Source organism: Catenuloplanes sp. NPDC051500, from assembly GCF_044454585.1.
GTDB lineage: Bacteria > Actinomycetota > Actinomycetes > Mycobacteriales > Micromonosporaceae > Catenuloplanes.
In genome coordinates this window covers 188,804-243,019 of the sequence record NZ_JBITDX010000005.1, presented here as the reverse complement: position 1 = coordinate 243,019, position 54,216 = coordinate 188,804, and the positions used below count along the sequence as shown (strand labels likewise).

General features: G+C 68.4%; 70 protein-coding genes and 1 pseudogene (2 of these 71 only partly in view). 43 read left to right on the top strand and 28 right to left on the bottom strand.

Translation table 11 applies throughout. From position 1 onward, the window contains the following. The 32 genes from ACIA8K_RS13015 to ACIA8K_RS12860 form a co-directional block, all read left to right on the top strand. Window positions 1-649, top strand: partial view of a flagellin gene (locus ACIA8K_RS13015; RefSeq protein ID WP_396058184.1) — the 3' portion only. Its footprint begins 185 nt before the window's first position; the window shows 649 of its 834 coding nt (coding positions 186-834); its start codon lies beyond the left edge, outside the window; the stop codon is at window positions 647-649. Window positions 650-772: 123 nt separating this feature from the next. After that, complete coding sequence (gene fliD / locus ACIA8K_RS13010) at window positions 773-2,074, top strand: flagellar filament capping protein FliD (RefSeq protein WP_396058182.1); 1,302 nt, start codon at window positions 773-775, stop codon at window positions 2,072-2,074. Between the two features lie 14 nt (window positions 2,075-2,088). Then, entirely contained in the window at window positions 2,089-2,469 is a 381-nt protein-coding gene (gene fliS, locus ACIA8K_RS13005; RefSeq protein ID WP_396058180.1) for a flagellar export chaperone FliS, read from the top strand. A gap of 6 nt (window positions 2,470-2,475) precedes the next feature. After that, window positions 2,476-2,817 carry a hypothetical protein gene (locus ACIA8K_RS13000; RefSeq protein ID WP_396058178.1) on the top strand — a complete coding sequence of 114 codons (342 nt, stop codon included), beginning with the start codon at window positions 2,476-2,478 and terminating at the stop codon, window positions 2,815-2,817. Between the two features lie 248 nt (window positions 2,818-3,065). Beyond that, a complete protein-coding gene (locus ACIA8K_RS12995) occupies window positions 3,066-3,407 on the top strand; it encodes a flagellar basal body rod protein FlgB (protein WP_396058176.1) in 342 nt (113 codons plus the stop codon). Between the two features lie 11 nt (window positions 3,408-3,418). After that, a complete protein-coding gene (locus ACIA8K_RS12990; RefSeq protein WP_396058173.1) occupies window positions 3,419-3,817 on the top strand; it encodes a flagellar basal body rod protein FlgC in 399 nt (132 codons plus the stop codon). Next, complete coding sequence (locus tag ACIA8K_RS12985) at window positions 3,814-4,128, top strand: flagellar hook-basal body complex protein FliE (protein ID WP_396058171.1); 315 nt, start codon at window positions 3,814-3,816, stop codon at window positions 4,126-4,128. Before ACIA8K_RS12990 ends, ACIA8K_RS12985 begins: the two co-directional genes overlap by 4 nt. Beyond that, a complete protein-coding gene (gene fliF, locus ACIA8K_RS12980; protein WP_396058168.1) occupies window positions 4,128-5,714 on the top strand; it encodes a flagellar basal-body MS-ring/collar protein FliF in 1,587 nt (528 codons plus the stop codon). The genes ACIA8K_RS12985 and fliF overlap by 1 nt, the downstream gene beginning before the upstream one ends. 69 nt (window positions 5,715-5,783) lie before the next feature. Further along, entirely contained in the window at window positions 5,784-6,800 is a 1,017-nt protein-coding gene (gene fliG, locus ACIA8K_RS12975; RefSeq protein WP_310416788.1) for a flagellar motor switch protein FliG, read from the top strand. Continuing rightward, window positions 6,784-7,452 (top strand): FliH/SctL family protein, encoded by a 669-nt coding sequence (locus tag ACIA8K_RS12970; protein ID WP_396058165.1) that lies wholly within the window; start codon window positions 6,784-6,786, stop codon window positions 7,450-7,452. Before fliG ends, ACIA8K_RS12970 begins: the two co-directional genes overlap by 17 nt. Next, window positions 7,449-8,783, top strand: coding sequence for a FliI/YscN family ATPase (locus ACIA8K_RS12965; RefSeq protein WP_396058163.1), 1,335 nt, complete (start codon window positions 7,449-7,451; stop codon window positions 8,781-8,783). Before ACIA8K_RS12970 ends, ACIA8K_RS12965 begins: the two co-directional genes overlap by 4 nt. Further along, the gene (locus ACIA8K_RS12960) at window positions 8,780-9,226 is read left to right on the top strand and encodes a cell envelope biogenesis protein TolA (RefSeq protein WP_396058161.1); all 447 of its coding nucleotides are present in this window, start codon (window positions 8,780-8,782) and stop codon (window positions 9,224-9,226) included. Before ACIA8K_RS12965 ends, ACIA8K_RS12960 begins: the two co-directional genes overlap by 4 nt. Then, entirely contained in the window at window positions 9,223-10,242 is a 1,020-nt protein-coding gene (locus ACIA8K_RS12955; protein ID WP_396058158.1) for a transglycosylase SLT domain-containing protein, read from the top strand. The genes ACIA8K_RS12960 and ACIA8K_RS12955 overlap by 4 nt, the downstream gene beginning before the upstream one ends. A 45-nt stretch (window positions 10,243-10,287) precedes the next feature. After that, window positions 10,288-12,117, top strand: coding sequence for a flagellar hook-length control protein FliK (locus ACIA8K_RS12950; protein WP_396058155.1), 1,830 nt, complete (start codon window positions 10,288-10,290; stop codon window positions 12,115-12,117). A gap of 24 nt (window positions 12,118-12,141) precedes the next feature. Next, on the top strand, window positions 12,142-12,615 hold the full coding sequence (locus ACIA8K_RS12945) for a flagellar hook assembly protein FlgD (protein WP_396058153.1): 474 nt from the start codon (window positions 12,142-12,144) through the stop codon (window positions 12,613-12,615). A gap of 59 nt (window positions 12,616-12,674) precedes the next feature. Beyond that, the gene (locus ACIA8K_RS12940) at window positions 12,675-13,841 is read left to right on the top strand and encodes a flagellar hook protein FlgE (RefSeq protein ID WP_396058151.1); all 1,167 of its coding nucleotides are present in this window, start codon (window positions 12,675-12,677) and stop codon (window positions 13,839-13,841) included. Window positions 13,842-14,070: 229 nt separating this feature from the next. After that, the gene (locus ACIA8K_RS12935; protein WP_396058149.1) at window positions 14,071-14,364 is read left to right on the top strand and encodes a flagellar FlbD family protein; all 294 of its coding nucleotides are present in this window, start codon (window positions 14,071-14,073) and stop codon (window positions 14,362-14,364) included. Beyond that, window positions 14,364-15,149 (top strand): motility protein A, encoded by a 786-nt coding sequence (locus tag ACIA8K_RS12930; protein WP_396058147.1) that lies wholly within the window; start codon window positions 14,364-14,366, stop codon window positions 15,147-15,149. The genes ACIA8K_RS12935 and ACIA8K_RS12930 overlap by 1 nt, the downstream gene beginning before the upstream one ends. 42 nt (window positions 15,150-15,191) lie before the next feature. Continuing rightward, the gene (locus ACIA8K_RS12925) at window positions 15,192-16,094 is read left to right on the top strand and encodes a flagellar motor protein MotB (RefSeq protein ID WP_396058145.1); all 903 of its coding nucleotides are present in this window, start codon (window positions 15,192-15,194) and stop codon (window positions 16,092-16,094) included. Between the two features lie 37 nt (window positions 16,095-16,131). Then, window positions 16,132-16,587 carry a flagellar basal body-associated FliL family protein gene (locus ACIA8K_RS12920; protein ID WP_396058142.1) on the top strand — a complete coding sequence of 152 codons (456 nt, stop codon included), beginning with the start codon at window positions 16,132-16,134 and terminating at the stop codon, window positions 16,585-16,587. 163 nt (window positions 16,588-16,750) lie between these two features. Next, window positions 16,751-17,659, top strand: a complete 909-nt coding sequence (locus tag ACIA8K_RS12915; protein ID WP_396058139.1) for a flagellar motor switch protein FliM — start codon at window positions 16,751-16,753, stop codon at window positions 17,657-17,659. A gap of 114 nt (window positions 17,660-17,773) precedes the next feature. Beyond that, on the top strand, window positions 17,774-18,514 hold the full coding sequence (gene fliN, locus ACIA8K_RS12910; RefSeq protein ID WP_396058137.1) for a flagellar motor switch protein FliN: 741 nt from the start codon (window positions 17,774-17,776) through the stop codon (window positions 18,512-18,514). Window positions 18,515-18,606: 92 nt separating this feature from the next. After that, entirely contained in the window at window positions 18,607-19,044 is a 438-nt protein-coding gene (locus tag ACIA8K_RS12905; RefSeq protein ID WP_396058135.1) for a FliO/MopB family protein, read from the top strand. Beyond that, window positions 19,041-19,841 carry a flagellar type III secretion system pore protein FliP gene (fliP, locus tag ACIA8K_RS12900; protein ID WP_396058133.1) on the top strand — a complete coding sequence of 267 codons (801 nt, stop codon included), beginning with the start codon at window positions 19,041-19,043 and terminating at the stop codon, window positions 19,839-19,841. Before ACIA8K_RS12905 ends, fliP begins: the two co-directional genes overlap by 4 nt. Before the next feature lie 110 nt (window positions 19,842-19,951). Then, window positions 19,952-20,221: a flagellar biosynthesis protein FliQ gene (gene fliQ, locus ACIA8K_RS12895; RefSeq protein ID WP_396058131.1), complete on the top strand. Its 270-nt coding sequence runs from the start codon at window positions 19,952-19,954 to the stop codon at window positions 20,219-20,221. A 169-nt stretch (window positions 20,222-20,390) separates the two neighbouring features. Then, window positions 20,391-20,660, top strand: coding sequence for a flagellar biosynthesis protein FliQ (gene fliQ / locus ACIA8K_RS12890; protein WP_396058131.1), 270 nt, complete (start codon window positions 20,391-20,393; stop codon window positions 20,658-20,660). Between the two features lie 45 nt (window positions 20,661-20,705). Beyond that, window positions 20,706-21,473 (top strand): flagellar biosynthetic protein FliR, encoded by a 768-nt coding sequence (gene fliR, locus ACIA8K_RS12885; protein ID WP_396058129.1) that lies wholly within the window; start codon window positions 20,706-20,708, stop codon window positions 21,471-21,473. A 15-nt stretch (window positions 21,474-21,488) separates the two neighbouring features. Then, window positions 21,489-22,562 (top strand): flagellar biosynthesis protein FlhB, encoded by a 1,074-nt coding sequence (gene flhB, locus ACIA8K_RS12880; protein WP_396058126.1) that lies wholly within the window; start codon window positions 21,489-21,491, stop codon window positions 22,560-22,562. 159 nt (window positions 22,563-22,721) lie between these two features. After that, entirely contained in the window at window positions 22,722-24,773 is a 2,052-nt protein-coding gene (gene flhA, locus ACIA8K_RS12875; protein ID WP_396058124.1) for a flagellar biosynthesis protein FlhA, read from the top strand. Continuing rightward, window positions 24,751-26,748: a hypothetical protein gene (locus tag ACIA8K_RS12870; RefSeq protein WP_396058121.1), complete on the top strand. Its 1,998-nt coding sequence runs from the start codon at window positions 24,751-24,753 to the stop codon at window positions 26,746-26,748. Before flhA ends, ACIA8K_RS12870 begins: the two co-directional genes overlap by 23 nt. Beyond that, window positions 26,749-27,018 carry a hypothetical protein gene (locus ACIA8K_RS12865; RefSeq protein ID WP_396058118.1) on the top strand — a complete coding sequence of 90 codons (270 nt, stop codon included), beginning with the start codon at window positions 26,749-26,751 and terminating at the stop codon, window positions 27,016-27,018. A gap of 201 nt (window positions 27,019-27,219) precedes the next feature. Then, entirely contained in the window at window positions 27,220-28,002 is a 783-nt protein-coding gene (locus ACIA8K_RS12860; RefSeq protein WP_396058116.1) for a S1 family peptidase, read from the top strand. A 236-nt stretch (window positions 28,003-28,238) separates the two neighbouring features. Here ACIA8K_RS12860 and ACIA8K_RS12855 read toward each other — a convergent pair whose 3' ends face one another. Further along, entirely contained in the window at window positions 28,239-29,615 is a 1,377-nt protein-coding gene (locus ACIA8K_RS12855; RefSeq protein ID WP_396058113.1) for an MFS transporter, read from the bottom strand. A 193-nt stretch (window positions 29,616-29,808) separates the two neighbouring features. Between ACIA8K_RS12855 and ACIA8K_RS12850 the strand changes: the two are divergent. Beyond that, window positions 29,809-31,059: pseudogene (locus tag ACIA8K_RS12850) on the top strand (sodium:solute symporter family protein); the annotation flags it as partial. 143 nt (window positions 31,060-31,202) lie between these two features. Next, window positions 31,203-32,816, top strand: coding sequence for a recombinase family protein (locus ACIA8K_RS12845; protein WP_396058111.1), 1,614 nt, complete (start codon window positions 31,203-31,205; stop codon window positions 32,814-32,816). Window positions 32,817-32,836: 20 nt separating this feature from the next. Here the strand turns inward: ACIA8K_RS12845 and ACIA8K_RS12840 are convergent, their stop codons facing one another. The 27 genes from ACIA8K_RS12840 to ACIA8K_RS12710 all read right to left on the bottom strand — a co-directional run bounded on the left by ACIA8K_RS12840 (window position 32,837) and on the right by ACIA8K_RS12710 (window position 45,031). Next, complete coding sequence (locus ACIA8K_RS12840) at window positions 32,837-33,232, bottom strand: hypothetical protein (protein WP_396058109.1); 396 nt, start codon at window positions 33,230-33,232, stop codon at window positions 32,837-32,839. Next, entirely contained in the window at window positions 33,229-33,558 is a 330-nt protein-coding gene (locus tag ACIA8K_RS12835) for a hypothetical protein (protein WP_396058106.1), read from the bottom strand. The genes ACIA8K_RS12840 and ACIA8K_RS12835 overlap by 4 nt, the downstream gene beginning before the upstream one ends. Beyond that, window positions 33,555-34,175 carry an RNA ligase family protein gene (locus tag ACIA8K_RS12830; RefSeq protein ID WP_396058103.1) on the bottom strand — a complete coding sequence of 207 codons (621 nt, stop codon included), beginning with the start codon at window positions 34,173-34,175 and terminating at the stop codon, window positions 33,555-33,557. The genes ACIA8K_RS12835 and ACIA8K_RS12830 overlap by 4 nt, the downstream gene beginning before the upstream one ends. Then, complete coding sequence (locus ACIA8K_RS12825; RefSeq protein ID WP_396058100.1) at window positions 34,172-34,432, bottom strand: hypothetical protein; 261 nt, start codon at window positions 34,430-34,432, stop codon at window positions 34,172-34,174. The genes ACIA8K_RS12830 and ACIA8K_RS12825 overlap by 4 nt, the downstream gene beginning before the upstream one ends. Continuing rightward, window positions 34,429-34,626 carry a hypothetical protein gene (locus tag ACIA8K_RS12820; protein WP_396058097.1) on the bottom strand — a complete coding sequence of 66 codons (198 nt, stop codon included), beginning with the start codon at window positions 34,624-34,626 and terminating at the stop codon, window positions 34,429-34,431. Before ACIA8K_RS12820 ends, ACIA8K_RS12825 begins: the two co-directional genes overlap by 4 nt. After that, window positions 34,626-35,339: an FAD-dependent thymidylate synthase gene (thyX, locus tag ACIA8K_RS12815; protein WP_396058095.1), complete on the bottom strand. Its 714-nt coding sequence runs from the start codon at window positions 35,337-35,339 to the stop codon at window positions 34,626-34,628. Before thyX ends, ACIA8K_RS12820 begins: the two co-directional genes overlap by 1 nt. A gap of 15 nt (window positions 35,340-35,354) precedes the next feature. Continuing rightward, window positions 35,355-35,861 carry a hypothetical protein gene (locus tag ACIA8K_RS12810; RefSeq protein WP_396058092.1) on the bottom strand — a complete coding sequence of 169 codons (507 nt, stop codon included), beginning with the start codon at window positions 35,859-35,861 and terminating at the stop codon, window positions 35,355-35,357. Beyond that, a complete protein-coding gene (locus ACIA8K_RS12805) occupies window positions 35,858-36,202 on the bottom strand; it encodes a hypothetical protein (protein WP_396058089.1) in 345 nt (114 codons plus the stop codon). Before ACIA8K_RS12805 ends, ACIA8K_RS12810 begins: the two co-directional genes overlap by 4 nt. Continuing rightward, on the bottom strand, window positions 36,199-36,426 hold the full coding sequence (locus ACIA8K_RS12800; RefSeq protein WP_396058086.1) for a hypothetical protein: 228 nt from the start codon (window positions 36,424-36,426) through the stop codon (window positions 36,199-36,201). Before ACIA8K_RS12800 ends, ACIA8K_RS12805 begins: the two co-directional genes overlap by 4 nt. A 15-nt stretch (window positions 36,427-36,441) precedes the next feature. Next, complete coding sequence (locus ACIA8K_RS12795; protein ID WP_396058084.1) at window positions 36,442-36,873, bottom strand: hypothetical protein; 432 nt, start codon at window positions 36,871-36,873, stop codon at window positions 36,442-36,444. 42 nt (window positions 36,874-36,915) lie between these two features. Continuing rightward, window positions 36,916-37,548 carry a hypothetical protein gene (locus ACIA8K_RS12790; RefSeq protein ID WP_396058082.1) on the bottom strand — a complete coding sequence of 211 codons (633 nt, stop codon included), beginning with the start codon at window positions 37,546-37,548 and terminating at the stop codon, window positions 36,916-36,918. A gap of 87 nt (window positions 37,549-37,635) precedes the next feature. Then, window positions 37,636-38,031: a hypothetical protein gene (locus tag ACIA8K_RS12785; protein WP_396058079.1), complete on the bottom strand. Its 396-nt coding sequence runs from the start codon at window positions 38,029-38,031 to the stop codon at window positions 37,636-37,638. Further along, window positions 38,028-38,666 carry a dATP/dGTP diphosphohydrolase domain-containing protein gene (locus tag ACIA8K_RS12780; protein ID WP_396058076.1) on the bottom strand — a complete coding sequence of 213 codons (639 nt, stop codon included), beginning with the start codon at window positions 38,664-38,666 and terminating at the stop codon, window positions 38,028-38,030. Before ACIA8K_RS12780 ends, ACIA8K_RS12785 begins: the two co-directional genes overlap by 4 nt. An 11-nt stretch (window positions 38,667-38,677) precedes the next feature. Then, entirely contained in the window at window positions 38,678-39,058 is a 381-nt protein-coding gene (locus ACIA8K_RS12775) for a hypothetical protein (protein WP_396058074.1), read from the bottom strand. Between the two features lie 101 nt (window positions 39,059-39,159). Continuing rightward, window positions 39,160-39,885, bottom strand: coding sequence for a DUF2786 domain-containing protein (locus tag ACIA8K_RS12770; RefSeq protein ID WP_396058072.1), 726 nt, complete (start codon window positions 39,883-39,885; stop codon window positions 39,160-39,162). 49 nt (window positions 39,886-39,934) lie between these two features. Then, window positions 39,935-40,135, bottom strand: coding sequence for a hypothetical protein (locus ACIA8K_RS12765; RefSeq protein WP_396058069.1), 201 nt, complete (start codon window positions 40,133-40,135; stop codon window positions 39,935-39,937). 92 nt (window positions 40,136-40,227) lie between these two features. Then, a complete protein-coding gene (locus ACIA8K_RS12760) occupies window positions 40,228-40,476 on the bottom strand; it encodes a hypothetical protein (protein WP_396058066.1) in 249 nt (82 codons plus the stop codon). Next, entirely contained in the window at window positions 40,473-41,027 is a 555-nt protein-coding gene (locus tag ACIA8K_RS12755; protein WP_396058063.1) for a hypothetical protein, read from the bottom strand. The genes ACIA8K_RS12760 and ACIA8K_RS12755 overlap by 4 nt, the downstream gene beginning before the upstream one ends. Before the next feature lie 76 nt (window positions 41,028-41,103). After that, a complete protein-coding gene (locus ACIA8K_RS12750) occupies window positions 41,104-41,391 on the bottom strand; it encodes a hypothetical protein (protein ID WP_396058061.1) in 288 nt (95 codons plus the stop codon). Between the two features lie 113 nt (window positions 41,392-41,504). Beyond that, window positions 41,505-41,960 carry a hypothetical protein gene (locus ACIA8K_RS12745; protein ID WP_396058059.1) on the bottom strand — a complete coding sequence of 152 codons (456 nt, stop codon included), beginning with the start codon at window positions 41,958-41,960 and terminating at the stop codon, window positions 41,505-41,507. Window positions 41,961-42,033: 73 nt separating this feature from the next. Beyond that, window positions 42,034-42,279, bottom strand: a complete 246-nt coding sequence (locus tag ACIA8K_RS12740) for a hypothetical protein (RefSeq protein ID WP_396058057.1) — start codon at window positions 42,277-42,279, stop codon at window positions 42,034-42,036. Between the two features lie 36 nt (window positions 42,280-42,315). Then, a complete protein-coding gene (locus tag ACIA8K_RS12735) occupies window positions 42,316-42,522 on the bottom strand; it encodes a hypothetical protein (protein ID WP_396058054.1) in 207 nt (68 codons plus the stop codon). An 84-nt stretch (window positions 42,523-42,606) separates the two neighbouring features. Further along, entirely contained in the window at window positions 42,607-43,224 is a 618-nt protein-coding gene (locus ACIA8K_RS12730) for a hypothetical protein (RefSeq protein ID WP_396058052.1), read from the bottom strand. A gap of 93 nt (window positions 43,225-43,317) precedes the next feature. Continuing rightward, window positions 43,318-43,728, bottom strand: a complete 411-nt coding sequence (locus ACIA8K_RS12725) for a hypothetical protein (RefSeq protein ID WP_396058049.1) — start codon at window positions 43,726-43,728, stop codon at window positions 43,318-43,320. Window positions 43,729-43,811: 83 nt separating this feature from the next. Beyond that, window positions 43,812-44,159 carry a hypothetical protein gene (locus ACIA8K_RS12720; RefSeq protein ID WP_396058047.1) on the bottom strand — a complete coding sequence of 116 codons (348 nt, stop codon included), beginning with the start codon at window positions 44,157-44,159 and terminating at the stop codon, window positions 43,812-43,814. 83 nt (window positions 44,160-44,242) lie between these two features. Further along, window positions 44,243-44,653 carry a hypothetical protein gene (locus ACIA8K_RS12715; protein ID WP_396058045.1) on the bottom strand — a complete coding sequence of 137 codons (411 nt, stop codon included), beginning with the start codon at window positions 44,651-44,653 and terminating at the stop codon, window positions 44,243-44,245. Between the two features lie 84 nt (window positions 44,654-44,737). Further along, on the bottom strand, window positions 44,738-45,031 hold the full coding sequence (locus ACIA8K_RS12710; protein WP_396058044.1) for a hypothetical protein: 294 nt from the start codon (window positions 45,029-45,031) through the stop codon (window positions 44,738-44,740). A gap of 1,912 nt (window positions 45,032-46,943) precedes the next feature. Between ACIA8K_RS12710 and ACIA8K_RS12705 the strand changes: the two genes are divergently transcribed. From ACIA8K_RS12705 to ACIA8K_RS12665, 9 genes are all read left to right on the top strand, one after another. Continuing rightward, window positions 46,944-47,264, top strand: coding sequence for an HNH endonuclease (locus tag ACIA8K_RS12705; protein WP_396058523.1), 321 nt, complete (start codon window positions 46,944-46,946; stop codon window positions 47,262-47,264). Window positions 47,265-47,357: 93 nt separating this feature from the next. Beyond that, window positions 47,358-47,501 (top strand): hypothetical protein, encoded by a 144-nt coding sequence (locus ACIA8K_RS12700; protein WP_396058041.1) that lies wholly within the window; start codon window positions 47,358-47,360, stop codon window positions 47,499-47,501. 3 nt (window positions 47,502-47,504) lie between these two features. After that, entirely contained in the window at window positions 47,505-47,939 is a 435-nt protein-coding gene (locus tag ACIA8K_RS12695) for a hypothetical protein (RefSeq protein ID WP_396058039.1), read from the top strand. Window positions 47,940-47,951: 12 nt separating this feature from the next. Beyond that, entirely contained in the window at window positions 47,952-49,595 is a 1,644-nt protein-coding gene (locus tag ACIA8K_RS12690; RefSeq protein ID WP_396058036.1) for a terminase, read from the top strand. A gap of 14 nt (window positions 49,596-49,609) precedes the next feature. Beyond that, window positions 49,610-51,049, top strand: a complete 1,440-nt coding sequence (locus ACIA8K_RS12685; protein ID WP_396058034.1) for a phage portal protein — start codon at window positions 49,610-49,612, stop codon at window positions 51,047-51,049. Next, window positions 51,046-52,098, top strand: coding sequence for a hypothetical protein (locus ACIA8K_RS12680; protein ID WP_396058032.1), 1,053 nt, complete (start codon window positions 51,046-51,048; stop codon window positions 52,096-52,098). Before ACIA8K_RS12685 ends, ACIA8K_RS12680 begins: the two co-directional genes overlap by 4 nt. Beyond that, entirely contained in the window at window positions 52,082-52,552 is a 471-nt protein-coding gene (locus tag ACIA8K_RS12675) for a hypothetical protein (RefSeq protein WP_396058030.1), read from the top strand. Before ACIA8K_RS12680 ends, ACIA8K_RS12675 begins: the two co-directional genes overlap by 17 nt. Before the next feature lie 63 nt (window positions 52,553-52,615). Then, window positions 52,616-53,659 (top strand): hypothetical protein, encoded by a 1,044-nt coding sequence (locus tag ACIA8K_RS12670; RefSeq protein ID WP_396058028.1) that lies wholly within the window; start codon window positions 52,616-52,618, stop codon window positions 53,657-53,659. Window positions 53,660-54,076: 417 nt separating this feature from the next. Next, window positions 54,077-54,216: the 5' portion of a hypothetical protein gene (locus ACIA8K_RS12665; RefSeq protein WP_396058026.1), read on the top strand. Its footprint extends 352 nt past the window's final position; the window shows 140 of its 492 coding nt (coding positions 1-140); it begins with the start codon at window positions 54,077-54,079; its stop codon lies beyond the right edge, outside the window.

Genomic DNA, 54,216 nt, shown 5'->3' with positions numbered 1-54,216 from the left:
GGTCGCCGTTCGCAACGCGCAGGACGGCATCAGCGTCGTGCAGACCGCTGAAGGTGCGCTCACCGAGGTGCACAGCATTCTTCAGCGTATGCGTGACCTGTCCGTGCAGGCGTCGTCCTCCGGTTCCAACGACACGGACGCTCGTACCGCGAGCGACACCGAGTTCAAGGAGCTGGGCAAGGAGCTGGACCGGATCGCGAACACCACCAAGTTCGGGTCCCAGAAGCTGCTTGACGGTGCTTACTCGGGCGACTTCCAGGTGGACTGGAAGGACGTCACCGCTACGGGTGGCAAGTTCACCGTCGCGATCACCCAGGCCATGGACTCCACCAGCCTGGGTGTCGACGCCATCGACCTCGTTGCGGCCGGCGGCGCCGACTCGGCGATCGACCTGATCGACACCGCGATCAAGGACGTGTCCACCACCCGGGCGACGCTCGGTGCTTACCAGAACCGCCTCGAGCACACGATCAACAACCTGAACGTGTCGGTCGAGAACCTGTCGGCGTCGGAGTCGCGTATCCGTGACACCGACATGGCCCAGGAGATGGTCTCGTTCACGCGGGCCCAGATCCTGTCGCAGGCCGGTACTTCCATGCTGGCCCAGGCGAACCAGGCCCCGCAGGGCGTTCTGTCGCTGCTGCGCTAAGTCGCACTACAACTTCATCAACTGAATACCGCACCACACAATCGAATAGGCGGGGGTGGCTGGCAGACGGCGCCGGCCACCCTCGTCCCATGAGGCTTTACCCGCACGTCGGAGGGACTCACCGTGACCACGAGCGTCAGCGGCCTTGTCAGCGGCCTGGACACCCAGACGATCGTCTCGCAGCTCATGCAGGTCGAGGCGGCCGGTCAGACCCGGCTGAAGAGCAAGGTCACCAACGAAGAGAAGTCGGTCACGGCGTATCAGTCCGTGAACTCCAAGCTGGCCGCGGCAAGTACCGCGGCGGGCGACCTGGGCAAGCTCTCCACCTGGCGCTCGGCCAAGGCGACGTCCACGAGCAGCACCGTCAACGCGGTCACCACGAACAGCAACACCACCCAGACCGGCGCGGTCACCTTCGACGTGGTGTCGCTGGCCAAGGCACAGGTCACCACCACGCGCGCCGCGAGCACCGGGGACGCCACCAACCAGTCAGTCGTCTCGATCGCCAAGGGCGACGGCACCACCGCGGACATCGACATCTCCGCGGACCGCTCGCTCGCCGGCATCGCCAGCGCGATCAACGACGCGGCCTTCGGCATCAAGGCCACAGTCGTCGAACTCAACGACGGCAGCGGCCAGAGCGTCCTGCAGATGAGCTCGACCAAGGCGGGGCTGAGCAACGGCTTCACCATCAACGGCGGCTTCGACGGCGACGTGAAGACGCCGACCGCGGCGTCCGACGCGAAGCTGCAGGTCGGCGGCGCGGACGCGGACGGCGGCTACAGCGTCACAAGCAGCAGCAACACGTTCAGCGGGTTGATCACCGGCACGTCGATCACGGTCACCAAGGAGGGCGAGACCGGCGTCACCGTCGACGTCTCCGCGGACACCTCGGCGATCACCGCCAAGATGAAGGCGCTCGTCGACACCGTGAACAGCGCGCTGTCCGAGATCGGCAAGCAGACCAGCTACAACCCGGGTAACAAGACCTCGGCCCCGCTCAGCGGCGACTTCTCGGTGCGGCAGATCAGCCAGAGGATGCTCAGCACGGTAAGCAACGGGCTGGACAACTTCGGCAGCCTCTCCAAGATGGGCATCTCGCTCACCCGGGACGGCACGCTCTCCTTCGACGAGACCAAGTTCGCGTCGACCTACACCGCGGACCCCGAGGCGATCAAGACCGCGGCGACCGCGTTCGGCACCAAGGTCAAGGACCTCTCGGAGGCGTCGCAGGCCCAGATCACCGACGTGGTCAACGGCCGCAAGTCGCTTATCGACACGATGAACGACCAGATCAGCAACTGGGACATCCGGCTCGCCACCCGCAAGGACTCGCTGACCCGGCAGTTCTCCGCAATGGAGACGTCGCTGAGCAGCATGAAGAACCAGTCCAACTGGCTGGCCGGCCAGCTCGCCAACCTGTAGGGGGACGACCCGAGATGACCAGCCCAGCCCTGCGCAACCGCTATCTGAACGACTCCATCGCCACCGCCTCACCCGGGCGTCTGCTGGTGATGCTCTACGACCGCCTGGTGCTCGACATGGCGCAGGGCGAGGAGGCGCTGCGGGCCGGCGACCGGACCACCGGCGCGGACCGGCTGATGCACGCGCAGGAGATCATCATCGAGCTGCGGTCGACGCTCGACATGGAGGTCTGGTCCGGCGCGGCCGGCCTCGCCGCGCTGTACGCCTACTGGCTGAGCGAACTGATCGGCGCGAACGTGACAGGCGACGCCGAACGGGCCCGGCTGGTCCGGGAGCAGATCGAACCGGTGCGCGACGCGTGGCGGGAGGCGGCCGCCCAGCCCGCGGCCCACTGAAACGCCATGAACACCCCACACGGTACGGATGAGGACTGGCGGTCGGCGTGGACCCAGGCGCTGGACCGCCTGGAGCTCGACGTCACCGCGGTGGAGACGCTGCTCGCGGACGTCCACCGGTTCGACGACACGCCGGTGACCGACCCCTGGTCACCGCCGGAGGGCATCGGCCCGCTGCCACTTGACCTTCGGCCGCGCGCGGACGGAATCCTCAAACGGCAGACCGTGGCCGCGCAGCAGCTCGCCCAGGCGCTGATCGGCACCCGCCGGCAGGTCGCGGCCGTGTCAAAGGTCGAGACGCGGGACTCCGCGCCGTCCCGCCCGGCCTACCTGGACTGCGCCATGTGATTGAGGCGCCTCAGCACCCGTACCCCCGCGTGCTCCTGATCGTGCTTTTGTCCCGCGGACCTGCGGTTTGGGTCCGTGGGACTCGTTTCTTGACAACTCGACAGCGAAATTTCTCAGCTTCGCACCCGGACGGCTACCGACGGGGCCTCAAGCGCGCCCTCCCCCGGCCGATGAGAAGGGCACGAGCACGGAGCGCTCAGCGAAACGCCCACGGATCGGGCGGCCACGCAAGGGAAGGAGGTGACGCCGTGTTCGACGACGTCACATCATCCGCGCTCCGCATCGCCGTGAACGGGCTGTCCGCCCGCCAGAAGGCGGTCGCGAACAACATCGCCAACATCGAGACGCCGGGGTACCACGCCCAGAAGGTCAAGTTCGAGGAGGCGCTGTCCCAGGCGGTCGAGTCGGGCCGGCCGGCCCGCGTCGCGCCGTCTGTGGACCGCTCGCTCGAGCCGACCCGGCTGAACGGCAGCAACGTCAACCTCGACGAGGAGACGCTGTCGCACGTCGACACGTCCATGCGGTACCAGCTCACGCTGCGCGCGCTGGACAGCAAGTACGGCCTGATCAGCACAGTCCTGAAGGGCTGAGGGGGACTCGGATGAGCACATTCAACGCGATCGGCATCGCCAGCACCGGCGTCACGGTGTACCGCAAGTGGCTTGACGCGGTGTCGGACAACGTCGCGAACATGAACACGGTCAAGCGCACGTCGGAGGCCGCGTTCCAGGAGCGGTACATCATCGCGCAGGAGGCCGGCGACGGCAACGGCGTGCAGGTCGGCGGCGCCGCGTTCGGAAGTGCCGAGGGCCGGCTGGTCCACGACCCGAGCAACCCGCTCGCCGACTCCGAGGGCTACGTACGCATGCCCGACATCGACCTGGGCTCCCAGATGGGCCAGCTGGTCATGGCGCAGCGCGGCTACCAGGCCAACCTGTCGGTCGTCGAACGCGCCAAGGACTCCTACTCCGCCGCCATCCAGCTTGGGAAGGGCCAATGACTTCTCCTGTCTCGGGCGTCGCCGGCATCGGTGCCGCGCTGCCCATCGCTCCCGTCGCGCCGACCTCGACCCCCGCGGTCACCGGCCCGAACGAATCCTTCGCCACCATGCTCTCGGACGGCCTGGAGAACCTTCAGAAGGTGCAGGGCCGCGCCGATGAGCTGGCTGTCCAAGCCGCCAACGGCACTCTGTCGGATCCCGCCGCCTACACGATGGCCAGCACCGAAGCGGCGCTGGCGACCCAACTCACCGTGGCAGTTCGGAACAAGGCTGTTGAGGCCTTCACAGAGATCATGAGGATGCAGGCTTAATGCAGACAAACCGGCTTCCGGCGCCCGTCCGCCGCCTGACCGACTCGTTCGCCTCCTTCACCACCGGCCAGAAGGCCGTCACGATCTTCGCGGTCCTCGCGCTCGCCATCGGCGGTTACTTCTTCGCCACCTGGGCCGCGCAGCCCTCGTACGCGATGTTGTTCAACAACCTCTCCGGCGAGGACGCGAGCGGGATCGTCGAGAAGCTCGATGCTGATGGAGTGTCCTACGAGTTGGCCGACGGCGGCGCGACGATCCGGGTCCCGCAGGATCAGGTCTACGACCTGCGGATCCAGATGAGTGGCGAAGGACTGCCGGCCAACTCCGACTCGGGGTACGCGCTGCTGGACAAGCAGGGCATCACCACCTCGGAGTTCATGCAGCACGTCGGCTACCAGCGGGCGCTCGAGGGCGAGCTGAACAAGACCATCACCTCGATCGACGGCGTACAGGCCGCGACCGTGCACCTGGCGATCCCGCAGAAGGACGTCTTCTCGGACGACGCCGAGAAGCCGACCGCGTCGGTCCTGATCGCCGCGAAGGGCAACTCGCCGCTGAACAGCCAGCAGGTCCAGTCCGTCGTCCACCTGGTCGCCTCGAGCGTCGACGGCCTGGAGCCGACCGCCGTGACCGTGGCCGACTCGTCCGGCAAGGTGCTCTCCGCGGGCGACGGCAGCTCGGTGGGCGCGGGCAGCGGCGACGCCGACCAGAAGACCACCGCGTTCCAGACCTCGATGAACGGCAAGATCCAGGCGATGCTGGACAAGGTGCTCGGCCCGGGCAACTCGACCGTCACCACCACCGCGGACCTGGACTTCGACAACACCGAGACGAAGACCACCAAGTACAGCTACGACCCGACGGTGCCGGCGCTCTCCGAGACGAGCAGCCGGGAGACGTACTCGAACGGCGCGAACACCGCGGCAGGTGTGCTCGGCCCGGACAACATCCAGGTGCCGAACGGCAACGCGAACAGCTCCAACGGTGCGTACGAGTCCACCGACACCAGCAAGAACAACGCGGTCAACAAGACCGAGGAGGTCCGGAAGGCCTCCGGCGGCGCCATCCGCAAACTGACAATGGGCGTCGTGATCAACAGCAAGGTCGCCGGCGGCATGGACACGGCCGAGGTGGAGAAGCTCGTCGCGTCCGCGGCAGGCATCGACACCACCCGCGGCGACTCGCTCGCGGTCTCCGCCATGCCGTTCGACACCTCCGCCGCCGAGGCCGCCACCGCGTCGCTGACCCAGGCCACCAACGCGGAGAAGCAGGCCACCTACCTCTCGCTCGCCAAGACCGGCGCGGTGGTGCTGATCCTGCTCATCCTGATGTTCATCGCGTGGCGCGCCGGCCGCCGGGCCCGCCGCCAGCGGCTGACCGAGGAGGAGCTGGCCCGGCTGACCGCCGAGGAGGAGGCCGACCGGGCCCGCCGCGCCTCGATGTCCACCCAGGTGGAGATCGAGCGGGCGAACGACCAGCACGCCGAGGACCGCGCGACACGCCAGAAGGAGATCGAGCGCCTGGTCGACGACCAGCCGGACGAGGTCGCGCAGATGCTGCGCGGCTGGATGTCGGAGCGCCGCTAGGACAGAACAGGCCCGGCCGGGGACTCCCGGCCGGGCCTGCCGCATTTCGCAGAACAGGGGGTGCCGCCGGTGGCAAGCGGAACGATGACCGGCCTGCGCAAGGCCGCCGTGATGCTGGTCCAGATGGACAAGGAGCGCTCCGCCAAACTGCTGGCCCAGCTCAAGGAGAGCGAGGTCGAGGAGCTCTCCGCGGAGATCGCCCGGCTGGGCCGCGTCGAGTCAGAGACCGCCGACACCGTGATGGACGAGTTCCACGCCCAGATCACGGTGCGGCACGCCGGCCAGGGCGGGCTGGAGTACGCCCGCGAGCTGCTGGAGGCGTCGCTCGGGCCGGAACGCGCCTCGATGATCCTGGACCGGCTGAACGCGTCAATGACTGACATGCCGTTCAACTTCCTCAGCCACGCCGACCCCCGGCAGGTCCTCTCCTTCCTGCAGCACGAGCATCCGCAGACGATCGCGCTGGTCCTGGCGCACCTGCCGTCCACGCTCGCCTCGCAGATCCTCTCCGGCCTGGACGCGAACGCGCAGTCGGACGTGGCGCACCGGATCGCCAAGATGGACCGCACCTCCCCAGAGGTCATCCGGCAGGTCGAGATCGCGTTCGAACGCAAGCTCAGCACCGTGCTGCAGCCGTCCGAACTCTCCACGGTCGGCGGCCTGCAACCCCTGGTGGACATCATCAACCGCTCGGACCGCGGTTCGGAACGGCTGATCCTGGAGGGCCTGGAGGGCCGCGACCCGGAGCTGGCCGAGGAGATCCGGCGCCGGATGTTCATGTTCGAGGACATCAAGACGCTCGACGACCGCGCCATCCAGCTCATCCTGCGCCAGGTCGAGTCGAACGACCTGGCCACCGCGCTCAAGGGCGTCGCCGCGGAGGTCCGCGACAAGGTCGTGCGCAACCTCTCCGAACGCGCCCGGGAGAACCTGCTCGAAGAGATCGACCTGCTCGGCCCGGTCCGGCTGCGGATGGTCGAGGAGGCGCAGACCAAGATCGTCCAGGTGATCCGGGCGCTCGAGGACTCCGGCCAGATCGAGATCCAGCGCGGCGGGGGTGACGCGGAGGATGAGCTCATCGCCTGATCCGGTCATCCGGGCCGCGGACGCCGGGCACGTCTCGGCCGCGCGGTTCGACATCGACCTGCGCCACGAGGTGCCGGTACCGCACGAGGCGGTGGAGCGGGCCCGGACCGCGGGCCGCACCGCCGGCTACGCGGAGGGCTGGGCCCAGGGCCAGCAGGCCGCCGCGGTCGCCGCGCACGCGGCCCGCGACCAGGCCGAGGCCGCGCACCGTGCGTTCGAGGCGAAACGGCAGGCCGCGCTCGACTCGGTGCTTGCCGCGGTCGGCCAGGCGGTGGCCCGGCTGGACGCCCGGATCGTGCCCACGCTCAACGACCTCCAGGAGACCGTCCTGGCCGGTGCGCTTGAGCTGGCCGAGGCGGTGATCGGCCGGGAGCTGGAGCTCGCGCAGAACGGCGGCCTGGACGCGATCCACCGCGCGCTGGCGATGGCGCCCCCGACCGGAGACGTGCGGGTCAGACTGCACCCGAATGACTACCGAAACCTGCTGACCACCGATACCGGCGGCGAGTTCACTTATCAGGGCCGGATGATCCGGATGCAGCCGGACCCGGGCCTGCGACCGGGCGACGCGGTCGCCGAGTGCGGCCCCACGACGATCGACGCCACGATCGACGCCGCGATGGCCCGAGTGAGGGAGGTGCTGGACCTGTGAGCAGCCCCGCTCTGCGCAACCGGCTCAGCTCCGCGGTCCGCGCGGCCCGCCCGATGGCGGTCGGCGAGGTCACCGGTGCGGTCGGCCTCCGCGTCACGGTCAGCGGCCTCGGCGCCCGCGTCGGCGACCTGCTGCAGATCGGCGGCGACCGCGAGCCGATCCTGGCCGAGGTGGTCGCACTTGACGGCGAGCGGCTCAGCTGCCTGCCGCTCGGCCCGATCACCGGCATCGGCACCGGCGCCCCGGTGGTGAACACCGGCGCCCCGCTGCAGGTACCGGTCGGCCCGGACCTGCGCGGCCGGGTGCTCGACGGCCTGGGCCGGCCGATGGACGGCGGCCCGCCGCTGCGCGGTGAGCGGGTGAGCATCGACGCGGTCCCGCCGTCCGCGCTGGCCCGGCAGACGGTGGAGAAGCCGATGCCGCTCGGCGTCCGCGTGCTTGACACCCTGGTTCCGCTCGGCCGCGGCCAGCGGATGGGCATCTTCGCCGGGTCAGGCGTCGGCAAGTCCTCGCTGATGAGCATGATCACCCGCGGCTGCGACTGCGAGATCGCGGTGATCGGCCTGATCGGCGAGCGTGGCCGCGAGGTACGTGAGTTCCTGGAGCGCGACCTGGGACCGGAAGGGCTCGCCCGGTCCGTGGTGGTGATCGCCACCGGTGACCAGCCGCCGCTGGTCCGGCTGCGGGCCGCGTTCGTGGCGACCCGGATGGCCGAGTGGTTCCGTGACCAGGGCAACGACGTGCTGCTGATGATGGACAGCGTCACCCGTACCGCGATGGCCCAGCGTGAGGTCGGCCTGTCGGTCGGCGAGCCACCCGCCACCCGCGGCTACCCGCCGTCAGTCTTCGGCATGATGGCCTCGCTGCTGGAGCGGGCCGGCCCGGGCGCGATCGGCAGCATCACCGCGCTCTACACAGTCCTTGTCGAGGGCGACGACCACAACGAGCCGATCGCGGACGCGGCGCGCGGCATCCTGGACGGCCACATCGTGCTGGACCGGAAGCTCGCTACGGCCGGGCACTTCCCCGCGATCGAGGCGCTGGAGTCGATCTCCCGCGTGGCGAACGTGGTCACCACGCCCGAGCAGCGCGCGCTCGCCACCGGCCTGCGCCGGCTGCTCGCGGCCCACCGCGACGTACGCGAGCTGGTCGAGATCGGCGCCTACGTACCCGGCACCAACCCGGACGCGGACGTCGCGAACGCCATCTGGCCACAGATCCTCGGCTTCCTGCGGCAGAACCTGGACGACCCGAGCCCGCCGGAGCAGTCCTGGGCTCTGCTCAATTCCCTACTGAACGCCGACAACCTGCCGATTGAAGGAAGGTCATGATGAACCGCCGCCATTTCCGCCTTGCACCGGTGCTCCGCGCTCGTCAAGCCCAGGAGGACGCGGCGAAGGGCGGCCTCGTCCGCGCCCGGTCCGCCGAGCGCGATGCCCAGGACCTCGCGAAGCGAGCGTCGCTCGACCTGGTCGGCGCGGGTGCGCCGACCGAAGGCACCGCCCGGGCGATCGTCGCCGCCCTGGTGGCCCGGCAGGCGCTCGCCGCCAACCTGGCCGCCGCGGAGGCGAAGGTCGTCGAGGCCGGCGATCACACGGCGTTGCAGCAACTGCTGCTCGCGGACGCTGCGAAGAAGCGGCGTGCGGTGGAGCGGCTGGCCGAGCGGCACGCCGAGGCTCGCAAGGCCCACGAGATGGCAAGTGATCAGAAGACGATCGACGAACTGGCCGTGACGAACGGCCAGCGGGCTTCGGCCCGGGGAGCCAGTGCGTGATTCAAGGCATCGCTAACGTCCAGCAGCGCATCGCGCAGTTGCAGACCCAGCTAGGCCTTAATCCGACCGCAACGAACCCGGTCACCGTCACCAAGAACGACAGCACCACGGCTGCCACAGGCAGCTTCGCCTCCGCGCTCACCGCGGCCACGAGCACCGGCGCCACCACGAGCACCGGCTCGGCCACCACGGGCAACGCGTCCGGCGCCGGGATCGTCGAGGCCGCGAAGAAGTACCTGGGTGTCCCGTACGTGTTCGGCAGCACGAATCCGGACAAGGGCCTGGACTGCTCCGCGCTCGTGCAACGCGCTTACTCCGACATGGGCGTTAAGCTTCCGCGCATCGCGGCCGATCAGGCTCGCGAAGGTACGCCGGTGGCCGGCCTCGACAAGGCCAAGCCGGGTGACATCCTCGCGTTCAACAGGCCGGTCGACCATGTCGGCATCTACATCGGCGACAACAAGATGATCGCCGCACCCCAGCCGGGCGAGCAGGTCAAGATCCAGTCGGTGTACGCCAAGCCGAGCACCATCCGCCGGGTCGTCGACGACGCCATGACCATGCCACCGCCCACAAGCGCGGCGGCCGGGCTGCGGCCGGCGGCGCTCGGCACGGGCGGAGGCGGGCTCAGCGGCGTGCCGTACGCGGACCTGTTCACCCAGGCGGCCGCGAAGCACGGTGTGCCGGCGAAGCTGCTGGCCGCGGTCGCGAAGGTCGAGTCGGGCTACAACCCCAGGGCGGTCAGCCCGGCCGGCGCGCAGGGCCTCATGCAGCTGATGCCGTCCACCGCCCGGGGCCTGGGCGTGCACGACCCGCTCGACCCGAAGCAGGCCATCGACGGCGCGGCCCGGCTGCTGAAGTCGAACCTCAGGGAGTTCAAGTCGCTTGACCTGGCGCTGGCCGCGTACAACGCCGGTGGTGGGGCCGTGAAGAAGTACGACGGGATCCCGCCGTTCGCGGAGACCCAGGCGTACGTGCCGAAGGTGAAGGCCGCGCTGGCCGCTCTCGGCGGATAACCCTTAGACCAAAAAATCATCTTTTTTGAGGAGAAGTCACCGCTGATGACCAACCCGATGTCCATCACCGCGTCGAACGCCTCGTCGAAGACCACCGCCGCCGGCAACGCCAAGCGGCCCGGTGGCGACGCCGACGCGTTCTCCTCGATGCTGGCCGGCGAGGTGGACGCGAAGCGCCCGGACACCGCACGCCCGGAGGAGCGTCCGGCCCGGGACGACAACACGCCCCGGCCGCCCCGGGACAACCGGATCGCCCGCGACGCGCGCGACGTCCGGCCCGCACGCGACAGCCGCGACGTGCGCGAGACCCGGGACACCCGTGAGGCGCGTGACACCCGCGAGCCCCGCGAGCCCCGGGACACCCGCGAGGCGCGTGACACCCGCGAGGCGCGTGACACCCGGGACGTCCGTGACAGCCGGGAGTCCCGGAGCGCGCGGGAGACCGGTGAGGCACGCGATCCCCGTGAGACGCGGGACGCGCGGGCGGCCCGGGGCACTCGCGACGTCCGCGCCGGCGAGACCGAGGGCGCCGAGGAGGTGGACGCGACCGAGACCGAGGACGCCACCACCACCGCTCCGGCCGCCGAGACCGACAAGACCGCCGAGACCGCGGCGCCGGTCACCGCGGTACCGGTGGACGCCGCGACCGCGCTGCTCGCCTCAGTGATCCCGGCCTCGCCCGCCCCGTCCGGCGCAGCCGCCACAGCTGTGAACCCGGCCGCCGCCACCCCGCCGGTCACCGGCGCCCCGGCCATCGCCGGTCTCGCGCAGGCCACCGGCCCGGTCGCGCCGACGGCTGCCACCGGCACCGCTCAGACCACCACCAACCCCGCCGTGGGTACGCCGACGGGCGCGCCGCTTCCGGAAGGGTTCACCCCGGTGCTCGACGGCGAGACAGTCGTGCTGCCCACGGACCTCGCCGCCACGTCCGCAAACGCCGGCCTGCCCACGACCGCCGCTCCGGCCCCGGTGGCCCCACAGGCCGCCGTCGCACCGGCAGAACCGCCGGTCACCGCGGACCCGGCGCTCGTCACCGGCCCGGCCGCCACCGGCGATCCGGCCGCCACCGACCCGGCCGCCACCACCGACCCGGCGGGCGCGGTGCCCACCGGCGCAGCAGCGGCCACCGGCCAGGACCCGAGGGCCGGCGCCGGCGACCAGGGCGGCGACCAGCCCGGGAACCCCTCCGGCAACCCGGCTCCGGCCGTACCCACGGCGGCTGGTGAGACCACGCCCGGCGTGACCGCCGCCGGGCCGCAGACCGTGCCGGCCGCGGGAATCGACCCGGCCCGTGCTGCCACGGCCGGAACGGCGATGCCTGCCGACCCGGCGCTGGCCGCGGGCGCGGTCGCACAGCCGGCCGCTCCGGCGCCGGCCACGCCGGTCACCGCCGCCGCCCCGATCCCCTCCTACGCGGGTACGCCCGGCACCGCGCCGGCCCAGCAGGTCGCGATGCACATCGCGCCGCTGAAGCTGGAGGCGGACGGCATCCACCGGCTCACCGTGCACCTGCACCCGGTCGACCTCGGCCCGGTGAGCGTGGTGGCGGAGATCCGCAACGGCGACATCAACGTGCAGCTGTCCGGCGGCACCGAGGCCGGCCGCGAGGCGCTGCGCAACTCCCTGAACGACCTGCGCAAGGAGCTGCAGGACGCCGGCTTCGGCAACACCAACCTCGACCTGAGCTCGGGCACGCCCCAGCAGAACGCGGACGCGTACCAGCGGCAGTTCGCGCTGCGCAACCAGAACCGGGGCGGCTACGGCCGTGGCGGCGACGGCGCGCCGGCCGTGGACCAGCCGGCCGCGCCGGTGGGTGCCTCGCGCGGCTTCTTCACCGACCGCGGCGGTAGCCGTCGCGTGGACACCACGGCCTGATCCGGGCCGACCAAGGGGGAAACGATGACCACGCCGATCGGCGGCGCCGGCGCCACAAACATCAGTGACGTGCTGGGCAAGTCGAACCAGGAGGCCGCGAAGTCGAGCAACAAGCTGGACCAGGACACGTTCCTGAAACTGCTCGTGGCGCAGATGAAGTACCAGGATCCGAGCAATCCGGCCGACGCGACCCAGTTCCTCACGCAGACCGCCCAATTCACCCAGGTGGAGAAGTTGGGCGTGATCGCGGACAGCATGGCGAAACTGGACACGCTCGCGAGCGGTCAGGCGTCGATGCTGCAGAGCCAGCTGATGCTCGGCGCGAGCAATCTGATCGGGAAGACGGTGACCGCTAAAGATCCGGCCGGCGGTGCCGACATTACTGGTGTCGTCAGCTCGGCGACATTTGGTGGCAGCACCCCGACGCTCAAGATCGGGGACACGGATGTAGCGCTGTCAGACGTCAAGGATGTTCGTCAAAACGCGAAGCCCGTGTAAGTCGCTTCGCGTGAACAACCGGTCTAGCAACACTCCACCGAACAAAGGAAACCACCTCTATGCTGCGTTCGCTGTTCTCGGGAATTGGCGGCCTCCGTGTCCACCAGCAGATGATGGACATCACCGGCAATAACATTGCCAACGTCAACACCGCTGGCTTCAAATCCAGCTCGGCCGTATTCCAGGACACGCTCAGCCAGATGGTTCGCTCAGCCGGCTCACCGCAGGACTCGGCTGGCGGGACAAACCCCGCTCAGATCGGACTCGGCGTGAAGCTTGCCGGCATCAACACCAACTTCTCGCAGGGCTCCGCGCAGACGACCGGGCGGAGCACAGACCTCATGATCCAGGGCGACGGCATGTTTGCCGTGAAGAACGGCAACGAGACCATGTACACCCGTGGCGGCTCGTTCTCGTTCGACACACAGGGAAACATGGTCACGGTCGGTGGCCAGAAGGTGATGGGCTGGCAGGCGAAGGACGGCGAGGTCGACGCCAACGGCGCGATCGAGCCGATCAAGCTTCCGCTCGGCCAGACCATCGCCCCGAAGGAGACCGCCACCGTCACGCTGACCGGCAACCTCTCCGCGGAGGCGGCTACCACCGACGACGCGATCGAGCTGCCGATCAGCGTGTTCACCGAGACCGGGGCGACGGAGGCCGTCACCCTCAGTTTCAAGAAGACCGGCGATGACGCGTGGAGCGTCACGCTGCCGGACGGCACGACCACCGCCTCGATCGAGTTCACGGACGGTGTGCCGACCTCACCCACAGTCACCCTCGGTGACTTCACGCTCGACGTCAGCAAGATGACCGAGTACAGCGGCAAGACGAACCCGAAGCTGAACCAGGTGGACGGTAACTCGTCGGGCACGCTGGCCTCGTACAACATCTCGCAGACCGGTGAGATCGTGGGTGTCTTCACAAACGGCATGAAGTCGACCCTGGGTCAGGTCGCGCTGGCGAACTTCAACAACGTCGGCGGTCTGGAGAAGGTCGGAGACTCGATGTACCGGACCACAGTGAACTCGGGTATGGCGCAGGTGGGCACGCCGGCCGACAGCGGCCTCGGCACGCTCTCCAGCGGCATGCTGGAGATGTCGAACGTCGACCTCGCCAGCGAGTTCACAAACCTGGTCATCGCCCAGCGCGGTTTCCAGGCGAACTCCCGGATCATCACCACCTCCGACCAGATCCTGGAGGAGCTGGTCAACATCAAGCGGTAATCGCGAGCAGCGTTACCCGCCGGGGCAGGCCACTTCTGTGGCCTGCCCCGGCTCTTTTTGTGGGCGGGTCGCTTTTCGGTTGCGGATTTCCGCTCAGCTCCGGCAACACCTTGCCACCGGCCTGCTACTCCCGATGGCTCACTTCCCAGGCTGTGGCGCCGAATTGACCTTCGTAGGGCCACGGACGGCCTTCCCGCCCAGCCAAGCTAAGCCCAAGGACGGCTCATCCGTGATTCTGGTTACCCGCCTCAACGGTTCGGTGTTCGCACTGAATCCTGATCTCGTCGAGCGTGCCGACTGCACGCCGGACACCGTCGTCACCCTGGTGGACGGCACGAAGTACATCCTCTCCGAGTCGGTGCCCGAGTTCATCGACCTGATCATGGGGTACCGCGCCAGCCTGATCGCCAAGGCGCAACGCCTGGAGTCGGCGCCGCCCGAGCCCGATGACGAAGACCCCGAAACCACCGCTGCCATGGAAAAGACCGCCAAGGTCCTTCCACTGCACCGAAAGGACCGTTGATGGATATCGCAACGCTTGTCGGTGTGGTCGGCTCGCTGATCATCGTCTTCACCGTCCAGATCTTGGAGGGCGGCAACCCGGCCTCCATCCTGCTGATCCCGTCGATGCTGCTGGTGTTCGGCGGCGGCCTCGGCGCGGCCATGTCCGGCGGCATCCTGAAGGACACGATCGGGATCGGCGCGTCGCTGCAGAAGGCGTTCCTGGCCAAGGTCGTCGCCTCGGACAAGCTGGTCGAGGACGTGGTCAAGCTGGCCGAGCGCGCCCGCCGTGAGGGCCTGCTGGCCCTGGAGGACGCGGTCAAGGAGGTCCCGCACCCATTCCTGAAGCGCGGCCTGCAGCTGGCGATCGACGGCACGGACCCGGAGGAGTTGCACGACATCCTGCACGCCGAGATCACCGCCAAGAAGAAGGCGGACAAGGCGGCGTCCAAGATGTTCGAGAACATGGGCGGTTTCGCCCCGACGATCGGCATCATCGGCACCGTCATGGGCCTGGTGCACGTGCTGGAGAACCTGGACAAGCCGGAGTCGCTCGGTCACTCGATCGCCGCGGCGTTCTGCGCCACGCTCTGGGGCGTGCTCGCGGCGAACCTGCTCTGGCTGCCGATCGCCAACCGCCTCGGCCGGCTCAGCCAGCTCGAGGTCGACCAGATGGAGCTGACCATCGAGGGCGTGCTGGCCATCCAGTCCGGCTCGAACCCGCGACTGGTCGCCCAGAAGCTGCGCAGTCTCCTCCCGCCCGGTGGCAAGCCGGCCGCGGAGGACAAGGGCAAGAAGGCCGCCTGATGCAGTTCACGATCGACCGACCACGACGAGGGGGGTGAGTAAATGTCCAAGGCATCCAAGCCCAAGAAGAAGGGCGGCCATGAGGAGCACGAGGAGCACGTCAACCACGAACGCTGGCTCGTCTCGTACGCGGACATGCTCACCCTGCTCTTCGTGCTGTTCGTGGTGCTCTACTCGATGAGCAACGTGGACAAGGCGAAGTACGCGGAACTCGCGGCCGGGCTCAAGCAGGGCTTCGGCGCCGAGACGGCCGCGTTGCAGGGCAACATCTCGCTTCTCGACGGTTCCGCCACCGACGCCAGCATCATGAACATCAACCCCGGCCTGGCCGAGAGCGTCTCGGGCGTGCAGAAGACCGCCACCGAGGACGAGATCGAGCAGGCCGTGGCCGCGGCAGACCGGCGGGAGGCGCAGCAGGACGTCGAGGCCGCCCGCGCGGAGGCCGAGAACCTGGAGCAGGTCAAGGCGGAGATCGACGCGAAGCTGAAGCAGGCCGGCCTGCAGGACACCGTCAAGTACTCGATCGACGCGCGCGGCCTGGTCGTCACGGTGGTCACCAACGAGGTCGTGTTCGCCGGTAACAAGGCGGACCTGCGTCCGGGTGGCAGCAAGATCATTGACTCGATCGCGCCGGCGCTCAAGAACATCCCGAACAACATCGAGGTGGACGGCCACACCAACCAGCTGGGCGTCGCGACCGGCGACTACCCGAGCGGCTGGGAGCTCTCCTCGGCGCGGGCGTCGTCAGTGGTCCGGAAGCTGGCCGCGGACGGCATCGCCGAGAAACGCATGATGGCGAACGGCTTCGCGGACACGCATCCGCTGGTCGATCCGAAGGACCCGCGGTCCGTCACCGCGAACCGCCGGGTCGACGTCATCATCCTGACCACGCTTCCGGCCGGCCAGGCAGAACTGCTGCCCACGGTCGCCGCGCACCACGACTGATCACCGACCTTTCACACACTTTCCGGGGGATACCGAGATGGCGAAGGACGAGAAGGCACCCGAGGGCGACGCTCCGAAGAAGAAGGGCGGCAAGAAGAAGCTGATCATCATCATCGTGGCAGCGGTGCTGCTGCTCGGAGGCGGTGGCGGCGGCGCGTTCATGCTGCTCAAGGGCGGCTCCAGCGAGGCTGAGGCCGCACCGGAGCCGGAGCCGGGCGCGGTGGTCTCGCTGGACCCGGTCACGATCAACCTGGCCGACTCGCACTACCTCAAGGTCGGCATCGCGCTGCAGGCCACCGCGACCGCGCACGAGGAGCCGGACGGCAGCAAGGCGCTCAACCTGGCGATCGACCAGTACACGAACGTCGAGGTCGCGGAGCTGCAGACCGCCGAGGGCCGCGCCAAGCTCAAGGAAGAGCTGACCGAGAAGATCAAGGAGGCGTACCACGAGGAGGTCATGGCCATCTACTACACAACTTTCGTCACGCAATAACCGGAATGTCGGTAACGTGCTGAGCGGGCTCCGGAACCGTGGGAGCCCGCCGGCGCCGCCCAGGCGATGTGGGCGGTTTCCTCAGTGAAGCTTTCAAGATGCCGATGGGAACCGCGTGACCAAGTCGCCGTCCGCGGTCTCCGGCAAAGTCGCATCGGGCCGCATGTCGCGTCGCGGTGGAGGTACGGGCCCACAGCCCTACGACTTCCGCCGCCCGATCAAGCTGTCCCGCGAGAACATGCGGAACCTGCAGATGTGCTTCGAGACGTACGCGCGCAGCTGCGGCACCCTGCTCACCACCCGCCTCCGCGCGGTCTCCCAGGTCGGCCTGCTCGCCATCGAGCAGCTCACCTACGAGGAGTACCAGACCCAGCTCAACAACCCGACGGTGCTGGCCGTGGTCACGCTTGAGCCGCTGACCGGCTCGATCCTCTTCGAGGTGCCGCTGAGCACCGCGATGGCGAGCATCGACCACCTGCTCGGCGGGCCCGGCGGCGCACAGCCGGAGCGCCCGCTGACCGACCTGGAGATGCCGCTGCTGCGCGGCCTGATCGAGAAGATGCTCGGCGAGCTCGCGTACGGCCTGGAGGCCATGGTCCCGGTCCACCCGAAGCTCGGCGCGATCGAGTACAACCCCCAGTTCGTCCGCACGATCGCGCCAGGCGACGCCGTGGTGGTCACCTCGTTCGAGATCCGGGTCGGCTCCGAGGAGTCGATCGCCAGCATCTGCATCCCGTTCGCAAGCATCCTGCCGGTGCTTGAGAAGCCGACCGAGCACGTGGAGCTGACCGCCGAGGAGCGGATGAGCCTGCTCCGCGCGCAGAGCAACCTCACCGCCGGCCTCTCGCTCGCGCCGCTCGACGTCGCGGTGCGTTTCCAGCCGATCCGCATGCGCACCGACGACATCATCGACCTGCGCCCCGGCGACGTGGTGCCGCTCGGCCACCCGGTCACCGTCCCCCTCTCCGTCGTTGTCAACGACACCGTCTTCGCCCATGCCGTCCCCGGGACCCAGGGGGCGCGCCTCGCCTGCCTGATCGTGCCCTCGCCCAAGGAGGACTCCCGCAAATGAGCATTTTTCAACCTGGCTGCTCTCACACACCAAGGCCGTGTCGACGGGTCGGGCCGTGACCATGTTGGGACAGGTTGAAAAACACTCAATGACGAAGCCTCAGGGGGTGCACGCATGACCGCGGCAACCGTCACCGACTCGCATCTGGCGCTCGCCCGCTCCGCCGCGCAGGCCGCGCTCGCGGTCCTGCCGACCAGCACGCCGTTGCAGGTCGGCGCGCCGGTCGTGGGCGCGATCCAAGGGCTGCCGGACGGTCAGGCGGTCACCGCGCGGTTCAGCGGCGCGGCCACCGGCGAGGTCGTCGTGATCGTCGGCGCGGACCTCGCGGAGGCGCTGCGTACCAGCCCGCTCGGTGAGCTTGACCTGGCGACCGCGATCCGCCCCGCACTCGAGGGCGCGGCCCGCGCGTTCGGCCCGGTCGTGCTGGACCCGGGCCAGGTGATGGAGCCCGCGGTCGCGTTGAGCGCGCTGACCATCAAGGACGACATGACGGTAAGCGTGCCGCTGCTGGAGGGCGGCGAGATGCGGGCCGCGGTCGCGGTGCTGCTGTCCCCGTGGCCGTCGGAGAGCGGCGACGTGGCTCCCCGGGCGTCCGCGCCCGCCACCGCGGTACGCGCCGGGCTGGAGATGCTTCACGACGTCGAGATGGAGGTCTCGGCCGAGCTCGGGCGCACCCGGATGAACGTGCGTGACCTGCTCTCCGTCGCCCCCGGCACCATCGTCGAGCTGGACCGGGCCGCCGGCAGCCCGGCTGACCTGCTCGTCAACGGCCGGCTGATCGCGCGCGGCGAGGTGGTCGTGATCGACGAGAACTTCGGCATCCGGATCACCGAGATCATGACACCGAACGAGTGAGCCGCTTTCACCGTGCTCCGACCGTCCCGTCCAGCCTGTGCCCGGCGTCTTGCACGCCGGCCGGGTTGGAAATTGCTCAGAGGTGAGCCCCTGTGATCGAGCTGGTCCTCCGGATCGTCTTCTCGCTGGCCATCGTCTTCGGCCTGATGTGGGTGCTGGCGCGGGTGGTGAAGAAGCCGCTCACCGGCCGGCACAGCGGCGCCGCGCTTGACGTGCTGTCCCGCACCCAGCTCAGCCGCGGCACCTCGGTCGCGCTGATCCGGGTGGTGGACCGCGCGCTGATCGTCGGGGTGACCGAGAGCCAGGTGACGTTGCTCGGCGAAACCGACCTGGGCGCGGTGGAACGGCAGCTGGCCGGGCCGGCCCAGCGCCGGAACCGGATCACGCTGCCGGAGCACGTGAAGCCGGGCGAGGACCTCAGCGGTGACGGCGCCGAGGAGAGCGTGGTGGTCGAGCGTCCGATGGACGACGCAGTGGCCTCCGGGCGTACCTGGTTGAACCTGCTGAGGGAGCGGACGGTCCGCCGATGACGATCAGGCGTACCGCCGCGTTGCTGCTCCTGCTGGGCTGTCTGCTGGCGCTGGGGAGTCCGGCCGCGGCCGCGGACCCGGTCACGGCCGTCATGGCCGCGGCGCCCGCACCCCAGCCGACCGATCCCGGCACGATCGACATCAACATCAACGGTGAGGGCGACGCCGGCAAGCCGAGCACGTCGATCGTGCTGCTGGTCGGCCTCACGCTGCTGTCCGTGGCGCCCGCGCTACTGCTCCTCTGCACGTGTTTCACAAAGGTGTTCATGGTCCTCGGCATCACCAGGAACGCGCTCGGCATGACGTCGATGCCGCCGAACCAGGTTATCGCCGGTCTCGCGCTCTTCATCACCTTCTTCATCATGAGTCCGGTGCTGTCCGAGGTGAACGCGATCGGGGTGCAGCCCTACCTCAAGGGCGACAAGGATCAGACGCAGGCGTTCAACGACGGCGTACAGCCGCTGCGGCAGTTCATGCTCAAGCAGACCCGGGCGGACGAGATCGCGCTGCTGACCAAGGTCGCGGACGCGGAGCGCCCGGCCAACCCGGACGCCGTGCCGCTGACCACGCTTGTGCCCGCGTTCGTCCTGTCCGAGCTGCGCGCCGCGTTCATCATCGGGTTCGTCATCTTCATCCCGTTCCTGATCATCGACATCGTGGTGTCCGCGTCCCTGATGTCGCTCGGCATGATGATGCTGCCGCCGGTGACCGTCGCGCTGCCGTTCAAACTGCTGCTCTTCGTGCTCGTCGACGGCTGGGGGCTGGTCATCACCGCGCTCGTCGGCAGCTACGCCTGACACCGCAACCGGGCTGCCACCTCGGCGGTAACCGTCCCGCCACGGCCGTGCCGGAAAGTAGTTCTCAGCGGGGGGCACGAGCCACCGCGGAACTCGGCGAAGGGCTACACATGACGGACGCGCAGATCGTGCACCTCGGGCTTGAGGCTATGACCATCGCGGCAAAGCTGTGCGCGCCCGTTCTGCTCACTGCGCTGACCATCGGCTTCGCCATCTCGCTCTTCCAGTCGGTCACCCAGATCCAGGAGGCCACGCTGAGCTTCGTGCCCAAGGCCATCGCCTGTGGCGTCGCCCTGCTGGTCAGCGGCAACTGGATGCTCCACGAGATGACCTCGTTCACGAACAACCTCTTCGCGCAGATCCCCAGCCTCCTCGGCTGACCGCGACGTACCAGGCAGGGTCCGGGCTTTCGCCCCGGGCCCTGTTTTTTTGCCCGAACCCACTGCAACCGAGCGGCCACCGTACGGATAACCGGGCTGCGACGGCCGTGCCGGAAAGTAGTTCTCAGCGGGGGCACGAGCCACCGCGGAACTCGGCGAAGGGCTACACATGACGGACGCGCAGATCGTGCACCTCGGGCTTGAGGCTATGACCATCGCGGCAAAGCTGTGCGCGCCCGTTCTGCTCACTGCGCTGACCATCGGCTTCGCCATTTCGCTGTTCCAGTCCGTGACGCAGATCCAGGAAGCTACGCTCAGCTTCGTGCCCAAGGCCATCGCCTGTGGCGTCGCCCTGCTGGTCAGCGGCAACTGGATGCTCCACGAGATGACCTCGTTCACGAACAACCTCTTCGCGCAGATTCCGAGCCTGCTGGGCTGAGGATCGAAGCCTCCGGGCTGAACATCACGGAGGAGCCGCCGCGCAATGGTGTCCATGCAGCTCCAGACCGCGGACATGACCGCGCTGCTGCTCGCCATGGTCCGCGCGTCCGCCTGGCTCGCGCTCTGCCCGCCGTTCAACTCCCGGCTCATCCCGGCCAGGATCAAGGCGCTCCTCGCACTCGCATTGGCCCTGCCGATGTCGCCCAAGCTCGCCGGCCAGGTGCCGGAGCTGGCGACATCGGCATTGCTCATCAGCGTGGTCGAGCAGGTGGCGGTCGGCGCGGCGCTCGGCTTCCTCACCGCGATGCTGTTCGCCGCGCTCCAGGCGGCCGGCGACATGATCGACCTGTTCGGCGGCTTCACGCTCGCGATGGCGTACGACCCGCTCTCCCAGAACCAGAGCTCGATCTTCGGCCGGTTCTACAACCTGATGGCCGTGACGCTGCTGTTCGCGTCCGAGGGACACCAGATGGTGCTGCGCGGCTTCATGATGTCCTACACGACGCTGCCGCTGAACGAGACGCTCTCCCTTGAGACGCTTGCCAAGCTGCTCACCGACGGCGTGGGCGACATGTTCCTGGCCGCCCTGCAGATCGCCGGCCCGCTGATCGCGGTGCTGTTCCTGACTGACGTCGGCTTCGGCCTGCTCAACCGCGTCGCGCCGGCGCTCAACGCGTTCTCCCTCGGCTTTCCCGCCAAGATCTTCCTGGTGCTGATGCTCGGTGGCACCGCAATCGCCGTGCTGCCCCACGCGCTGGACATCATCATCGAGAAGGCGGTCTCCGCCGTCATCACGCTCTCCGGTGCCTGAGGGTGGTGAGACGGCGTGAGTGGTGAGAAGACCGAGAAACCGACACCGCAGAAACTCAAGAAGGCCCGCGAAGAGGGTCAGATCGGCAAGACGCCGGACCTGGGCGCCTGGGCCGGGATCGCGGCCGCGAGCGTGCTCGTGCCGATGACGCTCGAGAAGGCGGTCGAGAAGTCCCGTGAGGTGATCATCCAGCTGCCGGACGTGATGAACGACCCGGACGCCGGCTCCGCGCTGAACATGTTCCGGGACGGGCTGATGGGCGCGGCCTTCGCGGTGGCGCCGCTCGCGGTCACGATGATGCTGATCGGCATCATCGGCTCCGGCGCACAGGGCGGCATTCACATCGCCACCAAGCTGCTGATGCCGAAGTTCTCCCGGCTCAACCCGTTGCAGGGCATCAAGCGGATCGTCGGCATGCAGGCGCTCTGGGAGGGCGTCAAGGCGCTGATCAAGACCTCGGTGCTCGGCGCCGTGCTCTACATGCAGATCAAGGACCTGGTGCCGTCACTGATGTCGTCCGGCACCCTGCCGCTCGCGGTGCTGCTCGACATGGTCAAGGACGCGGTGCTCTCGCTGATCCGGACGGCCGCGCTGGCCGGTCTGGTGATGGCCGCGGCCGACTACTTCGTGGTGCGGATGCGCACCATGAAACAGCTGAGGATGTCGAAGCAGGACATCAAGGACGAGTACAAGAAGACCGAGGGCGACCCGCACGTCAAGGGCCAGATCCGGGCGCGGCAGCACGCGATGTCCCGCAACCGGATGATGTCCGACGTCCCGAAGGCCGACGTGGTGCTTGTCAACCCCACACACGTCGCGATCGCCATGCGGTACGAGCCGGAGAAGGGCGCACCCCGGGTGATCGCCAAGGGCCAGGGCAACGTGGCGCAGAAGATCCGCGACCTGGCCACCGAGAACCGCATCCCGATGATCCAGGACGTGCCGCTGGCCCGCGCGCTCTACAGCAGCTGCGAGATCGGCGCGGAGATCCCGGCCGAGTTCTACGGCGCGGTCGCGAAGGTGCTGGCGTTCGTGATGAGCCTGAAGTCCCGCGGTTCCGCCGCCGGCACGCACCGCCTGGCCGCATGACCCTCAGCGCCGCATAACGCTCAGGTCCGGGTAACGCTCACGCTCAGGTTCGGGTAACGCTCAGCTCCGGCGCGGTCCGGCCGATCGGAACGTCGCCAGGAAGGCACCTCCACAGGGGCACGGACCCGCCCGGGACACCCCATACCCGTGGAAGGTGCCGTGAACAGCAAGCTCGCCGGCCAGCTCGCCGTCCCGATCGGCGTCATCGGCATCATCGTGATGATGGTGGTGCCGCTGCCGACGATGGTCCTGGACCTGCTCATCGCGCTCAACATCACCGCGGCGCTCCTGATCGTCCTGGTCAGCATGTTCGTCCAGAAGCCGCTGGAGTTCTCAATTTTTCCCGCGCTGTTGCTGATCGCCACGCTCTTCCGGCTGGCACTGAACATCAGCGCGACCCGGCTGGTGCTGATGGACGGTTTCGCAGGCAAGGTGATCGAGGCGTTCGGGCACTTCGTGGTCGGCGGCTCGCTCATCGTCGGCCTGGTCATCTTCACGATCCTGGTCATCGTGCAGATGGTCGTGGTGACCAAGGGCGCGGAGCGCGTCGCCGAGGTCGGCGCCCGGTTCACGCTCGACGCGATGCCCGGCAAGCAGATGGCCATCGACGCGGACCTCAACGCCGGCCTGATCGACGAGCCGACCGCGCGCAAACGACGCATCGAGGTGTCCTCCGAGGCGGACTTCTACGGCGCGATGGACGGCGCCTCGAAATTCGTCAAGGGCGACGCGATCGCGGCGATCATCATCACGCTCATCAACCTGGTCGGCGGCTTCGCGGTCGGCATGCTTCAGCGCGGCCTGAGCCCGGCCGAGGCGATCCAGACGTACAGCCTGCTGAGCATCGGCGACGGCCTGGTCTCGCAGATCCCGGCGCTGCTGCTCTCGGTGGCGACCGGCCTGATCGTGACCCGGTCCGCCACCGAGGGCGACATGGGCAGCAGCGTCACCAAGCAGCTCGGCCAGCACAAACTGGCGCTGCAGATCGGCGGCGGCGCCGCACTCGCGCTGTGCGTCATCCCCGGCCTGCCGAAGCTGCCGTTCCTGATCGTCGGCGGCCTGGTGCTCTTCGCGTCCACCCGGATCAAGGCACCGGCGCCGGAGCCGGCCGAGGGCGAGGCGGCCGAGGGCTCCGCGGCCTCGGTCGTCAACCCGGACACCACCGAGTCGATCATGGGTGAGATGCGGGTCGACCCGCTGGAGCTGGCCCTCTCCCCCGACCTGGTGGACCTGGTCGACCCGACCGGCGGCGACCTGCTGGACCGGGTACGCGCGCTGCGCCGCAAGATCGCGCTGGAGCTGGGCGTGGTGATGCCTCCGGTCCGTACCCGCGATGACCTTGAACTGCCGCTTTCCGGGTACGCGATCCGGATCAGCGGCGTGGAGACCGGCCGAGGACAGGCGCCGCCCGGCACAGTGCTCGCGATCGGCGACGGGCTCCAGGCGCTGCCCGGCCGGGCCGGCGTGGAACCGGTCTTCGGGCTGGCCGGCAAGTGGGTGCCGGCCGAGCTGCACTACCAGGCGGAACTGGCCGGCGCGACAGTTGTCGACCGCGCCTCAGTGATCATCACGCACCTGGCCGAGGTGGTCCGCACCAACGCCAGCCGGCTGCTCGGCCGGGAGGACGTGCGGTCGCTCGTCGAGACGGTCAAGCGCACCCACCCGGTGGTGGTCGAGGAGCTCACGCCGTCGCTGCTCAGCCTCGGCCAGATCCAGCGCGTGCTGCAGTCGCTGCTGGACGAGGGCGTGGCCATCCGCGACCTGATCCGCATCTTCGAGTCGCTGTCGCTGCGCGCGAAGATCTCCGTTGACCACGACGGCCTGGTCGAGGCGGCCCGCGCCGCGCTCGGCCCGGCGATCGCGCAGCAGTTCACCACGAACGGGACGCTCACCGTGATCACGCTCGACCCGCAGCTGGAGCACGCGATGCTCGAGTCGCTGCGGCCGAGCGAGAACGGCATGTTCCTGGCACTGGACGCCTCGCTCGCGGAGAACGTGGTCAACCAGATCGCGATGCACGGCGACATCGCGGAACAGCAGGGTGCGACCCCGGTCCTGGCCTGCTCTCCGCAACTACGGCCGCCGCTGCACCGGCTGGTGCGGGCCGGTGGGCGCAAGACCGCGGTGATGTCGTACTCCGAGATCGCCGGCACGACCGCGCAGATCGAGACCATGGGGGTGGTGAACGGTGCCTACGCGGGTGCTGCTTGAGGGGCCGGCCATCGAGCCGCTGCTGGAGCAGGTGCGCAGGGAGTACGGCACGTCCGTACGGATCATCTCCGCGGAGAAGGTGCGTACCGGCGGGTTCGGCGGCTTCTTCGCGAAGCAGAAGTACGAGCTGTCGGTCGAGGTTCCGGACGAGGTGATGACCGGGCGGCAGGGCGGCGGCCCGCCGGACCAGGGCGGCGGATTCACCGGCTCGGGTGGGCAGCACGGGGGCGGCTTCCCCGGCGCGGGGCCGGGAGGCGGCTTCCCCGGCGGCGGTCAGGACGGCGTCTTCCACAGCGGCGGGCAGGGTGGCGGGCTCGCCGGCATCGGTCCCGGGCCGGGTGGACAGAGCACGCAAGGCGCCCTCGTCGGCTCGTTCGCCCCCAGCGCCGGATTCGCCGGTCAGGACGGGCCGGGCGGCAACCGCGGCGGGCCCGGCGGTGGCTACGGCGGCGGGCCTGGCAGCGGACCCCGCGGGACCGGCGGCGGGTTCCCGACCGAGCCAGGACAGGTCCCCGGCTTCCCGGGGGCAGGCGACCACGGTTCAGGCGGCCAAGGTCCGGGCACCGCGCAGGAAAAACCTGCCGACACCCTCGCTGCGCTTCTCGAACGCGCCGATCGGGACGGCTTCGTCTCCCCGGACCGTGAGCAGCAGACCGCCCAGACCGTCCGGAACACCTACAGTCAGCCCGAACTGCCAGCCCGCGCCAACCTCGTCTCCACTGCCAGTCCCGCGTTCGCGGAGGTGATGGCCGGGCTGGAGAGCGGCCACCTGACCCGCGACCCCGCGGAGCAGCGCACGATGACGCACGCCCTCGCGGCGTCCGGCGGCGCGGCACCCACGATCGACGTGCCGATGAAGCCCGCCACGCCGACCGTCCGCCCGTACCGCCCGCCGGCCGCGACCGCGCCGGACGGACCGCCGCCACCCGGCGTGCCGATGGTCAGCCCGGCGCTGCTGGAGCAGCTGATCGCGGAAACCAACCCGTTGGCACCCGTGGTTTCCCAGCCGCCTCCGGCCGCGCCGCCGATGAGTACACCGATGGCGACAGCGACGATGGCACCCGAGGCGCCGATCATCCCAGTGCCGGAGGCGCCGATCGTTTCAGTGTCGGAGCTGCTGACCAGCCCGGCGCCGGAGGTGCCGATCATTCCGGCCGCACCGGCGAGTCCGGAGCGATCGGCCCTCGTGCCGGTGCATCCGGCGCTCCCGGCCGTACCCGAGAAGGCGCTTGCGGTGGTGGACGTGGCTCCGGCGAAGCCGGTGGCCGAGCCGGAGCAGACGCGCGGTGCGAAGGCCGTGGGCCCGATCGCCGAGCGGCTGATCGAGCTGGGGATGCCGGAGACGATGGCGGAACGGGCCACCGGCACGGATGCCTACGGCGGTGTGCTCGAGGCGCTTGCCGACATGCCGGCCCGGCCGCAACCGCCCGCGCGCGCCGGGGATGTGCTCGTGGTGGCAGGTGAGTTGAGCCATGCACTGCCGGTCGCCCGCCGGGTGGTCGATCAGTTGCGGCTGGACGCGTCCCGGCTGCTGCTGGCCGGGCCGTCCGCGGCCGGGACCGGGATCCACCCGTCGCGGAAGATCTCCGGGCCGAGCGCGGCCGAGAAGAAGGCCAGAAAGATCCACCGAGGCGACACACCGTACGTGGTGGTGCTCGACGCCCCGGTCAGCGAGCCGAACGAGGAGTGGGTCCGGGACGTCTGCGATGCCCTCGGCGCGACCGAGGTGTGGGCGGCCGTCGACGCGACCCGGAAGACCGCGGACACGCGACGCCATCTGAGCAGCATGGGCGACGTGGAGGCGGTGGCGGTCTACGGCGCGGCCGTGACCGCGGACCCGGCCAGCGTGCTGGGACTGGACGTGCCGATCTTCACGGTCGACGGCCAGGAGGCGTCCCCGCACACGTGGGCCGCCATGTTGTGTGAGCGCATGACCCAGATCGAGAAGAAGTCGACCCGAAAGCGGAGGCGTTAAATGGGGCTGATTCGTCCGTCTGCACTGTGGTTCGCGGTAGTGCTCTCGCTGCCGGCCTTCTTCCAGTCGCTCATCCTGCAGACGCTTGACCTCACGGACGCGCTGGTCCGCTTCCTGGTCGCGGTCCCGGTCGCGGGCCTGCTGCTGGCCGGATTCCGGTATGTGACCTCCGGCTACGGCCAGCAGAAGAACGACGCGCCGGGTACGGACCCGGACAGCCCACTTGTGGAGGGCACGATCTCGACCGCCACCCCGCGTACCGCCGCATAGCCTGATCCGCCCGACGACGAGCCGCTCCGTGACCGGGGCGGCTCGTCGTCGTTCACACCCCGCCGACCAGGGCAATACCGATCCACGCAATAGGTATGTCTTATTCGATATGTATGTCCGGCCGCCCACCCGCCATAGGCTCCCCTGAATCACTGAACCGGTTGCCCACGAGGCACGCCGGACCGCGTCCCGGGAGGACACATGGCTCGTTGGCGTAAGACGCTAGGCCTGGCACTCGCGCTGATCACGGCCGCCGCGCTGGGCAGCACCGCGGTGCCCGGCATCGCGCAGGCCAAGCCCGACGTCGTGGGCGGCACGCGCGCCGCACAGGGCGAGTTCCCCTTCATGGTGCGGCTCTCGATGGGCTGCGGCGGCGCGCTCTACACGACGCAGATCGTGTTGACCGCGGCGCACTGTGTCACCAGGACCGGCGCGAACACGAGCATCACCGCGACGGTCGGCGTGGTCGACCTGCAGTCGTCCAGCCGGGTCACCCGCACCTCGACCTACGTCTACCGGTCGCCGAACTTCAACAGCAGCACGTACGCCAACGACTGGGCCCTGATCAAGCTGGCCAGCCCGGTCACCGGCCTGTCCACGCTGCCGATCGCGACCACCACCGCCTACAACTCCGGAACGTTCACTGTGGCCGGCTGGGGTGCGGCGACCGAGGGCGGCGCCCAGCAGCGCTACCTGCTCAAGGCGTCGGTGCCGTTCGTCAGCGACTCCTCGTGCAGCTCGTCCTACCCGGGTGAGATCGTGGCCAGCGCGATGATCTGCGCGGGCTACAACCAGGGCGGCGTCGACACCTGCCAGGGCGACTCGGGCGGCCCGATGTTCCGTGCCACCACCACCGGTGGCTCGCTCATCCAGGTCGGCATCGTGAGCTGGGGCTACGGCTGCGCGCGTGCCGGCTACCCCGGTGTCTACACGGAGGTCAGCACGTACGCCTCCGCGATCGCCTCGGCGGCCGCGAGCATATGACCGTTGCGGAAGGGCCGGCTCCACGCGGGGCCGGCCCTTTCGCGCGTGCGGCCAGGCCCGATTTCCGGAAATTTCGCCATCCGCCGGTCCGCACCCACTTTGCGGCAGCCTTTGCTCTGCTTACATTGACGAACCGGCACATTTCGACGTGACGTTTTGCCGGTTTTAGTCATGTAAGCAGAGCAAAGGCAAGCGCGACACCGTCCGACGGCGGCCAGAAACTGATCTTGCGAAAGTCAGCCGTGCGCCGGGTCCAGCGCCGCGGCGACGCGGTCGGCGGAGGCACGGGCCCGGGCGGTCGTGGTGGCCAGTCCGACCAGCAGCACGACCAGGCCGCCGGCGGCGACGATCAGGAATCCGGGGCGGCTGGCCCGGGTAAAGTCAGTGGTCAGCGCGCGGCCCTCCAGCCCGGTGGCGACCACGGCGCCGATCACGGCCACGCCGAGCGACTGGCCGACCTGGCGGCTTGTGGACGCGACCGAGGCGGCCAGTCCGGCCTGGGCGCGGGGCATGCCGGAGACCGCGGTGTTGGTGATCGGCGTGTTGAGCATGCCGAAGCCGAGCCCGAAGAGCGCGTAGGGCAGCAGGATCCAAGCCAGCGGCGTGTCCACGGTGAATACGGCGAGGATCGCGCCGGCCGCGGTCATCGAGACGCCCGAGATGATCAGTGGGAGCCGGGTGCCGCGCACGCCGACCAAACGGCCGGCGATCGGCGAGAAGATGACTGTCGCGGCCGCGATGGGCAGCATCCACAGGCCGGCGTGCAGTGCGGACAGGCCGCGCGCCTCCTGGAGGTAGAGCGTGCCGAGGAACAGCATCCCGGCAAGCGCCGCGAAGCCGCTGATCGCGATGAGCACCGCGCCGGAGAACGGGGCGCTGCGGAAAAAGCGCAGGTCGAGCAGGGGGTCGGCACGGCGGGGCTCATAGCGGAGCAGTCCGGCGAGCGAGGCCGCGGACGCCGCGAACGCGCCGATGATGACAGGTGAGGCCCACCCGAGGTTCGGTCCCTCGATGATCCCGAACGTGAGTGCGGCAAGGAAGGCAAGCACCAGCAGCTGTCCGACCGGATCGGGCCGGCGCGGCCGGGCGGCCCGGGACTCGGGGACATAGACCGCGGTCAGCACGATCGCGGCGATCCCGACCGGGATGTTGATCCAGAAGATCGCCTCCCAGCCGACCGCGTTGATCAGCACGCCGCCGAGCACCGGCCCGAGCGCCATGCCGAGCCCGCTGACCGCGCCCCAGACGCCGATCGCCTGCGCGCGCTCGCGCGGGTCGGTGAACGTGTTCGTGATGATCGACATGGCGACCGGGTTGAGCATCGAGCCGCCGACCGCCTGGAGTACGCGTGCGGCGATCAGCCATTCGAGTGTGGGCGCGAGGCTGCACGCCAGGCTGCCGAGCGCGAAGACGACCAGGCCGGTCTGGAACACCCGCCGCCGCCCGATGCGGTCCGCGGTGGAGCCGGCGAGCATCAGCAGACTGGCCAGGACGAGCGTGTACGCATCCACCGTCCACTGCAGACCAGACAGCGACGCGTCCAGGTCCGCTCGGATGGACGGCAGCGCGACCTGGACGATCGTGTTGTCGAGGCCCACGATCAGCAGGCTCATGCAGCAGATCATCAGGATGAGCAGACGCCGCCCACGGCCCATCTCGTCAGGGTTTTCGATAGCCGCAGCCTACCGGCACAGAGATCAACTGACACGTGGTGCGCAACAGGGATTCAGGCGTGTAAGTCTGGTTACCGAGGGGTAGTCGACGCCCCGGTGACCGGCACGGAGGCCGGCCCCGGGGAGGTGTTCAGTGGACGAGCTGAGGCTCAATCTTGGCATAATCGATTATCTGATCCTGGTGTTGTACTTCGGCACGGTGCTGGGGGTGGGCTTCGCCGCGCGGCGGGCGATCAAGACCAGCGTCGATTTCTTCCTGTCCGGCCGGTCGCTGCCGGCCTGGGTCACCGGCCTGGCGTTCGTGTCGGCCAACCTGGGCGCGCTCGAGATCATCGGCATGGCCGCGAACGGCGCGCAGTACGGCATGATGACGCTGCACTATTACCTGATCGGCGCCGTACCCGCGATGGTCTTCCTGGGCATCGTGATGATGCCGTTCTATTACGGCTCCAAGGTCCGCAGCGTGCCGGAGTTCCTGCTCCGCCGCTTCAACCGGCCGACCCACCTGTTCAACGCGCTGAGCTTCGCGCTGGCCCAGGTGCTGATCGCGGGCGTCAACCTGTTCGCGCTGGCGCTGGTGCTTGAGGCGCTGCTCGGCTGGGAGCTGTGGGTGTCAATCGTGATCGGGGCCGCGATCGTGCTTGCCTACATCACGATCGGCGGTCTCACCTCCGCGATCTACAACGAGGTGCTGCAGTTCTTCGTGATCCTGGCCGGTCTGATCCCGCTCACCGTGATCGGCCTGGTCAAGGTCGGCGGCGTGAACGGCCTGGCGGATGCGGTCCGGGGCAGCACGCTCGGCGAGGCCGGGCTGCACACCTGGGCGAACACCGCGGGCCAGGACAACCCGCTCGGTGCGAACTGGATCGGCATCGTCTTCGGCCTCGGCTTCGTGCTGTCCTTCGGCTACTGGACCACGAACTTCGCCGAGGTGCAGCGGGCGCTGTCCGCGCGCAACATGAGCGCTGCCCGGCGTACCCCGATCATCGCGGCTTTTCCGAAGTTGCTGATCCCGGCCGTCGTCGTGGTGCCCGGCCTGATCGCGCTTGTCACCGTCTCCGGCCTGGGTGCGGAGTCCGGCGCGCTGCAGTACAACAACGCGATCCCGCTGTTGATGCGCGACCTGCTGCCGAACGGCGTGCTCGGCATCGCGGTGACCGGCCTGATCGCGTCGTTCATGGCCGGCATGGCCGCGAACGTCAGCGGCTTCAACACGGTCTTCACATACGACATCTGGCAGTCCTACGTCCGCAAGGACCGGCCCGACGGGTACTACTTGAGGGTCGGCAGGATCGCCACTGTCTGCGGCGTGGTGATCGGCATCGGCACCGCGTTCATCGCGGCCGACTTCAACAACATCATGAACTACATCCACCGACAGTTCCGGCGGCCATGTTCAAGCTAGCATGGGTCCATGACGTTTGACTCCCTCCTTCGGCCTGGATCTTGCGACCAGGGCCGTCAATCGTACGCGGCGGTGGCCTGATGGCTCCACCGACAATCAAGAGTGCCGCCCGGCGGCGCGCGATGGCGCTGCGCGACGCGGCGCAGGACGGGCGCAGGCCGAGGGCGATCATTTACCTGCGGATGTCGATCGACCGAACCGGCGAGGGTGCGGGCATCGAGCGGCAGGAGCAGGCGTGCCGGGCGCTGTGCTTGGCTCGCGGCTGGGACGTCGTCATGGTGGTCGAAGACACGATGTCGGCGACGAAGTGGCGGCTGGAGGATCGGCCCGGCTGGCAGAAGGCCCGCGACGCGGTGGAAGCGGGTGAGGCCGACTACATCGTGGCCTGGCACCTGGACCGCGTGACTCGCTCGATGAAGGACCTGGAGTCCTTGATCGAGCTGGCGATCGACCGGAACATCGGTCTGGCAACCGCGACCGGCGACATCGACCTGACCAACGACGTGGGCCGGATGGTGGCGCGCATTCTCGCGGCGGTCGCGGCCGGCGAGCAGGAGCGCAAGGCGGAGCGGCAGATCCTGGAGCAGGACCAGCGGGTCGCCGCCGGTATCCCGAACTGGATTCGCCTGCCGTTCGGCTACAACGCGGACATGACGGTACGCGAGGATGAGGCGGCGCTGGTCGAAAAAGCGTACCGGGACGTGGCGCGCGGCAAGCGGATGGCAACGATCTGCCAGGAGTGGAACGAGGCGGGATATCGCACGTCCGCGCCGGAGCCAAGGCCAGACGATCCGGAGCGGCCCCGCGCACCGCGCAAGCAGGACTACAACCCGACCGGCGAGTGGGGCGTCCCGGCGCTGCGCCGCCTGCTGCGGAGCCCACGCAACATGGGCAAGATCACCCTGTATGAGGAGATCATGGGTGACGGCCAGTGGCCCGCGATCATCGACGAGTCGACATGGCTACGAGCGCAGGAAGTCCTGGACCGTAACTCCGAGGTCTATGCGAACCCGAACGCGGGGAAGCAGACCTACCTGCTGTCCGGCCTGGCCGAGTGCGGGAAGTGCGGCGGAAAGGTCATCACGAACAAGGCCCCAAACGGCGCACCGTGGCGGATCTACGTGTGCGGTGGGGTGGAGGGTAAGCCGGAGGCGGGCACCGGCCACACCTCTATACCGATCGACTTCGCCGACGACCTGATCGTGAACCGGCTTGTCATGCAGATGGACCGGACCGGCCGGAGGACGTTTCACTCCGTGCCAGACCCGGTGAACGTGGAACCGCTGAAGACGCGGGAGCGTGAGATCGAGGGCCTGATGGCAGAGCTGGTGGAGGACCGCACGCAGGGGCTGATCGACCGGGCGGCAATGCTCGCCGGGACCGCGCGGCTGCGGGCGGAGCTGGTGGCGTTGCAGGCGGAGATCGCGCGGGCCGGAAGCGCCACGTTCACCAAGGAGGTCGATATTGAAAACGCCTTCGAGGAGTTCGGCGCGCTCGACCTAGGGGAGCAGCGAACCATCCTTGCGGGGGCGTTCGAGTTCATTCGGCTGCCGGGTCGGGGCCGGGGTCGTGCCCCAAAGGGGTTGCCGTCGTGGCGGCCGGAACACCTTCTATCGGAGTTCACGGCCGCCTGGTCGACGACGTCAGAGGGGCACGAGGAGGGTAAGGAAGGCGAGCAGCCCGAGAGCGAGCCCAAGGCCAGCCAGCGCCGCAAGGAGAACGGCCTGAACCAGTAGCTCAAAAAGCCTTCGGGGCGTCACTGGCCGGCCTTGCCAATAAGGCCGGCCAGCGTAAGCGGAAGCGCGGTCACGTTCATCGGGTTGACCCAGGCGGCCCGCTCGCGCTTGCCACCCCACCCGGACACGCCCTGCGTGTGGACCTGGACGCCGTAGTCCCAGTAGGGCTCCTGCGTGCGCATCCACCGCCCGCCGGCCTCTGTCACGTAGTCCGGAGTCTCGTCGGGCTCGGCCGCCCGGTTGCCCCAGCCCATCTTCTGATCGGCGACCAGCTGCTTGACAACGCCGTAGGCGAGCTGCTGGCCCCGGCCGGCACCGATGCAGTAGAGGACCATGTCGCCTACGCGGACGGTCCCGCCGAGCCAGTCGGTCAGGGCGATGCACTTGCCGTTCTCGTCCAACACGGGGTCCTTCACGCGGCCACCGCCAGCAGCTCGGCCGCGCGCTGGTCGTCGATCTCCTGGTCGGCCTGCATTACACGTGCGTAGTCGCCGATCGCGGCCAGGTCCCGCCAGCCGTAGCGGGCGGCGACGGTCAGGAGCGCGTCGATCATGTGCTCGGCGTTCTCGTGCTCCAGCGCGCCGTCCGTGATGTAGGCCCGGCGGAAGCGGCGACCGCGCACCCAGTCAACGAAGTTGACGACGGCGGCGCTGACGACCTGGTGCTCGGTGAACTGCGGGTGGTCCTCGGCTTCGGCAAGCCAGCCGACGACGAGCAGGTCTTGCGGGTGGGCGGTGTTCACTGGTTGAGCCCCTTCGGCTGGTCGTCGTTCTCGATCAGGGCCTTGAAGACCTGGCTGGCGGCGGTCTGGAAGACGATGACGCCCTCCGGTTGCATGAAGCCCGGGGCGGCTGCGGAGCCGTTCTCCCGGAGGAAGGCGAGGGTGTTCTCGACCTGGCGGGTGTCGAACGCGTACCGGCAGAGGCTCGGAACGACGCCCAGGCCGGGCAGGTCGCTGGTGAGCCCGGCGTACCGCTCGACGTTGAAGAGACTGAACCGGCGGTCGCCCTGCTTGAGGCCGTAGCCGCGCTGGATGCCGTGGCCCCACCACTCGCCGAAGTGCCGGCCGACGCCGAGCGCGCGGATCAGCTCGACCGCGTTCTCGCGAACCCATCCGGCGAAGCCGAAGTTATCGGCCCCGGGGTAGATGAGGCGCTTGCGGGACTGTGCGCCGATCCGGTACGCGCCGCCGTCGACCTCGAAGCAGTCCGGCTCGCCGCCCCAGAGCGGGGTGTCGATCTGGTAGCCGGTGACCTGCTCGATGACCACGGCTGCGTTCGTGCCGTCCAGCTTCTCGGTGATGATCATGTCGCGGAAGAGGCGCGGCGTCTTCGGCCATGCCTGGAACTCGATGGTCACTTCGGCAGCTCCTGGAGCACGTAGGTGTCGGTCACGTTGATCGGTGCCGCCGCGATCAGGTCGATCCGGAGGTCCTGCATGGTCAGCCACTCGTCGTCGCCCGGGTAGGCCCGGAAGAGGGCGTGCAGCGCGAGCTTCAGCGCCCGCTCGCCCTCGTAGAACCGCTTGTGGTCCTTGCGGCGAAGCCGGAAGGTCACGCGGAACACGGGAACCGGCATCCGGCCCGGCGTGCTGGCGACCGGGAAGGCGTCGCTCATCGGCGCTCCCAGGAGACGAACAGCGTGCTCGCGTGCTCGAACCCGGAGTCCTCAACCAGGAAGTTCGCGGCCTGGTGCTCGTCCTCGAACTCGTGCGTGGTCATGGTTGCGGGAACCATGGTTCCGGCCGGCGTGAAGACCTTGAGCTGCGGCTCGCCTGGCTTCGGCTCGGTGATGACGGTGACGATTACCATTACGGGGCGACCCTCCCGGCGCTCTTGAACGCCTGGTGCGTGATGGGCATAAGCTGGCCGAACTCGCGCTCGACCTGCTGGGCGGCCTCGTCGATCTCCCACAGCGGGAAGGTCGGGACCGTGGACGGGCTGGCCGTGGATCGCAGGCTGATGAAGTTGAGCAGCGCGCGGGCGTTGACCGTCCAGTAGAAGCTGGTCATGACGTTGGTCGGCAGGACGTCGCGGGCGACCTCGCGGGCGATGCCGGCCCCGAGCATGGTCTGGTACCGGCCGTAGGCCATCTTCGAGTTCATCTCGATCTCGCGGCGCATGACGGTGTACTGGTCGTCGGTGCCCCACTCGAACCGGTAGGCGCCCGGCTTGCCGAGCTGGCGGAGCGGCCGGGAGCGCGGCGGGACGTAGAAGTGGGGCTTCAGGACCCGGTAGCGCGCCGACTCCTCGTTGAACGAGCCGATCCGGTGCCAGAACCACTCGCGGGCGACGAACATCGGGGTCTCGACGAAGAACCGGAACGCGGTGTGCTCGAACGGCGAGCCGTGCCGGTCCCGCATGAGGAAGCGGATGAACCGCTCCGGGTCGACCTCGGAGCCGTCCATCAGGTGCGCCTCTTCGCCTTGCGTGGAGACGCGAGCTGCCCGGATGACCGCCATGTCGGACGCCATGTGGGCGTCCAGTGCGACGGTCGATCCGGTGCGGAACTTGATGGTGGTCACTGCGGTGGTGCTCCCTCAGTCGCGCGGGTCGGTGTTGTCGGGGGTGGCCGGCTCGGGGCCGAACAGGTCGTCGAAGAAGTCCTGGACGGCCGGACTGTTGTCCTGGCCTGCATTTTTGGTCGGTGCCTTCTTGACCCAGGGCAGGCGGACGCAGGAGTAGCCGCGTTCCTTGCTGGCGAACAGGTAACCGCGCTCGATCAGGCCGATCCGGGCCATGACCTCCATCAGCTCGACGTAGTCCTCCCAGAGGATCGCCTTGTCGATGAACAGGTGGTGGTGGCCCTCGGTGGTGCTGGGGAGCACCTTGACCGGCAGGTCGATGTCGAGCACGACCTTGTGCCACTGGTTGTCCGGGTCGATGAAGGCGTACTTCGGCTGGCTGCGCATCTCCGACGTGATGAGGTTGGCAACGTCCAGGTCCGAGGTGACGGCCGGCCGGGTGTAACCCTCCTCCGGCGCGGGCTCGTCGAAGTCGACGTAGGCGAGCTTCTGGCCCTCCAGGGGCAGGACGCGCTCGGTCATCGGGCGACCTCGACGCCGTTCTCGGCCAGGATCTCGCGGCCCAGCTCGGTCAGCTCGCCACCGACGTGCCGGCCAGCGATCGGGCGGGTCAGGAAGCCCCGCTGGCGGGCGGTGTTGAAGTGGTTGGACCAGCGGCCCGGGTTGCCGCCGTGGCGGGCGGCCAGGGTGGCGCACGGGGTCTTGCAGCCGGACGCGACCAGCTCGGTGTAGAGCAGGGCGACGCGGGCGTACGCGATGTCTTCGCGGGTTGGCGCGTCCCGGGTTCGGCCGTCCTCGGCGAACATGGCGGCGGTCACAACCTCGTTGACGGTGGTGCCAGGGATCTCAACGGTGGTCGTCACTGGCGAACGTCCTTTCGGGACATGGAGGTGAGGTGGTAGAACCCGAGGTCACAGTCGTAGAAGCGGTTCTCTCGGTGCATCCCACGACGGGTGCCGGTTCGGTCGGCGACGCGGTTCCGCGTGGTGGCGGCCCGCCCGAGCGCCTTGTTGGCGTCATGCTCGGAGTGGAATCCGCGCTTCTCACAGAGGCCGCACCACTCGTACGGCACTGATCGCTTGCTCATGGGGTACGGCCTCCTTCACTTCTTGAACTCGTCACACGGGCAGGACTCGATGCATCGGCCGCGACCGGACCGGACCTGGAGGTGCATCCAGTCGGCGTGTCCACAGCCGTCCGTCTGGCACCAGCCCTTGCGCTTGGAGCTGGTGGCGTTTGCCAGCAAAGCGCCGGGCGCGTAGAGCTTGACCAGGTGGAAAGTGCCTCCGAGGGCGATCTTCTCGGCTGCTCGGCTGGCGTCGATGTTGGAGGCGAACGGCCCCCAGTTGATGCCGGTGCCGGGCTGGCCGGCTGGCCCGAACTTGTGGACCAGGGCGACGCTGTCCCGGTAGCTGAGGATGTCGGCGACCTGCTTGATCAGGGCCTTCGCCATGCCCTTGCCGTCTGGGTACTCGTCGGACTCCAGGACGGTCAGGACCAGGTCGATTTCCTCTGCGCGGGGGATCAGCGCCACGGTGGGGACCTCCAGGTGGGGGCGGGAAGTCCGGCCTGCATTTTACAGGCGGACCGGCGAAGCGACCTTCAGGCAGGTCTCGGGCATGACCGCACCGTTCGTGAACCACGGGCTGTTCAGGTCGAACTGGACCAGCCAGTGCGGCTCGAAGTGGTCGGTGACGACTCGCGCGATGACGAAACCGCGCCGGCCGATCCGGACCTGGTGCTGGCCCTCGGCGTCTGCGGTGACCTCCACGGTTGCGCCGGGCTCGATGCCGGCCGACCCGATGGCCGCGACCTCGTCCGGCTCCAGCGGGAGGACGATGCCGCCCGGGAACCGCAGGTAGAGGTGGCCCTGCGAGATTCGCTCGACCAGGCCGACCCGCCCGGCGGAAACCGCGATGGCGTAGTCGTTGGTCACGACCTTGGCGAGGTCGCCGAGCCGGAACCCGTCGAGCGTGTACTTCTCTAGCTCGTCGGCGTTGAGCACGGTCGCGGGCAGGTAGAACGCGGCCACGGCGGTGTCGTGCAGCCGCTCGCCGGGGAAGCTCGCGGAACGCCAGACGCCGTGCTGGTCGCGCTCGGCCTGGTCGCCGTCGCGGTCTTCGATGATCGCGCCGACCGGCAGCGCGGCCAGCTCGGAGAGCGTGGTGATTTCCCGCCGGAGCAGGTTCACGGTGGTCGTCTCGGTCATCGGTGCCTCCAAGCGGGGTGGTGAAGGGTGCTTGTCTACCGTAGCTCGCGGCCTGCATTACACAAAATGCAGGCCGCGAGACACGGGTCACAGGTTTTCGGTGCCGTCGCTGATCAGCTCGGGGTCCTGCTCGATCAGCCAGTCCGCCAGCTTGACAAGGCGGTCCTTGCCGACCCACGAGCCGGAATACTCAACCGTGAGCCCGGCGCGACGCAGAATCTTGCGCGCCCGACCCTCGGCCACGCGGTATTCGTACTGCTCGATCGTCTCGAAGCGAGACTCGGTGGCGTACCCGGTGCCCGCGTTCTGCTCGGCGATCCGCAGCCGCCAGGTGACCGAGGGGTCGCGCAAGGACTCGATCGTCACCCAGACCCGGGCGATCTTTACGATCCGCCCCGACTGCTCGCCTCGCGACCTGCCGTATCCCTCGGTCACGAAGACGAGCTGGTTGAGCGTGAGCGGGCCGGCGGCCGGCCGATTCACTGCGCGGCCCCGGTCTTCGGGTCCTGGCGGTCGTCGTAGCGCTCGACCAGATCCGGGTGCCGGGACCACTCCAGCAGGGCGAAGGCGTGCCAGGCGACGGCGGCCAGATGGGGCTGGCCTGTCTCGGCGTCCTCGTCCTCGCCGCGCCAGAACGCCCAGGCGTGGCGCATCATCGCGGCGAACGAGAGCGACCAGGCGTAGCCGCGTCGCCAGTTGTCCAGGCCATCCGTGGTCGGGTACTTCTTCGGGCCGTAGCCGAAGCGCTCGGCGAGCAGGCGCAGCGGGTACTCGGGGACCAGGTCGTAGCGGGCCGCGCCCTGCTCTTTCGCGCCGCCGGTCGCCGACACCGGGCGTTCCCGGGTCTCCGGCGTGACGGTGGCACCCGGGGGCAGCTCGATGGTGAGCGGGGGCAGCTCGGGCAGGTCGGCCGGGATCAGGTCGACCTTGGCCACCACCTTCACGGCAGGGTCACGCTGGCCGATCGGCCGGCACTCCCAGCCGGTCATGTCGCCGTACTCGGTGACGTCGACCAGGGCCACGATGGTGCCCGGCCGCAGGGCGTGCGCGAGGCGCTGCGTGTCGCCGGTGACGACGGCGAAGCCGCCGACGATCAGCTTGATATCGGGGTTGGTCACTGGAATCTCTTTCACGCAATCACCTCGGTAGTGGGGATGCGGCGAACGAAGGTCGCCTCGGCCAGCCGGAAGCACAGCTGCGTGCGTCCCTGCCGGACGTGTCGGGGGTCGATCTCGTAGATCGAGATGTGGAAGCTGGCCCGGCGCAGCGCCTTGCCGAACCCGTCGAACCACGCGGCGGCGTCTTCCAGCTCGGCGAACCCGCAGTAGTAGTCCTCGTTGGGCAGGCCCGGGTCGTTCCGGATGCCGGGGTGATCGTCGCTGCCCTCATGGACGTCGCAGATGCGGTTACGCAGGCCGAGCTGCGTCTTCGTCAGGAACTCGTAGTTGCCCGCGTACGGGCCGAACCCGTACCGAGTCTCGACGCGGTAGACGGTGGTCGTCGTGGACATGGCGCAGCCTCCAGGGGGCAAGGCGGTGTGGATCGGGGAGAGTGCCTGCGTGGGGGTCCGAGCCCTGCCCCGTCCAAGCCGGGAGCACGCAGGCGAATAGGTCAGCGGGTGAGCGCGCCAGCAGGCCGGCCGCGCTGGGCGACCTCGTTGCCGCCCAGGTTGGCCCGCTGGCCGGCGGCATAGCCGGCATTGCGGCCGGAGCCGGTCAGGCGGCGGGTGCTGGTGACCAGCTTCGGGTAGTAGGCATCCACGGCCCGCTGGATCGCCTTGGAGCGGTCGACCAGGACCAGGGCGGTGCCGGGCGTGCCGGTGGACTGCTCACGGATGCCCTGCTGGCGGGCGGCGTCCAGGCGTCCACGGATGGCGCTGGTGAAGCCAGCCAGCCAGGACCGGCGGTACGCCTTGACGTCCTCGAACGGGCTGTACGGGCGGGCCACGCTGAGCCCGTAGGAAGCCTGGACGAGGAGGCTGGTGAACAGCAGCTCGACGCGCACGAAGTCCTCGGACGAGCCGAAGATGTGGGTGGCGTAGCCCTTGCCCTTGCCCGTGCCGGACTGGTGCAGCACGGCCTTCAGGCCCAGGCCCTCGGCGACCTGGTAGGCCAGGATCGCCTTGTCCTTCTGGTAGGCACCGGTGACCTTGATGAACTTGTCGGACACCTGCAAGGGCGTCTGGGCCTCGGCCTCGCGCAGGGCGTCCTCCAGGCCCCAGGCGGAGATCAGCTCGGCCGCCTTGGCGTTGTAGGCGTCGCGCTCGGCCTCGAACGTCGTGGCCTCGGCCTTGGCGAGCAGGGCGCGGATCTTCGCGAGGCGGGTCTGGTCGGTCATGGCATTCCTCCGGGGTGGTGTCGCGGTAAAGGGGGTCAGGGGATGGGGGTCAGAGGGTCTTCTTGACGGCGTCGACCAGCGCGCCCAGCAGCTCCCAGGCGGTCTCGCCGTGGTCGGCGGCCCGCATGTCACGCTCGCGGTAGTCACAGGTCTCCTCGGCCTTGTCGCCCAGGCGCTCCAGCTCGGCGGTGGCCGCGTCGTCCCAGCGTTCGATGCGGGCGATCAGCGCGGCCAGGGTCTCGTTGCTCATGCGTTTCTCCAGTTCAGAGGGGGTCTGCGGCAAGTCTGGCCCACATTACACGCACCCGGCATGTATTACACGTCGAGTGCGTGTCAAACGGGTCAGACTTCGATCTCGCGGTCGTTCAACCAGCAGTGCCAGGAGTACACCGGGTCACTGCTGTACCACACTCCGGTGATGTTGCCCTTGGGGCCGTAGGTGTAGTGCGCGTTCTGCTGCATGTACTCGAACCGGCGCTCTACCCGCCCGCCGGCCTGCTCGCACTGGCTCTCCCAGCGCTGGTGTTCGACGACGGCCCAGACCATCAGGCCGAGGATCGCGGCGATCCCGGCTGCGGCAAGGCCCCTCACGCGGGGATCGCGGTGCTGGCGGCCGGCACGAACAGACGACCGTGGTCTGTCATCAGGACGAGCTGCGTCACGCCCTGCACGGTGTGCTCGGCGAGGCTGCGCACCCGGGCAATATGCGTGCCCTCGTCGCGCCAGCTCGCCAGGTGCCAGCCGTCCGTTCCGGTGCCAACTCGGTTCGCCCGGTCCTGGGAGACCAGGACGGCACGCCCGAGCAACTGGGGCGTCACGCGGACCTTGGCAACCACGTCGCCAACCGGTCCGTGCACGCGCGGTGGGATGCGCTTCTTGCCAATCCGGGCGACACGCTGCGGTGCGCCGGTCGTCTTGGTCAGGTCGTCCGGCTCGACAACAGCCAGGACCTTGCCGGTCTCGGTGCTGTAGACCATCACGCGCCAGGGCATCCCGGTCATGATGGACTCGTTCAGCGCCCAGTCGATCCCGACGTCCTTCGCGTTGTCCGTGTCGGCCTGGCCCTGTACGTCGTACTGACGGTGCGCGGTGATCCAGCCCACCTGGTCGGACTCGTACTGGAGCGCGACGGTGTACGTCACACGTCCCACGTCGACCCTCCGAAGGCTGTTACCAGCGGCGATGCTCACTGTAGTTGTCCTATCTCTCGGTCGGGATTCAGCCGGCCAGGGTGCGGCCGTCAGTGACGACCATGACCGCGTCCAGCTCGTCGCGAATCGCCTCGTACTCGCGCCGGGCGGCGTCGTAGACCGCGCCGGACACCAGGATTCGGCTCTGCACCCGGCCCTTGACCAGGCGCACCATGACCGCGTCGTTCTCGGTCAGGTCGGCACCCGAGGTCTGGCACAGGTAGGCGCGCTCCGCCAGCATCCGGCGCAGCTCGTCCCGCTTGGCGGTCTCCACCAGGTCATCCCCGGCGAGGATCGCCCGCACCATCACGTTCACGGCGTCTCCGTTCTCTCGGCCTGCACCACACACGGTACACGCCTGGCCCGCATTACACGAACGCCCCCGGGCGCGGGAGTCGAACCCGCCCTACGACCATCCGGGGGGAGGCGTCAGACGCCCCACTCAAACTTCAGACCGACCATGTCGGCCCGCGTGGCATCGGCGATCGTCACGAAGTAGCCGCAGTCACCATCGGCCCGGCCGGTGCCGGTCTCGCTGAAGATGTGGTCGTACGCCCACTCGTCGTACGCATCGTCGCCAGGCTTGGAATCGGCCGGCGGGAGCGGAATGCAGACTACGGCCTTGGTGTCGATCCGGCCGTAATACTCGTAGTGGTGCTCCATGTGCAGCTCCACGATCACGGTCCCCGGCGTCCGGAACCGCAGGGCGGCCCGGCCGTTGCCGAAGACGACGCGCTCCAGGAAGTGCTTCCCGGCGGCCTGGTACTCGGCAATGGCGGCCTTCTCCGCGAGGTAGTCGTCTTCCAGCGTGCGGACGAACTCACCGTCCAGGTAGACCGCCGACGTGCGCTCGGCCTGGTCGCGGTACTCGTTGGTGACCTTCACGGCATTCTCCTGTCTCAGGGGGTCATTGCGTGCCCGGGGCCGGAGTCGAACCGGCCCTACACCATCGGGCTGATCAGGCGGGCCAGGCGTCCTCGGCGCGCTGCCTGGTCATCGGGTGGACGGTGCACAGCCGCTCACCGTTGAACCGGTCGGCCTGGCGGCCTTCCGGGGTACGCGTGCGGAACCAGCCGTCCCACCACTCCTCATCCACGCGGCTCGCGTCGACATCGACGGAGCACAGCCGCAGGTTGTAGTCCCAGCACTTCAGGCCCTGTGTGATCTCCACGCCGTTCGCTGTGCGGAATCGGGGGTCATTCATGGCGGCCACCTCTCGTTGTTGGGTCTTGCGGGCCGCTCAGGCCCGGACTTCACGTGCGATGGCGCGGGCCATCGTCGACTTGCGCGGCAAGTCCGTGGGGAACTCGATGTGCATCAGGTCGGCCATGATCCGCAGGACGGCCGGACGGACGCGTCGGGTGAGGTACGACGCGACCTCATCAGCCGTCGCGCACTCGTCGATCAGCGCGATCTCGTCGTGCGCCTGGCGCTCGATCTCATCCATGGCAGTGCCTTTCGTTGATGGTGTTGGGGAGTCCCTGCCCGGCACTCGAACGCCGGGATGTCTGCCCGTCAGGGGAGGCTGCGATCAGCCCTTGCGGCCATTGCGGGCCACGATCCAAGTCGTCGCCTGGACGGTCACGGGGTCGATCCCGAGGCGGTGTCCGGCGAGGCGGTAGCAGTGCTCGATAGCCGCGTACACGCCGCGCCGACCGAGTCCGGTCTCCGGGTTGACGCGCTCGCAGATCGTCGGTCCGAGTGCTATCCGGACCGCCCACACATCGACGGTCACGGCCTCACGGTCACCGAGCAGGTTGAGCGCGAACCGGCGAGTCTTCGGCCCGTTGAGCGTGCCGATCGGGTCGTCCGACGCCAGGGCAGCGCGTGCCCGCTCAACGTTCGCGCCCATGCAGTGCGGCGCGTGGTCGTTCGCGAGCAGGCCCACGGCACCCTCGACGTTGCGCGTCCAGGTCGTCCGGGGGGAGAGGTGCGCGACCACGGCGGCCACAGCCTCACGGGTGAGGCTGTGCTGCGCGGCGAGCCGGTCGATCAGGGCTTCACCCTCGGCATACCAGGTCGCGCCGTCCGCGATCATGCCCGGGGTGGCGCGGTTGAACGTCGCCACGATCCGATCGGTGCACGCTCGCGCGTCGGTGCCGAACACGTCACGGAGACGGATGGACGGCGCAATGATCAAGTCGGTCATGGCAGGGTGTTCCTTTCAGCCTGCATTACACGTGCGGTTGTGCAAAGTCCCCGGGCAGGGAGTCGAACCCTGCCTGTTGACCATCCGGGGGAATCAGAGAGACGTCGTGACGTATTCGCGCGCCATGGCGGAAACCTTGTCGTAGTCGCCGCGCTCGTTGGCGTAGTACGACATGTCCGAGTGCATGTCGAATCCGTCGACCCAATTGGGGTTCGCGGCAATGTCCTCGGGCGACAGGATGTCGTCACCCTCGGCGTGGCAGGCGATCACGTGGGCGGCTGAATCGGCGTGACCCGCGATCAGGAGCACCCGAGAAAGCGCGTGGACCTCGGTGCACGAAAGGGCGGTCCACACCTCTCCGTATCCGATGTTGTCCACGACGTTCGCCAGGTCCCGGATCGCGTCCTGCAATTCGTGGGCCGGGATCACGGTCACCGGCTGCGCGATCTCCTCCGTGCGGAAGGCACGGAAGGAACGACGCAGACCAGCGATGATGTTGAACATGGCAGTGCCTTTCGGTAAATGGATATTGCGGAGTCCCCGGGCAGGGAATCGAACCCTGCCGGTAACCATTCGGGGTGCGCCTATCAGCGCCAGGCGCGGCGCACGATTCCCTGGTGACGGGAAGTCGTCATGCTGTATTTCGTGTCCGGGATGACGCGCTTACGGGAGGCGGTCACCCATGCGATTGGCGTCTCGTAGCTGTAGACCACGTAGACCGGTGCATCGGCGGGAACCTTCCCGTCACCCGACACGTAGTTGCCGGTCCACAGGGACTTTGCGTCACGCAGCGGCTTCGCGTATTCCTCCGGAAGCTGCCCCGTCTCAATTCCGCCGGACAGAACGCCGACGTGCACGCCGGTCAAGTTGCCAGCATTGAACGGAACGAGAGCCTGAATGCGACCGTCAGCGTTCCGAACGTTGATCCGAGCCATGGCAGATATCCCCTATCAATTCGGCAGGCCATCATCAGGCAGGGAATGCCAATCCCTGCGACCCCCGAAGGGGTTTCGGCCGATCAGTAGACGTCCCGCACGTACTCGTTGCGGTCACGGGCGACGAACAGGTCAAAGGTGTGAGCGCTGCCCCACTCCATGACGTTCAGCGGGAACAGGTCGCCATTTTCGGAATCGGCGAGACCATCCGGACCGTGGCAGTCGTATGCCTCAATCGCGGCATCCCAGTAAGAGAGCAGCGCACCCGATGCCTTGGAAACGGCATCCCGTTCGGGCGTCTCGCCCGCGATCAGCGCCACGTGGATTTCTTCCGCGTAGTCGATGCCATCTGCGGAACCCTCGCCGACCATGCGGTATCGGACGATCTCTTTCCCGTCCGGCCCCGTTCCGATCAGCTGGAATTCGGTACGCACGCCATCACCAGCACGCCCGACGTAGGCGATGCCGTCAATGTCGCTCAGGGTGTTGGACATGGCAGATTGCTCCTATCGATTGGGCAGCCATCATCAGGCGAGGAATGCCAATCCTCGCGACCCCCGAAGGGGTTTCGGCCTGCATTACACGTTGACACGAACGATTCCGCCACGCGGGCCACGCTCGAATGCCACCACTCCGTTATCGCCGTACGCGATGCCGTCATAGTCGGCAGTCATGTAAACCCACGCGACCGGAGCGCCGTACCCATCGGCACGGTGATAGTCGTTGCCGGACTCACGCATCCAAGTCCGGAACGTCGCACCCGCATCACGCAGGGAGTTCGTGGTGTTCTCAGGGGACGGTGCGTCAGGGAGGGTTGCCCCGCCGTTGAAACCGGCGTCACAGAGAACGGTGTACTTCCCGAGCTTGCTCATGGCACTTGCCTTTCGTTGACCGCGCGTTGTGCGCGGTTTCGCGGATAGCCCGGAATCGAACCGGGAGCGCGCCTGCCAAGCGGGCCGCACCTGCATATCCGTATTGCATCGCGAGTGCATTGGTTGGCGTTGACCGGCAAGAACTGTGTGCCGCACGTGCGAGACGTGCGCAGAGCAGATTCCCGGTCGCGACCGACGTACCGTCGCGCGTTTCGGATCACTGTGGAATTGAGAAAGAACGAGCCGCCCGCCGACCGTGTGGCCCTGGCGTAGGACCGATCGGCGCTGGCCTTACTTGTGTCGCCCCTTGCGGTTTGCCTCCCCGCCCTGGCGGGCGGTGCTCCGTGCTTGCCTCCGTTTGTGTGTGCCTCGCTGACAGGGAGAACGCTACGGCATGGATTACACGTACAGAGAGTGAGATCCGGCCTGTCTTCCCAGGTCAACCCTGGTTTGCTTACGTGTAATGCAGGTCAACAGCTTTCCACGTGGCCCCGGTCACACTTTTGTCTTCCCTGGTCACGGGCCTAAGAAAGTCTTGCCCGAGCGGCTATTTGTGGCCCCGGTCACAGGAGGCGCCCTTGCGATGGCCCGGATCGGCCTGCATTTCACCCACAGTGATTGCCGCCCGGCCCTGCCTGCCTGGTAGACCGGCCTCTCAGGGGCCCTGTAAGACGTTGGCCCTATGCCGCCCACCCAATCACCCTCACCCCCGGGTGAACGTGGCACAGCGTGGTTCTCAGCCTGCTTTACACGTGCCTCCTGTGGCATGGCCCCACATACGCGTGCACATCACGGTGAGAGTAGCCCTGCCAGCGGCACACACATACCCCGTGAGCTGCGCATATGCAGCGTTTGTGCAGGTCAAGGGCTATGCATGGGCAGGCCAGAGGCAGAACACGAAATACACGTTACCCATGAGTAAGGCAACGCGTAGCGCCGTACAACACATCGCAGATTCGCTCTTGTCCGCCAGGCAGGGTGGGGGTATGATCCCCGGCCGCTTCTTTTGCCGACCGGTACGTGATAGCAGCTGAGATCCTGCCCAGGTAATAGGGTCCGTCAGAGCCCGCCTGCACGCCGGCCAGCGGCCACGTATTGCGCCGGCCTGCCCCCGGATTCGGCCGGCAGCGCGCCGCTGAGCCGGTTGCCAACGCCTCCTCGTCGGTGCGCCTTTCGCCCTTGACCGGTTTGGCCGGCGGCCGGATGAGCTGCTGACCGCGATCGGACCGTTCCGGTCCCCCGCCGCTGACGGGTTGGCCGGCTACGCCGCTTATCCGGTGCCGGGGCCGGAGGCCCCTGGTCTTGCCGAGTCCTTCCGCCGCTGACTGGCGAAGCCGGTATGCGGCGAAGCTGGGTTTGCCGTTGACCTTCGCCGTTGACCTTGGATCGCCGGAGGCAACATCGCGCGAACGCGCGGGTTATGGATGGTTCAAGGACGGGTCAAGGACGGTTTGGGGTTCGCTGACGCTACCCCGTTTGTGCGTCCACGCTACCCCGCCTGTGCGTGTACGCACCCTCGCTCGTGCGTACACGCCACCCCGGTCATGCCGGGGTGCGCTCACGCTACCCCGCCCGGGAGGGCGTAGACGCTACCCCGGTCTGACCTGGGAAAACTCTGCCTCAAGAAGTTCCTGATGTGAGCTGCGCAACAAACTGCTTGACTGGCTCGAATCTGGTCTCGATTACAAGATGAAGCAAAGCAATACAGCAATGCGGGAGAGCAGAGAAGCAGGTCAGCTGGTTGGGAGACGAAGTCTCCAACAACAGTGAAGCTGGTCAGCTGGCTACCTCATTGCGGCATTACGGCATACGGCCCTTACGGGCCGATACACAGGTAAGCCGCTTTGCAGCAGACTGCCCCGGGTCCACGGCCGACATCGGCCCAACGTGGTCGGGGTTCAACGTGGCGGTGATGCTGATGGCCTGGGAAGGTTCCGATCGGCGTGACCGCTTGCCGGCCGACTGGCCGGTCATCCAGCGTCGCATCCTTCGGCGCGATGGGCACCGTTGCACGGTGATCCGGTCCGATGGGCGGCGATGCCGGGACAAGGCGACCGAGGTCGACCACATCAAGCGCGGCGATGATCATGCAGATGACAACCTGAGAGCGATCTGCACATGGCATCACGCCCGCAAGAGCGCCCGCGAGGGCGGCCAGGCGGCGGCGCAGAAGCGCCGTGAAGCCGCCAACCGGTTCCGCCGCGCAGAGGCCCACCCGGGCCTGCTGGCGTAGGCGGGTCGAGCCCACAAGGCTCCCCGCTTCCGGCCCCGTGATGCCGTACCCCTCCGGCGTTGCGGGGCCTTGGCTTCCCCCGGGGGTGATCGCGTGCTGGTGGTGCGGATCGCCCTGGCGGGCTGGGTGTTCGAGCTGGACTTCGGCCGGCCCGAGCAGCACGAGGTTGTGCACAACAACGAGCTGGAGACGGAGCTGGCGTTCGGCTTCGTCGCCCCCGACGACGAGGAGGTGTAGCTCATGGGAGCACGTGGCCCCGTCCCGAACCGCGAGTCAGACCTTGCGCGTCCCCGGGAGCGGCGCGGCGGCGAGACCACGGCGGTGACGCGCGGCAAGGCGCGGAACACCCGGTGGCCGGCAGCCGATCCGGACTGGCACCCACTGGCGCGGGACATCTACCTGGGCTGCAAGAACAGCGGCCAGGCGGACTTCTACCAGCAGAGCGACATCGCGATCCTGCGGTCGCTGATGGAAGACCTGTCGCTCTACAAGAACTCCCGCAAGCGCTCCGGCCAGATGCTCATGACGATCATGTCGGCGCTCTCCTCCCTGCTGGTCACCGAGGGCGACCGGCGGCGCGTCCGGATCGAGCTGTCCGAGGAGGTCGTCGAGGAGACCCCGGCGAGCGTGAGCGTGCTGAACGACTACCGCGCGCAGCTGGGCATCGCGCAGTAAGGGGGTGATGCCGTGGCTACGGTCACGCTGACCCCCGAGGAGATCGACGCCCTGGAGCCGGACTACATCGGCCCCACCTGGCAGCGCGGCGTGTTCGGCGAGTGGATACTCCCGAAGGCCACGCTCGGCTGGGAGGTCGCCGCTTGGTGCGCGGACTACCTGCTCGCCGAGGATGGCGGGCCGTGGCGCTTCACCGCCGAGCAGCTGAGGTTCGTCCTGCACTGGTACGCGGTCGACGAGTACAGCGGCCGGTTCAACCACCGCGTCGGGATCTTGCAGCGGCTGAAGGGCTGGGGCAAGGACCCGCTGCTCGCCGTGCTGTGCCTGGTCGAATTCCTTGGCCCGTCCCGCTTTTCGCATTGGGACAAGGAGCGCAACCCGGTCGGCAAGGCGCACCCGCAGGCGTGGGTTCAGGTCGCCGCCGTCAACCGCGAGCAGACCAAGAACACCATGACGCTCCTGCCGTCGCTGATGTCGCAGAAGCTGATCGAGACTTACGGCATCAAGGCCGGCGCGGAGCTGATCCGCGCGGGGAACGGCACGAAGCGGCTTGAGGCTGTGACCTCGTCGTATCGCGCCCTGGAGGGTGCCCGCTCGACGTTCGTGTGTCTCAATGAGACCCAGCACTGGGTGTCCGGAAACAACGGGCATTCGATGATGGAGACCATTGACGGCAATATCACGAAGAAGGATTCGCGCTATCTCGCAATTACGAATGCGTATTTGCCGGGCGAGGATTCCGTTGCCGAGCGAATGCGTGAGGCGTACGAGAAAGTCCGCGAGGGCAAGGCCGAGGACGTCGGCGTCATGTACGACTCGGTGGAAGCCGACCCCCGTACCCCGCTGACTCCCGAGGCGCTGCGGATTGTCATCCCGAAGATCCGGGGCGACGCCGTCTGGCTGAACGTGGACGCGATCATCAAATCCACGCTCTCGCTGGTGATCAGCCCGGCCCGCGCCCGGCGCATGTACCTCAACATGGTCGTGGCCGACGAGGACGCGCTGTACGGCCCCGAGCAGCTGCGCGCGATCGAGAACGCCGGGGCGACGCTGCAACCCGGCGACGAGATCACGCTCGGCTTCGACGGCGGTAAGACCGGCGACGACACCGCGCTCGTGGCATACAGACTGAGCGACGCCACGTCGTTCGTCCTGGGTCACTGGTTCAAGCCTGAAGGCCCCAAGGGCGACGACTGGCAGGTGGACAAGGGAGCGGTCGATTCGGCCGTCAGAGAGGCCCACGCGCTCTACAACGTGCGGGGCTTCTACGCCGACGTCGCGCTGTGGGAGTCGCACATCGCCGACTGGGAAGCGGACTTCGCCGAGGGCTACAGCATCAAGGCGAGCGAGCGCTCCCCGGTCGGCCTGGACATGCGGCAGAACCAGCGCCGGCTGACCCTCGCGCACGAGCGCATCATGCAGACGATCTTCGATGCGAAGACCTTCTACGACGGCGATCCGGCCATGCGCCGGGCGGCGCTGTCGGCCTACCGCCGGGTGAACAACTACGGCGTGTCCTTCGGCAAGCTCTCGCGGGAGAGCAGCCGCAAGGTCGACCTCTACGCGGCTTGGATGCTCGCGCACGAGGCGGCCTACGACGTTCGCACGCGCGGCAAGAAGAAGGTCCAGCGGACCGGTCGCGGCTACTTCCTCTGAGGCGGTGATCCCCCATGGCCGACTCCGAACTCGGCTACGCCCGGCAGCTGCTCGCAACCCTGCACAAGGACCGCGATCGACTTCAGCGCATCGATGACTACGTTCAGGGCGAGCACGACGACCCGTACATGCCGATCAGCTCCGACGCGGAGTACCGGCTGCTGGCGGAGCGCTCGGTGTCCAACTGGATGCCCTTGCTCTTGAATACGCCGGCCCAGGCCATGTATGTCGACTCGGTGCGCCGGGCCGACAAGCAGCTCGCGGTCGGTGAGCAGCTGTCCGAGTGGAGGCACTGGCAGCGCTCCGGCCTGGACGCGCGCCAGCTGGCGATCCACAAGGGTGCGCTCAAGTTCGGCCATTCCTTCACGCTGACCGAGGCGGTCCGCAAGGGCCGCAAGCGGCTGGTGAAGACCAAGGGCCTGTCCGCGATGCGGACCGCTGCGCTGTTCGAGGACGCGGCGAACGACCAGACGCCGATCGTCGCCATCACGGTGACGGCCTGGCCGCGCGACGACAAGCCGGGCAAGGCCCGGATGTTCGACGAGACGTACGAGTACGAGGTGACCTTCGGGTCGCTCGGCGACGCCGACTCCGTCAAGGTGCTGACCAAGACGAAGCACGGCGCGAGCGAGTGCCCGGTGACCCGGTTCGCGGCGGCCGTCGACCTGGAGGGCCGCACGGTCGGGGTGATCGAGCCCATGATCGCCTTGCAGAACCGCATCAACCAGACGGTCTTTGACTTGCTCCTGGCGCAGTCCTACCAAAGCAGCCAGGTGCGCTACGCAACGGGTATGGCACCGCCGGTCAAGCGCGACCCGGAGACCGGTGAGGTCGAGCTGGACTCGGCCGGCAACCCGATCCCGCTGCCGATCAACCACAACGCGCGCCGCTTCCTGTTCGCCGAGGACCCGGACGTAAAGTTCGGCAGCCTGGAGGCGACCCCGCTGGAGGGCCTGATCGCCTCCATCGACATGTCGATCCGGCACCTGGCCGCGATCAGCCAGACTCCCCCGCATCACCTGCTCGGCCAGATTGCCAACCTGTCGGCGGAGGCCCTGGAGGCGGCGGAAACGGCTTTGCTCAGGAAAGTCCAGGAGTTCCGCAACAGCTTCGGCGAAGCCTGGGAGCGCGTCTTCCGCCTCGCGGCCGAGCTGGAGGGCGACGCTGACGGCGTCGATGCGTACTCCTGCGAGGTGCTGTGGCGCGACATGGAGATGAAGTCCCTGGCGCAGTCCGCTGACGGTCTCGGCAAGCTCTCCGCGCAGCTCGGCATCCCGGCACGCGGTCTGTGGCCGCGCGTTCCCGGCGTCACCCGCAACGAGGTTGACGAATGGGAGCGCATCGCCGAGGAGTCCGACTCGCAGCTTCGGCTCGCGCAGTCAATCACCCGGGCCACGACCCGCCAGCATACGACCCCGGCGCAGACGACTACAGCCGCGCCCATCGCGGCATGACAACAGCGGCACGCCAGCGAGAGGCCGAGCAGGTGGGCATCGCTTACCAGGCCGCGCTGGCGTACCTCGGAGTCCAGGCCGTGCAGGAGGCCCTGTCCATGTGGCAGGACATGCCGGCCATCTTCCGCCCGGCCCAGGCTTCGGCCTGGCTCGCGCGGATCGTCGACATGGTCCTCGCCCGCAGGATGGCCGCCCGGCTTCTGGCGATGGCCTACTACCGCCTGGCTCGCGCGCTGCGTACCGGCCGGACGATCGCCGACCCCGCCCGCTCCACCCTGGCATCCGTTGACCTGGTGGTCCTGCGCCGGGAGTTCGTCGCCCTGGTCGGCGATGACTCCGGCTACCGGCCCGGCTCGGACAACGACTCGATCCCGGTGGAGAAGCTGCCCTCGCTCGTCAACGACCACGCCGCCCTGGAGGCGGACGCGGAGGACGAGGCCGAAGAGGTGCTGCTCAACCTGGGGCCGAACAACCTGCTTCGGAAGGTACGGGAGATCGACACGGCCCGCCCGGCGGACGAGGTCGACGCGCGCCGCGAGCAGGCCCACATCGAGGCCGGCACGCGGTCGGCCGCAGCGGTCGAGCGGATTGTCATGAACGGCGCGCGGTCGGCCACCTGGTCCGCCGCGCAGCGGGACACCCGCGTCGTCGGCTACGCCCGCGTCTCGCAGTCCGGCACCCCGTGCGGGTTCTGCGCCATGTTGATCAGCCGGGGCGCGGTCTACAAGACCAAGCTCACGGCGACCTACAGCGACGGCGACCAATACCACGACAACTGTCACTGCGTCGCGATCGAGCTGTACGCCGAATCCGACTACGCGTCGGAGCGGTTCGCGCTGAACCGCGAATACCAAGACCTGTGGCCCGAGGTCACGAAGGGCCACTCCGGCAAGGACGCGCTGCGCGTGTGGCGCAGGTACTTCCGGGACCAGCAAGCAGCCTCAGCCCTGGCGGCGAGGTCCACCCCGAACGCCCTGGAGGCGACCCCCATTGAGCGGCAACGATTCGACGCAGGAACCGCAGACCGAGATCGTGTCCGAGTCCGCTGAGATTCCGACCGAGACGACCGAGGAGACCGTCCCGGCGGCGACCGAGGATGACGGCCTGGATCTGGCCGGCGCGCGGGCCGCGCTGAGCAAGGTACGCGCCGAAGCGGGCAAGTACCGCACGCGACTGCGCGAGGCGGAGGCGAAGCTGGCGGCTGCCAAGAGTCCCGAGGACTTCGAGGCGGCGGTCAACGAGCTGCGGCAGACCAACTCCAAGCTGGAGCGGGACCTGCTGGTCGAGAAGGTCGCTCGCACGGCCCAGCTCCCCGACGAGCTGGCCGAGCTGCTTCAGGGCAGCACGGAACCCGAGCTGAAGGCGCACGCCGCCAAGCTCCAGAAGTTCGTCACGCCGGCCAAGGAGCCGGTCGGCGAGCTGAGTGGTGGCCTCGATCCGAACGAAGACGAGGCATTCGACCCGGTCAAGGCGGCCCGCGCTGCACGCGCGTCCCGCTGGTGATCGGCGACATCGTCAGGCCCGCACGTGTAATACAGGCCGAATCTCCCGTGGAGGACTGAGCAAGTGGTGCATCAGGTAGTCAAGCCGGAGAAGATCGCTGCGACCGCAGCGGTGCTCCTGGAAGAGAAGCTGGTCGTCCCCGCCGTGTTCCGGCGCGAGGGCATCGATCAGTTCAAGGGCGCGAAGGACGACGCGATCAACGTGGTCGTCGAGGGCGTCCTGCCCTACCGGACCTACGGCTGGCGGAACAACCGCTCGACGGAGATCCAGTTCGACGAGTACAGCGAGCGGAAGATCCAGGTCACCTTCGGTGGCGACATCTACTCGGCCGTGCGCCTGACGGACGAGCAGAACGACTTCGATTTGCCCGGCTGGGCCAAGCTCGCCCGCAAGCAGACCGAAGCGCTGGGCCGTGGTCTGGAGACCCAGGCGACGGACTACCTCATCGACGCGCCGTACGAGGTCACGCTTGGCATCCCGGCCAACGGCCTGCGCGCCGGCCTGATCCGCGCCCGCCAGACCATGAACGCGCTCCGCGTTCCGGACGGTGCCCGCACCCTCCTGGTCGGCACGGACTTCGAGGCGGCCCTGCTCGCCGACGAGAAGCTGAACCTCGCGCAGAACGTCGGCGAGGCCGAGGCCGTTTCTGCGCTGCGGAACGCCACGATCGGCCAGCGGTTCGGCTTCAACATCGTCGTGGCGCAGGAGCTGCCCCCGACCATGGCCGTCGCGATGGTCGACAGCGCGTTCATTTTTGCCACGGGGGCTCCCAGCGTTCCGCAGAGCGTCCCGTTCGGTGCTTCGGCATCGCACAATGGTGTGGCCCTGCGGTGGATCAGGGACTACGACTCCCTGAAGTTCCAGGACCGCAGCATTTTCAACACCTACAAGGGTTTCCGGCACGTCTCGGACGACCTCGTGGGCGTGGACTCCGACACCCGGCAGGCGTACGTGTCGCAGTACGAGCACTTCGTGCGGGCGATCCAGCTGGAGCTGGGCGGCACCGACTCGCTGCCGAACGGCAAGGTCGGCCGGACCAGTGAGGGCTTCTCCGCCGCGCACGACGCGGAGCTGAACGCTCTGACCGGCCTGGGCATCGCGGCCTGATCCTTTTTGGCCCGGCTCGTGTAATGCGGGCCGGGCCGGTGGGGTCAGCGGTTACGGCACCGGCTTGCGGCACTCGGCGTTCGGTGCTCGACGGGGCAGGCCCCGTGCCGATACACGATGAGTGGTCCGCTGCGCTTCGGCGTGCGCCGCGTCCCGCCTCCCCTTATGGCCGTAACGACCGGCCGCTCAACCAGGTAAGCGATGGCGCTGAATGGGTTGAACAGTTGGTGTAAGCCCCAGCTTGCCCGGCGGAGCGTGCGAGGCATCAGCCTGTTGCGCGCCACCCGTTTTGCGGACGACACCGGGTTGAGTGCGCGGCGGACCTTCCGAGGAACGAAGGCGCGCGAGAGGAATCCCATACGGCTGAAGGTATCGCCTGCTGGCCGCGCACTTCCATCCGCTGAAAGGTGGCGATCAATGGCGTATGCCTCGCTTGACGAGCTGAAGGAACGGCTCGATTGGGACCTGGATGAGGGCCAGGAGCGCATCGCGGAGGCGGCGCTGCAAGACGCCTCGGACCTCGCGATGGAGTACGGCCGGGAGTGGCCGGAGGACGC

Bases quoted from the DNA above. Each gene is read 5' to 3' on its own strand.
- fliF (WP_396058168.1), top strand. From the start codon at position 4,128: ATGCAGACAAACCGGCTTCCGGCGCCCGTCCGCCGCCTGACCGACTCG.
- ACIA8K_RS12985 (WP_396058171.1), top strand. From the start codon at position 3,814: ATGACTTCTCCTGTCTCGGGCGTCGCCGGCATCGGTGCCGCGCTGCCC.
- fliR (WP_396058129.1), top strand. From the start codon at position 20,706: ATGGTGTCCATGCAGCTCCAGACCGCGGACATGACCGCGCTGCTGCTC.
- ACIA8K_RS12685 (WP_396058034.1), top strand. From the start codon at position 49,610: ATGGCCGACTCCGAACTCGGCTACGCCCGGCAGCTGCTCGCAACCCTG.
- ACIA8K_RS12725 (WP_396058049.1), bottom strand. From the start codon at position 43,728: ATGTTCAACATCATCGCTGGTCTGCGTCGTTCCTTCCGTGCCTTCCGC.
- ACIA8K_RS12945 (WP_396058153.1), top strand. From the start codon at position 12,142: ATGACCACGCCGATCGGCGGCGCCGGCGCCACAAACATCAGTGACGTG.
- fliQ (WP_396058131.1), top strand. From the start codon at position 20,391: ATGACGGACGCGCAGATCGTGCACCTCGGGCTTGAGGCTATGACCATC.
- ACIA8K_RS12740 (WP_396058057.1), bottom strand. From the start codon at position 42,279: ATGAATGACCCCCGATTCCGCACAGCGAACGGCGTGGAGATCACACAG.
- ACIA8K_RS12800 (WP_396058086.1), bottom strand. From the start codon at position 36,426: ATGAGCAAGCGATCAGTGCCGTACGAGTGGTGCGGCCTCTGTGAGAAG.
- fliQ (WP_396058131.1), top strand. From the start codon at position 19,952: ATGACGGACGCGCAGATCGTGCACCTCGGGCTTGAGGCTATGACCATC.
- ACIA8K_RS12930 (WP_396058147.1), top strand. From the start codon at position 14,364: ATGGATATCGCAACGCTTGTCGGTGTGGTCGGCTCGCTGATCATCGTC.
- ACIA8K_RS12950 (WP_396058155.1), top strand. From the start codon at position 10,288: ATGACCAACCCGATGTCCATCACCGCGTCGAACGCCTCGTCGAAGACC.
- ACIA8K_RS12705 (WP_396058523.1), top strand. From the start codon at position 46,944: ATGCTGATGGCCTGGGAAGGTTCCGATCGGCGTGACCGCTTGCCGGCC.
- ACIA8K_RS12825 (WP_396058100.1), bottom strand. From the start codon at position 34,432: ATGAGCGACGCCTTCCCGGTCGCCAGCACGCCGGGCCGGATGCCGGTT.
- ACIA8K_RS12970 (WP_396058165.1), top strand. From the start codon at position 6,784: ATGAGCTCATCGCCTGATCCGGTCATCCGGGCCGCGGACGCCGGGCAC.
- ACIA8K_RS12920 (WP_396058142.1), top strand. From the start codon at position 16,132: ATGGCGAAGGACGAGAAGGCACCCGAGGGCGACGCTCCGAAGAAGAAG.
- fliP (WP_396058133.1), top strand. From the start codon at position 19,041: ATGACGATCAGGCGTACCGCCGCGTTGCTGCTCCTGCTGGGCTGTCTG.
- ACIA8K_RS12810 (WP_396058092.1), bottom strand. From the start codon at position 35,861: ATGACCGAGCGCGTCCTGCCCCTGGAGGGCCAGAAGCTCGCCTACGTC.
- ACIA8K_RS12775 (WP_396058074.1), bottom strand. From the start codon at position 39,058: ATGTCCACGACGACCACCGTCTACCGCGTCGAGACTCGGTACGGGTTC.
- fliN (WP_396058137.1), top strand. From the start codon at position 17,774: ATGACCGCGGCAACCGTCACCGACTCGCATCTGGCGCTCGCCCGCTCC.
- ACIA8K_RS12925 (WP_396058145.1), top strand. From the start codon at position 15,192: ATGTCCAAGGCATCCAAGCCCAAGAAGAAGGGCGGCCATGAGGAGCAC.
- ACIA8K_RS12960 (WP_396058161.1), top strand. From the start codon at position 8,780: ATGATGAACCGCCGCCATTTCCGCCTTGCACCGGTGCTCCGCGCTCGT.
- ACIA8K_RS12820 (WP_396058097.1), bottom strand. From the start codon at position 34,626: ATGGTAATCGTCACCGTCATCACCGAGCCGAAGCCAGGCGAGCCGCAG.
- ACIA8K_RS12865 (WP_396058118.1), top strand. From the start codon at position 26,749: ATGGGGCTGATTCGTCCGTCTGCACTGTGGTTCGCGGTAGTGCTCTCG.
- ACIA8K_RS12695 (WP_396058039.1), top strand. From the start codon at position 47,505: ATGGGAGCACGTGGCCCCGTCCCGAACCGCGAGTCAGACCTTGCGCGT.
- ACIA8K_RS12845 (WP_396058111.1), top strand. From the start codon at position 31,203: ATGGCGCTGCGCGACGCGGCGCAGGACGGGCGCAGGCCGAGGGCGATC.
- ACIA8K_RS12855 (WP_396058113.1), bottom strand. From the start codon at position 29,615: ATGAGCCTGCTGATCGTGGGCCTCGACAACACGATCGTCCAGGTCGCG.
- fliS (WP_396058180.1), top strand. From the start codon at position 2,089: ATGACCAGCCCAGCCCTGCGCAACCGCTATCTGAACGACTCCATCGCC.
- ACIA8K_RS12940 (WP_396058151.1), top strand. From the start codon at position 12,675: ATGCTGCGTTCGCTGTTCTCGGGAATTGGCGGCCTCCGTGTCCACCAG.
- ACIA8K_RS13000 (WP_396058178.1), top strand. From the start codon at position 2,476: ATGAACACCCCACACGGTACGGATGAGGACTGGCGGTCGGCGTGGACC.
- ACIA8K_RS12730 (WP_396058052.1), bottom strand. From the start codon at position 43,224: ATGACCGACTTGATCATTGCGCCGTCCATCCGTCTCCGTGACGTGTTC.
- ACIA8K_RS12715 (WP_396058045.1), bottom strand. From the start codon at position 44,653: ATGTCCAACACCCTGAGCGACATTGACGGCATCGCCTACGTCGGGCGT.
- ACIA8K_RS12765 (WP_396058069.1), bottom strand. From the start codon at position 40,135: ATGAGCAACGAGACCCTGGCCGCGCTGATCGCCCGCATCGAACGCTGG.
- ACIA8K_RS12790 (WP_396058082.1), bottom strand. From the start codon at position 37,548: ATGACCGAGACGACCACCGTGAACCTGCTCCGGCGGGAAATCACCACG.
- ACIA8K_RS12915 (WP_396058139.1), top strand. From the start codon at position 16,751: ATGTCGCGTCGCGGTGGAGGTACGGGCCCACAGCCCTACGACTTCCGC.
- ACIA8K_RS12710 (WP_396058044.1), bottom strand. From the start codon at position 45,031: ATGAGCAAGCTCGGGAAGTACACCGTTCTCTGTGACGCCGGTTTCAAC.
- ACIA8K_RS12770 (WP_396058072.1), bottom strand. From the start codon at position 39,885: ATGACCGACCAGACCCGCCTCGCGAAGATCCGCGCCCTGCTCGCCAAG.
- ACIA8K_RS12680 (WP_396058032.1), top strand. From the start codon at position 51,046: ATGACAACAGCGGCACGCCAGCGAGAGGCCGAGCAGGTGGGCATCGCT.
- ACIA8K_RS12735 (WP_396058054.1), bottom strand. From the start codon at position 42,522: ATGGATGAGATCGAGCGCCAGGCGCACGACGAGATCGCGCTGATCGAC.
- ACIA8K_RS12860 (WP_396058116.1), top strand. From the start codon at position 27,220: ATGGCTCGTTGGCGTAAGACGCTAGGCCTGGCACTCGCGCTGATCACG.
- ACIA8K_RS12990 (WP_396058173.1), top strand. From the start codon at position 3,419: ATGAGCACATTCAACGCGATCGGCATCGCCAGCACCGGCGTCACGGTG.
- ACIA8K_RS12720 (WP_396058047.1), bottom strand. From the start codon at position 44,159: ATGGCTCGGATCAACGTTCGGAACGCTGACGGTCGCATTCAGGCTCTC.